Annotated in this window: 45 protein-coding genes (1 of these 45 running past the window's edge); 36 read left to right on the top strand and 9 right to left on the bottom strand. The window is 43.9% G+C overall.

What is annotated here, in order from left to right; genetic code table 11:
- Both tssI and OO184_RS13130 read right to left on the bottom strand, forming a co-directional pair.
- Positions 1-755, bottom strand: a 755-nt coding sequence (gene tssI, locus OO184_RS13125) for a type VI secretion system tip protein TssI/VgrG (protein ID WP_265379568.1), incomplete at its 3' end; no start/stop codon positions are given.
- Between the two features lie 618 nt (positions 756-1,373).
- The gene (locus OO184_RS13130; protein WP_265379569.1) at positions 1,374-2,114 is read right to left on the bottom strand and encodes an SDR family NAD(P)-dependent oxidoreductase; all 741 of its coding nucleotides are present in this window, start codon (positions 2,112-2,114) and stop codon (positions 1,374-1,376) included.
- A 1,935-nt stretch (positions 2,115-4,049) separates the two neighbouring features.
- On the opposite strand from OO184_RS13130, the gene OO184_RS13135 reads away from it, so the two are divergent.
- The 14 genes from OO184_RS13135 to OO184_RS13200 all read left to right on the top strand — a co-directional run bounded on the left by OO184_RS13135 (position 4,050) and on the right by OO184_RS13200 (position 20,037).
- Entirely contained in the window at positions 4,050-5,258 is a 1,209-nt protein-coding gene (locus OO184_RS13135) for an aspartate aminotransferase family protein (RefSeq protein WP_265379570.1), read from the top strand.
- A 21-nt stretch (positions 5,259-5,279) separates the two neighbouring features.
- Entirely contained in the window at positions 5,280-6,311 is a 1,032-nt protein-coding gene (astA, locus tag OO184_RS13140; protein WP_265379571.1) for an arginine N-succinyltransferase, read from the top strand.
- Positions 6,312-6,313: 2 nt separating this feature from the next.
- Positions 6,314-7,789: a succinylglutamate-semialdehyde dehydrogenase gene (gene astD, locus OO184_RS13145; RefSeq protein WP_265379572.1), complete on the top strand. Its 1,476-nt coding sequence runs from the start codon at positions 6,314-6,316 to the stop codon at positions 7,787-7,789.
- A 50-nt stretch (positions 7,790-7,839) separates the two neighbouring features.
- The gene (gene astB, locus OO184_RS13150; RefSeq protein ID WP_265379573.1) at positions 7,840-9,183 is read left to right on the top strand and encodes an N-succinylarginine dihydrolase; all 1,344 of its coding nucleotides are present in this window, start codon (positions 7,840-7,842) and stop codon (positions 9,181-9,183) included.
- A gap of 12 nt (positions 9,184-9,195) precedes the next feature.
- Positions 9,196-10,182: a succinylglutamate desuccinylase gene (gene astE / locus OO184_RS13155; protein WP_265379574.1), complete on the top strand. Its 987-nt coding sequence runs from the start codon at positions 9,196-9,198 to the stop codon at positions 10,180-10,182.
- A 98-nt stretch (positions 10,183-10,280) separates the two neighbouring features.
- On the top strand, positions 10,281-11,735 hold the full coding sequence (locus OO184_RS13160) for an amino acid permease (RefSeq protein ID WP_265379575.1): 1,455 nt from the start codon (positions 10,281-10,283) through the stop codon (positions 11,733-11,735).
- 901 nt (positions 11,736-12,636) lie between these two features.
- Positions 12,637-13,521: an LPD16 domain-containing protein gene (locus OO184_RS13165; protein ID WP_265379576.1), complete on the top strand. Its 885-nt coding sequence runs from the start codon at positions 12,637-12,639 to the stop codon at positions 13,519-13,521.
- 12 nt (positions 13,522-13,533) lie between these two features.
- A complete protein-coding gene (locus tag OO184_RS13170) occupies positions 13,534-14,688 on the top strand; it encodes a cysteine desulfurase family protein (protein ID WP_265379577.1) in 1,155 nt (384 codons plus the stop codon).
- Positions 14,689-14,802: 114 nt separating this feature from the next.
- Entirely contained in the window at positions 14,803-14,961 is a 159-nt protein-coding gene (locus OO184_RS13175) for a hypothetical protein (RefSeq protein WP_265379618.1), read from the top strand.
- Complete coding sequence (locus OO184_RS13180; protein ID WP_265379578.1) at positions 14,901-15,524, top strand: SAM-dependent methyltransferase; 624 nt, start codon at positions 14,901-14,903, stop codon at positions 15,522-15,524. The genes OO184_RS13175 and OO184_RS13180 overlap by 61 nt, the downstream gene beginning before the upstream one ends.
- An 821-nt stretch (positions 15,525-16,345) precedes the next feature.
- Entirely contained in the window at positions 16,346-16,978 is a 633-nt protein-coding gene (locus OO184_RS13185; protein ID WP_265379579.1) for a hypothetical protein, read from the top strand.
- Between the two features lie 385 nt (positions 16,979-17,363).
- Positions 17,364-17,993, top strand: coding sequence for a hypothetical protein (locus OO184_RS13190; protein WP_265379580.1), 630 nt, complete (start codon positions 17,364-17,366; stop codon positions 17,991-17,993).
- A 573-nt stretch (positions 17,994-18,566) separates the two neighbouring features.
- Positions 18,567-19,223 (top strand): hypothetical protein, encoded by a 657-nt coding sequence (locus tag OO184_RS13195; protein WP_265379581.1) that lies wholly within the window; start codon positions 18,567-18,569, stop codon positions 19,221-19,223.
- A 187-nt stretch (positions 19,224-19,410) separates the two neighbouring features.
- Positions 19,411-20,037 (top strand): helix-turn-helix domain-containing protein, encoded by a 627-nt coding sequence (locus OO184_RS13200; protein WP_265379582.1) that lies wholly within the window; start codon positions 19,411-19,413, stop codon positions 20,035-20,037.
- A 36-nt stretch (positions 20,038-20,073) separates the two neighbouring features.
- Here OO184_RS13200 and OO184_RS13205 read toward each other — a convergent pair whose 3' ends face one another.
- The 3 genes from OO184_RS13205 to ackA all read right to left on the bottom strand — a co-directional run bounded on the left by OO184_RS13205 (position 20,074) and on the right by ackA (position 24,669).
- Entirely contained in the window at positions 20,074-20,742 is a 669-nt protein-coding gene (locus tag OO184_RS13205) for an RES family NAD+ phosphorylase (protein WP_265379583.1), read from the bottom strand.
- A gap of 507 nt (positions 20,743-21,249) precedes the next feature.
- Positions 21,250-23,379 (bottom strand): phosphate acetyltransferase, encoded by a 2,130-nt coding sequence (pta, locus tag OO184_RS13210; RefSeq protein ID WP_265379614.1) that lies wholly within the window; start codon positions 23,377-23,379, stop codon positions 21,250-21,252.
- Between the two features lie 87 nt (positions 23,380-23,466).
- The gene (gene ackA, locus OO184_RS13215; protein ID WP_265379584.1) at positions 23,467-24,669 is read right to left on the bottom strand and encodes an acetate kinase; all 1,203 of its coding nucleotides are present in this window, start codon (positions 24,667-24,669) and stop codon (positions 23,467-23,469) included.
- A 391-nt stretch (positions 24,670-25,060) separates the two neighbouring features.
- Between ackA and yfbV the strand changes: the two genes are divergently transcribed.
- Complete coding sequence (gene yfbV, locus OO184_RS13220; protein WP_265379615.1) at positions 25,061-25,516, top strand: terminus macrodomain insulation protein YfbV; 456 nt, start codon at positions 25,061-25,063, stop codon at positions 25,514-25,516.
- A 118-nt stretch (positions 25,517-25,634) separates the two neighbouring features.
- Positions 25,635-27,467, top strand: a complete 1,833-nt coding sequence (locus OO184_RS13225) for an SLC13 family permease (protein WP_265379585.1) — start codon at positions 25,635-25,637, stop codon at positions 27,465-27,467.
- Here OO184_RS13225 and yfbR read toward each other — a convergent pair.
- Both yfbR and OO184_RS13235 read right to left on the bottom strand, forming a co-directional pair.
- Positions 27,464-28,057, bottom strand: coding sequence for a 5'-deoxynucleotidase (gene yfbR / locus OO184_RS13230; protein WP_265379586.1), 594 nt, complete (start codon positions 28,055-28,057; stop codon positions 27,464-27,466). The genes OO184_RS13225 and yfbR overlap by 4 nt on opposite strands.
- Positions 28,058-28,735: 678 nt before the next feature.
- The gene (locus tag OO184_RS13235; RefSeq protein WP_265379587.1) at positions 28,736-29,950 is read right to left on the bottom strand and encodes a pyridoxal phosphate-dependent aminotransferase; all 1,215 of its coding nucleotides are present in this window, start codon (positions 29,948-29,950) and stop codon (positions 28,736-28,738) included.
- Positions 29,951-30,762: 812 nt separating this feature from the next.
- Here OO184_RS13235 and hexA point away from each other — a divergent pair.
- The 14 genes from hexA to nuoN all read left to right on the top strand — a co-directional run bounded on the left by hexA (position 30,763) and on the right by nuoN (position 47,410).
- The gene (hexA, locus tag OO184_RS13240) at positions 30,763-31,692 is read left to right on the top strand and encodes a transcriptional regulator HexA (protein ID WP_265379588.1); all 930 of its coding nucleotides are present in this window, start codon (positions 30,763-30,765) and stop codon (positions 31,690-31,692) included.
- A gap of 706 nt (positions 31,693-32,398) precedes the next feature.
- The gene (locus OO184_RS13245; RefSeq protein ID WP_011147306.1) at positions 32,399-32,848 is read left to right on the top strand and encodes an NADH-quinone oxidoreductase subunit A; all 450 of its coding nucleotides are present in this window, start codon (positions 32,399-32,401) and stop codon (positions 32,846-32,848) included.
- 18 nt (positions 32,849-32,866) lie between these two features.
- Positions 32,867-33,541, top strand: coding sequence for a NuoB/complex I 20 kDa subunit family protein (locus OO184_RS13250; RefSeq protein WP_265379589.1), 675 nt, complete (start codon positions 32,867-32,869; stop codon positions 33,539-33,541).
- Positions 33,542-33,659: 118 nt separating this feature from the next.
- Positions 33,660-35,459 (top strand): NADH-quinone oxidoreductase subunit C/D, encoded by a 1,800-nt coding sequence (gene nuoC / locus OO184_RS13255; RefSeq protein WP_265379590.1) that lies wholly within the window; start codon positions 33,660-33,662, stop codon positions 35,457-35,459.
- 2 nt (positions 35,460-35,461) lie between these two features.
- A complete protein-coding gene (gene nuoE, locus OO184_RS13260; RefSeq protein WP_049584765.1) occupies positions 35,462-36,010 on the top strand; it encodes an NADH-quinone oxidoreductase subunit NuoE in 549 nt (182 codons plus the stop codon).
- A complete protein-coding gene (nuoF, locus tag OO184_RS13265) occupies positions 36,007-37,371 on the top strand; it encodes an NADH-quinone oxidoreductase subunit NuoF (protein ID WP_265379591.1) in 1,365 nt (454 codons plus the stop codon). The genes nuoE and nuoF overlap by 4 nt, the downstream gene beginning before the upstream one ends.
- Positions 37,372-37,446: 75 nt before the next feature.
- Positions 37,447-40,173 carry an NADH-quinone oxidoreductase subunit NuoG gene (nuoG, locus tag OO184_RS13270; RefSeq protein ID WP_265379592.1) on the top strand — a complete coding sequence of 909 codons (2,727 nt, stop codon included), beginning with the start codon at positions 37,447-37,449 and terminating at the stop codon, positions 40,171-40,173.
- Entirely contained in the window at positions 40,170-41,147 is a 978-nt protein-coding gene (gene nuoH / locus OO184_RS13275) for an NADH-quinone oxidoreductase subunit NuoH (RefSeq protein WP_046395986.1), read from the top strand. The genes nuoG and nuoH overlap by 4 nt, the downstream gene beginning before the upstream one ends.
- A 14-nt stretch (positions 41,148-41,161) precedes the next feature.
- Positions 41,162-41,704 carry an NADH-quinone oxidoreductase subunit NuoI gene (gene nuoI, locus OO184_RS13280; RefSeq protein WP_049584761.1) on the top strand — a complete coding sequence of 181 codons (543 nt, stop codon included), beginning with the start codon at positions 41,162-41,164 and terminating at the stop codon, positions 41,702-41,704.
- A 12-nt stretch (positions 41,705-41,716) separates the two neighbouring features.
- Positions 41,717-42,262 carry an NADH-quinone oxidoreductase subunit J gene (gene nuoJ / locus OO184_RS13285; protein ID WP_049584760.1) on the top strand — a complete coding sequence of 182 codons (546 nt, stop codon included), beginning with the start codon at positions 41,717-41,719 and terminating at the stop codon, positions 42,260-42,262.
- Entirely contained in the window at positions 42,259-42,561 is a 303-nt protein-coding gene (nuoK, locus tag OO184_RS13290) for an NADH-quinone oxidoreductase subunit NuoK (RefSeq protein ID WP_011147297.1), read from the top strand. The genes nuoJ and nuoK overlap by 4 nt, the downstream gene beginning before the upstream one ends.
- Complete coding sequence (gene nuoL / locus OO184_RS13295; RefSeq protein ID WP_265379593.1) at positions 42,558-44,405, top strand: NADH-quinone oxidoreductase subunit L; 1,848 nt, start codon at positions 42,558-42,560, stop codon at positions 44,403-44,405. The genes nuoK and nuoL overlap by 4 nt, the downstream gene beginning before the upstream one ends.
- A gap of 20 nt (positions 44,406-44,425) precedes the next feature.
- Complete coding sequence (gene nuoM / locus OO184_RS13300) at positions 44,426-45,946, top strand: NADH-quinone oxidoreductase subunit M (protein WP_265379594.1); 1,521 nt, start codon at positions 44,426-44,428, stop codon at positions 45,944-45,946.
- Between the two features lie 6 nt (positions 45,947-45,952).
- Positions 45,953-47,410 carry an NADH-quinone oxidoreductase subunit NuoN gene (gene nuoN / locus OO184_RS13305; protein ID WP_265379595.1) on the top strand — a complete coding sequence of 486 codons (1,458 nt, stop codon included), beginning with the start codon at positions 45,953-45,955 and terminating at the stop codon, positions 47,408-47,410.
- 187 nt (positions 47,411-47,597) lie between these two features.
- Here the strand turns inward: nuoN and OO184_RS13310 are convergent, their stop codons facing one another.
- Both OO184_RS13310 and OO184_RS13315 read right to left on the bottom strand, forming a co-directional pair.
- The gene (locus OO184_RS13310) at positions 47,598-48,659 is read right to left on the bottom strand and encodes an alpha-xenorhabdolysin family binary toxin subunit B (RefSeq protein WP_265379596.1); all 1,062 of its coding nucleotides are present in this window, start codon (positions 48,657-48,659) and stop codon (positions 47,598-47,600) included.
- 45 nt (positions 48,660-48,704) lie between these two features.
- Positions 48,705-49,931, bottom strand: a complete 1,227-nt coding sequence (locus OO184_RS13315) for an alpha-xenorhabdolysin family binary toxin subunit A (RefSeq protein WP_265379597.1) — start codon at positions 49,929-49,931, stop codon at positions 48,705-48,707.
- Positions 49,932-50,870: 939 nt separating this feature from the next.
- On the opposite strand from OO184_RS13315, the gene menF reads away from it, so the two are divergent.
- From menF to menE, 6 genes are all read left to right on the top strand, one after another.
- On the top strand, positions 50,871-52,190 hold the full coding sequence (gene menF / locus OO184_RS13320; protein ID WP_265379598.1) for an isochorismate synthase MenF: 1,320 nt from the start codon (positions 50,871-50,873) through the stop codon (positions 52,188-52,190).
- 113 nt (positions 52,191-52,303) lie between these two features.
- Positions 52,304-53,998, top strand: a complete 1,695-nt coding sequence (menD, locus tag OO184_RS13325) for a 2-succinyl-5-enolpyruvyl-6-hydroxy-3-cyclohexene-1-carboxylic-acid synthase (RefSeq protein ID WP_265379599.1) — start codon at positions 52,304-52,306, stop codon at positions 53,996-53,998.
- Positions 53,959-54,765 (top strand): 2-succinyl-6-hydroxy-2,4-cyclohexadiene-1-carboxylate synthase, encoded by an 807-nt coding sequence (gene menH, locus OO184_RS13330; RefSeq protein WP_283256301.1) that lies wholly within the window; start codon positions 53,959-53,961, stop codon positions 54,763-54,765. Before menD ends, menH begins: the two co-directional genes overlap by 40 nt.
- An 11-nt stretch (positions 54,766-54,776) precedes the next feature.
- Positions 54,777-55,634, top strand: a complete 858-nt coding sequence (menB, locus tag OO184_RS13335) for a 1,4-dihydroxy-2-naphthoyl-CoA synthase (RefSeq protein WP_265379600.1) — start codon at positions 54,777-54,779, stop codon at positions 55,632-55,634.
- Positions 55,634-56,605 (top strand): o-succinylbenzoate synthase, encoded by a 972-nt coding sequence (menC, locus tag OO184_RS13340; RefSeq protein WP_265379601.1) that lies wholly within the window; start codon positions 55,634-55,636, stop codon positions 56,603-56,605. The genes menB and menC overlap by 1 nt, the downstream gene beginning before the upstream one ends.
- On the top strand, positions 56,593-57,671 hold the 5' portion of the coding sequence (gene menE, locus OO184_RS13345; RefSeq protein ID WP_265379602.1) for an o-succinylbenzoate--CoA ligase. It continues 322 nt past the right edge of the window; the window shows 1,079 of its 1,401 coding nt (coding positions 1-1,079); the start codon lies at positions 56,593-56,595; its stop codon lies beyond the right edge, outside the window. The genes menC and menE overlap by 13 nt, the downstream gene beginning before the upstream one ends.

The following is a 57,671-nucleotide window of genomic DNA, read 5'->3' on the forward strand; positions in this document are numbered from 1 at the left end:
CGCCCGTAACTTTCAAACACCGAATCGTACCCGCTATCGTCGTCGGCTTGCTTCTGATGCTCGAGCGCATATTTGGGGTTCAGAAAGTTATGGTCTTTCTGGACCGTGCCATTCGGGCACAGGTATTCGCCATAACTCCACTGGTACGCTGTGGTATCGGTCTCGTCGGTTTCAGGGTGAGTATTGTAAGTGAGCTGGATATCTGCCTGCATGCCCAGATGGCAATCACAGAACAACATCTGTTTTTCCTCAAACCAGAAGACCATGCCTTCTTCCGCCGCCAGTCGACACCAAAAATCATAGGCCGATTCACGTTTTTGCGTGGTGTATTCCCGTTCGGTATAGTGTTTATAGAGCGTATCGCGGACAAAGAGAATACGGTGCTCTTTCAGCAATTTCGTTAAGATTTCCGGTACGGACTGCCAATGGAAAATACGGCTATCCTGATTCAGCGTCATCAGCCACATTTCAGGGCGGATAGTGAAAATATAAAAAGTGCGGCGGCCGTCGGTATTACCCTGTTCAGCACCGGCTATCAAACCGTTAATGGTCCGTTCGGCCACGCCATTACGGGTAATAGTCAAGGATGCACGGCGACCCAGTTGGTCATTCAGGGGAATATCGTCACGTGAACTCGCCACCTTTAATGTCAGGCTAAAAAGCTGTGATAGCTCTTCCTGCAAGGTAAATTGCGATACCTGAAAAGTTGTTTGAGATAGTGCGCCAATTCGGCAGGTGAAAACTAATCCATCCATATTTGAAACCTTACACAATTGAACCATGATCCTAAAACGGGGATCACGCCAGAGGCTATTAAACACGTCATTACATGTTGTTCTTTTAAATAGCGCCGGCCTGTTCCGCAGTAAAAAAATGACAGCGTAAAATCGCCATCATTTAATACGTGGCGTTAGCGAGAATAATAGACCGCGTCCAACTGAGTAGGATGGAGTGGAGACAAATAACAGAGAATTTCGCTCTCTCAATGTTATGACCACAAGATCACGATATTTATCATACGAACATAAAAAAACGTGACAAATATCACGCAAAATGGCTAATTAATCGCGATCAATAATAGGGAATGAATAAAAATCGCCGTCAATTTTCACCCGATGCGGAGGAAATATAACACCCCAAAAGCATCAAGATATTAATTCGATATATTTGGCTGGCGATAAATCAGATCGCAAAAACCGGACTGAGTTCTCTTCAAGTGATCGACTATTTCGAAGTCTTATTTATTTCGATCTGAAAAGCTGATACGGGCAAAGCGACAATAATCTCCTCGCGGCTTAAGGAGGCCACTGTCTACTTTGCCCAGTTTTAACGTAATACAGACTTAAATGATGATGACTTAAGATACAAGCGGGTCAACGTGCGCTATATCCACCATCAACGAGGTAGTAACTACCGGTAATGAAAGATGCATCCTGAGATAATAGGAAGCAAACTAATGCAGCGACTTCATCGGGTGTTCCGAGACGTTCGACAGGATGATGCTTGACCATTTTTTGGACTACATCGGTGTCGAGCGTAGACATCAATGGTGTGTCGATGCAACCGGGCCCGACGGCGTTAATCCGAATTCCTTGTTTTGCATACTCCAGCGCGGCAGTTTTTGTCATGCCTAGCAATGCGTGTTTGGTTGCTACGTATGCAATCGAGCCGGTGAGGCCAACATTACTTACGACCGAGCCCATGTTAACAATCGCACCACCGCCGGAAGCCAACATTGCTGGAATTTCGTACTTCATTGAGTACAGCACACTGTGCATGTTGATGTTGATGACCTGATGCCAATCATCCAACGGATAGTCTACGGTCCGATGGCGCGAGCCGACTATCCCTGCGTTGTTGACTGCCAGGTGCAGTGCTCCAAAGGTCTCTACCGTTTGAGCCACTAAGCGTTCCACTGCGGATGCTTGGGAGACGTCAAGCTGAATGGCGATAGCATTATCAAGGTCATTAGCGAGGGCTTGAGCTGCGTCGCCGTCGAGATCGGCCACGACAACTTTTGCGCCGTTTGCCGCCAGTCTGCGGCATATTGCAGCACCAATACCCATAGCGCCGCCGGTAACGATTGCCACTTTATCGTTAAAATCTAAAGTCATATATTTTACTCCTGTAAATGATACGAACTAAGTTTAGGCTATCTTTGACTTTGGAAGATGAATGGGTTCCATTATTCAAAGTTTGATCTCAAATGAACTTGTGTTGTTATGTTCCAGTATGAAAAATCAAGGGGCTGGAATTTCTCTGTAAGGCGAGCTTTGGGGTCTTTTGTCTTAAGAAATTTGACGCCAGCAGGCGCTAGATTTCAGATCCTGATCGATTTAGATAATTCAACGTTTTTAATAGGCGATCAAATTAGTTTTAGTTTGCACTGATCCTTTCCTATTTGTCTTTTTTTCTATCTACGGTGAAGATATTATCTTGCTGCCGTAAAATAACGCCTAATAAGTGATTTTTCAACTTATATTATATTTTTTTATAAATTTCCATGCTGGATTGTTTTGTAAATATTGAATAAGTCGAATTTTGAATTAATATTGTGTCTATTGTTTAGAATATATAGCGTGTTTTTCAGTGGTTGTCAAAATGAAATTTTTATAATTACCGCTCATTTGTTTAATTTGTATTTCAAGATATTGTATGTTTTCTTATGATTTTCATTTGGTACTAATAGAAAGAGAATAAAATATATATCTAATAGATTTCGAGTTGCAGCGCGGCGGCAAGTGAACGAATCCCCAGGAGCATAGATAACGATGTGACTGGGGTGAGTGAAAGCAGCCAACAAAGCAGCAGCTTGAAAGATGAAGGATATAATGTTATTTAATATTCGTACATAATAAATTCAGGTAATGGTTACGATTTTAATTATGAAGTTTAGCAAATTCAATGAGATTATTATAAAAAACAGGAAGAAATGGAATTTCTTATTTATAGTGATAAATTGACGGCAAAAATAACTTTATATATTTCAGCCATAAAGTGGTGACGTAGTATATTACCCATTGCTCATTAGCCCAGAAAAGTAGTTAATTAAACGTCTAAAATAGCGCGTTAGTAATTATTTTAAATGCTAATATATTAATAAATAATTAATTGTTTAGTGATGGTGTGATCATTCGGTATGAATTGTGTTATTGGGTTTTTCTTATGTAAAAGCAAGATTGAGGAAAGTGATAATCGCTATTGAATTGTTTTCGTTTGAAAAGACTTTACTCGTTTCTCTAATCTAAATAATTCATTGAGATAGGATACAGTGCGATCAATTTATTACAAATAATCTAATCAGGTAGCGGCATTGTTGCTGTCTGGAGTTTAGGAACATTTAAATATATACCCAATGGATTTCAAGATGCATCGCGACGGCAAGGGAGTGAATCCCCGGGAGCATAGATAACTATGTGACTGGGGTGAGTAAGTGCAGCCAACAAAGAGGCAACTTGAAAGATGACGGGTATAGTCAATTTCCTTAACTGGATAGTTAATTTTATATTAAGTTATCGTCAGATTGTTCACTTATTTTATTGTTTTGGTTATCTATTTTCTCTGATTTTTGAAAATTAAATTCCGTCAAATTTTATTTTACATTTGAGTAGATAAATTTCTGACGTTATTAATGAATAATTATTTATTTATTTGCTTCATCTATAGGTAATGGATTTAATTTATTCACCATCTATTCATTGTTTATTCACGATATGTGCATAAATTGTGCATAAAAATACTTTTTGGAAGTTTGAACGAGATCAAAAAGTATTTTTTTTGTGTATAACTTGTGTTGACTTTGTTAAGTATGGACAACAGTATCTGTCTAGTGACTGTGCAACTATTTTTAGGAAATAGTCATGGGATTAATAAGAATAATATTAAAAAGATCCTGTAATCTTATTATTTTTAAGGTTTTTTAGGTTTAAGTTTGGTAAGCCTTTTTCTCGGCATACATTAATAAGTTATGTAAGTGTGAGAAGAAAAATGATACGAGGCATATTACTTTATCTCGTCTGTATACTCTCTATTTTAAGGGGAAATGATCGATGTTAGAAAATATCCAGAGAAGTTGGTTTGATCACTATATGGTGCCCTGTTTCTCTCCGGCTAAGTTCATACCTGTTCGGGCCAAAGGTTCGAAAGTATGGGATCAAGATGGCAATGAATATATCGATTTTGCCGGTGGAATTGCGGTTAATTCATTAGGGCATGCACATCCTGAATTAAAGGATGAATTAATTTCTCAGATTGAAAAAATATGGCATATAGGTAATGGTTATACCAATGAACCTGTCCTAAAATTAGCAAAAAGGCTCGTGGAAAATACTTTTTCTGATAAAGCATTTTTCTGTAATTCAGGGGCGGAGGCTAACGAAGCAGCATTAAAGTTAGCCAGAAAATATGCTGCGGATAAATATGGGAAAAATAAGAGTGAAATTATTTCATTTAAAGATTCTTTTCATGGTAGAACATTATTTACCGTTACAGTAGGAGGGCAGCCAAAATATTCACAAGATTATGCTCCCCTTCCGCAAGAAATTACGCATCTTCCTTATAATAATCTATCTGCGATCAGAGAACATATTTCTGAAAATACCTGTGCGGTTATTGTCGAGCCTATTATCGGCGAGGGCGGTGTTATTCCCGCAGATCCTGCGTTCTTGCAGGAATTACGCACTTTATGCGATCGCTTTCAGGCACTGCTTATTTTTGATGAAATCCAAACTGGGATAGGTCGTACAGGATACCTTTATGCTTATCAGGAATATGGTGTCGAACCTGATATTCTTACCAGTGCTAAAGGTCTCGGCGGCGGTTTTCCTATCGGCGCTATGTTAACAAAACAACATATTGCAGCGGTTTTTCAACCTGGAACGCACGGTACCACGTTTGGCGGTAATCCTCTGGCGGCAGCGGTTGCCGATAAGGTGCTTTCCATTGTTAATCAGGCGGAACTGCTCACTGGCGTTTTGCAACGTCATGATTACTTTATGGATAAATTATCGAAACTGAATCAGCGTTACCAAATATTCAGTTGTTTGCGGGGTAAAGGGCTGCTTTTAGGCGCTGAATTGAATAAGGCTTGGCAGGGTAAGGCGAAACAATTAACTAACTTAGCAGCAGAGGAGGGACTAATTGCCTTGATCGCGGGTCCAGATGTGTTGCGTTTTGCGCCAGCATTAAATATCGACTTTGCTGATATCGATGAAGGTCTGGTTCGTCTTGAAAGCGCCATTATGCGGTTTGTTGGTTAATAGTAAGTTGAAGGTGACGTTATGATGCTTTTTCGAGCTGTCCGGCATAGTGACTTAAATGGGGTTCAGGCTTTATCTGAACGCGCTGGTATAGGTTTGACCTCTTTTCCCAATAATTTGGAGCAATTACGTTCACGCATTGCACGTAGCGTTGATACTTTCGAGGGGAAACTGCTCCAAGCTCAACAGGGATTCTTGTTTGTGCTGGAAGATACCAGCGTGAATCGCGTAGCGGGTGTCAGCGCCATCGAAGTGGCGGTTGGGCTGGAGGAGCCGTTTTATAATTTTCGGGTACAAAAAACCGTTCGTTCATCACGTGAATTGGGAATTTATAAATCTATAGAAGCGTTAACTTTGGAACAAGATCAGACCGGTAACAGTGAATTGTGCACCTTATTCCTTGATCCAGAATATCATAAGGAAAAAAATGGGACATTTCTCTCTAAAGCCCGTTTTCTTTTTATCGCCGCATTTAGGGATATTTTTTCTAAAATTATATTCGCTGAAATGCGAGGGGTTGCAGATGAGCAAGGAAATTCCCCTTTCTGGAATTCACTGGGACAACATTTTTTTGGCATTCCTTTTTCCCAGGCAGATTATTTAACCGGTATTGGATCGAAAACCTTCATTGCGGAACTCATGCCCCTTCACCCTATTTATATATCCTTATTATCTGCTGAGGCACAGAGGGTGATTGGGCAGGTCCATGAGAAAACAGTCCCTGCGCGGGCAATTCTTGAAAAAGAAGGTCTTATCTATCAAGGTCATATTGATATTTTTGATGGCGGCGCTTTATTACAGGCTGAAATTGACCGGATACGTGCAGTAAAAGAGAGCCGTCTCGTTTCCGTCAGTAAAGCCGAATCTGTGACCAGAGACGATGGTGTTTCTTGCATTGTTGCCAATCAGCAATTTAGTGAATTTCGAGCGCTGTTATTGAATGTGGCGGGTGACAGTAATGAACTTCTTTTAACAACCGCTGAGATGGATGCACTTCAAGTCAGTGATGGGGAGCAGGTGCGACTGGTTAGTCTCTTTCCAAAGGAAAATTAAACATGAATTATAAAGCACATTACATTGGGGGAAGATGGATTGAGGGGCAGGGTGAGTCAATAACTAAATTTTCCCCAATAGATCAACAGATTCTGTGGCAGGCTAACAGTGCCGATGCTTCGCAAGTCAAAGCTGCTTGTCATGCTGCCCGTGAGGCATTTTATGGCTGGTCGCATTTGCCCGCCAGTGAGCGGATTAAGGTCGTTCAGACGTTTGCGGCTTTACTGAATGAGGAAAAAGAAACGCTTGCTCGTGTTATCAGTCAGGAAACCAGTAAACCCTTATGGGAAACTCGGACTGAAATACAATCCATGATAGGTAAAGCGGCTATTTCTATCGAAGCATGGGAACAGCGTACCGGTGAGTCAGAAACTATTATGCCTGACGGCCGAGCCTTACTGCGTCACCGCCCTCATGGCGTAATGGCGGTTTTTGGTCCGTATAATTTTCCGGGGCATTTACCTAATGGTCATATTATTCCGGCGCTTATTGCGGGTAATACGCTGGTGTTTAAACCGAGTGAATTGACGCCGATAACCGCTGAAGAAACGGTGAAACTGTGGGAAAAAGCCGGTTTGCCCGCAGGTGTGCTCAATCTGGTTCAGGGAGCGCGTAGTACCGGGACAGCATTGCTGGAGGATAAGCAAATTGATGGCGTGCTGTTTACGGGGAGCGCCAATACGGGCTTTCACTTTCATCGCATGCTTGGCGGTCAGCCAGAGAAGATGTTGGCGCTTGAAATGGGGGGAAACAATGCATTGATTGTTGATGCTTGCGACGATATTGATGCTGCTGTTTATACCATTGTGCAGTCAGCATTTATCTCCGCCGGTCAACGTTGCACCTGCGCCCGCAGATTGTTGGTAAAAAATGGCGCACATGGCGATGCGGTGATTAAGCGTCTGGCGGCGGTGACAAAGCGGATCGTGCCATCCCATTGGGATGCCCAACCTCAACCGTTCATTGGTGGAGTCATTTCTTTACAGGCTGTGCAGAATCTATTAGAAGCTCAAGATCGGCTACAAAAACTTGGCGGCATCTCGCTAGTTTCGATGGAACAACGCGATCCGCAATCAACATTACTGACACCGGGGATTATTGATGTTAGCCAAATCGCTGATCTCCCTGATGAGGAATATTTCGGGCCGCTGCTCATGCTTATGCGTTATGACACATTTGATGAAGCGCTGGCGATCGCTAATAACACCCGCTTCGGATTGGCTACCGGTTTAATTTCGCCGGATGCTGCCCTGTTTCAACGTCTGTTGGAAGATGCCAGAGCGGGCATTGTGAACTGGAATAAGCCGTTAACTGGGGCTTCCAGTAAAGCGCCTTTTGGCGGTATTGGCGCGTCAGGAAACCACCGACCTAGTGCTTATTATGCTGCCGATTACTGTGCCTGGCCTATGGCATCTCTGGTTGCCGATGAACTCACTTTACCTGAAACGCTTGCGCCGGGGTTCCATTTCCCTGATTAACCGTTTAACGACATAGATTTTTAACTTATACAATTTTTTCAGAGGGATTTATGGCTGGTTTTGAAGCAAATTTTGATGGGTTGGTCGGTCTGACCCATCATTATGCGGGGCTTTCCGTGGGTAATAAGGCTTCCATTAATAATAAGGATAGCGTATCTAACCCACGTAAAGCCGCGTTGCAAGGTGTGATGAAAATGAAAGCGCTGGCTGAAGCGGGGTTTATTCAGGGAGTGCTTCCTCCTCAGCAACGTCCTAATATCCCGGCTTTGCGTAATTTAGGTTTTATAGGCAGTGATGAGCAGATTCTTCACAAAGCAGCCAAATATTCTCCAGTATTACTATCAAAACTGAGTTCTGCTTCATCCATGTGGACAGCAAATGCGGCAACCGTATCGCCTTCGGCGGATAGCGCCGATCAGCGGGTTCACTTCACAGTAGCGAATTTAAATAACAAATTGCACCGTTCGCTGGAAGTAGAAACGACGGCCGCCGCATTACAAGCCACCTTTGCTGATCAAAATTATTTTGTCCATCATCAGGCTCTTCCACAACATGAAGATTTTGGTGATGAAGGGGCGGCGAACCATAATCGCCTTGGCGGTGATTATGATAAGCCCGGCGTACAGGTGTTTGTCTATGGCCGTAGCGCGTTTCGCAGCGGCCCGGCGCCTAAACGTTATCCTGCGCGGCAAACATTGGAAGCCAGTGAAGCGATTGCGCGGTTGCATCAGCTTAATCCGGCACAAACCGTTTTTGTCCAGCAAAACCCGGTTGCCATTGACAGTGGTGTTTTCCATAACGACGTGATTGCGGTCAGCAACCGAAATGTCCTTTTTCACCATCAGTATGCTTATCTTAATCAGTCACAAGCTCTGACTGAAATTAAACAGAAAATGGCGATGTTGGGACAGGATTTTGTCACGATTGAGGTGCCTGCTGAGCAGATCAGCATTAAAGATACAGTGGATTCTTATCTCTTTAATAGCCAGTTGCTGAGTAAAACCGATGGAAAAATGATGATCGTAGTTCCTGAAGAGTGCCGTCAAAACGCGGCTGTTTGGGCCTATTTACAGTCGCTGATTGCACAAATCTCTTCACCGATTAATGAAGTCCGTGTTTTTGATCTGCGGGAAAGTATGCGCAATGGCGGCGGCCCGGCCTGTTTGCGTTTGAGGGTGGTATTAAACGACGCTGAATTTCGTGCTGTCAATCCTGCAACATTGATGAATACGCAACTTTACGAACGCCTGACCGAATGGATAGAACACCATTATCGTGACGAATTATGTGCCAGTGATCTGGCTGATCCTCAATTACTTCGTGAAGTGTATACCGCTCTGGATGAGCTCACGCAGATTCTGAATTTAGGATCAATCTATGAATTTCAGCGCTAAATTGGAGCAGATATGGATCTGTTAACGTTATTGCTTGAAAAAAAACTTGCCGACCACCTGATATTTCCAGAAACAATGAATGCGCATTGGTTGGCAGAAGGTGTACTGCAACTGATCCCCCATGAAGGAGAAAATCGGTCTCTGGTGATTTCTGCCGGTATTCACGGTAATGAAACTGCGCCCATTGAAATATTGATTCAGTTACTCGCGCAGTTAGCGGATGGCACATTAACACTAAAAAATAATTTGTTGATCATCTTCGGTAATTTGCCTGCGATGCGTGCGAATCGACGTTATTTACATCATGATTTGAATCGTATGTTTGGTGGCCGTTACCTGAATTTTCCGTTGGGGAATGAGCGATTGCGTGCGGCTGAACTTGAAGATGCTGTGAGTCGTTTTTTTGCTGAACCTTCGGTGTCGTCGACAAATATTCGCTGGCATATTGATCTGCATACCGCTATACGCGCTTCTCACCATGAACAATTTGCGTTATTGCCTGCTCAGAATCGTCCTTTTTCTGCTGAATTTATGCAATGGTTGCATGACAGCGATATTGATGCGCTCGTTTACCATCGAGAAAAAGCCGGGACTTTCAGCCATTTTCTGAGTGAAAAGTTTGGGGCGGATAGCTGTACGATGGAGATGGGTAAAGCAATGCCTTTTGGAAAAAATGATTTAACCAGATTTCAGAAAATTACGGATGCTCTTTATGGTTTAATGTCTTTATCGCCAATAACCGCACGTATTAAATCTGAACTGAAACATTATCAAGTAATTAATTCCATTATTAAGAGTCACGACAGTTTTCAACTTCATATACCCGCAGATACCTTGAACTTTACTGAATTGCCAGAAGGATTTGAAATTGCCAGCCAACATGATCGTCATTGGAAAATTAAATTTCCGGCGAAATTTATTTTATTTCCTAATGCTGAGGTTGCTAATGGATTACGAGCAGGATTGTTACTTGCTTTAAATGAAAAAATAATTAAATAAATAAAACATTGTTCCATTTTTTTCCTGAAGCCGTGGTAACTTCTTCTTCAGGAAAATTTAGCAGTCAACTGCTTATTTAATGACGGACGGGTATTATCATGATAAAAAATAATAAAACTCAACAAAACCTTTCGGCAGAGAAATTTGCTGATACACAAACGCTTCATCGAGGGTTAAGTGCGCGTCATATTCAATTGATTTCCATTGGTGGCGCTATTGGCACCGGTTTATTTATGGGATCAGGAAAAACCATTGCCGTATCTGGTACATCAATCATTATTACTTATGCGATTGTTGGTTTTTTTGTCTATATGGTAATGCGGGCAATGGGCGAATTGCTCCTGACTAAATTGAATTATCGCTCTTTTGCTGATTTCGTATCGGATTATTTAGGCACAAAAGCCAGTTTTTTTCTCGGCTGGACTTACTGGATGAGTTGGATTGTTTCTTGTATTGCTGATGTTGTGGTGTGCGGTGGATATATTCAATATTGGTTTCCCGGCGTCTCTCTTTGGGTGCCGGCATTTTTAACGCTAGGTTTACTTGGCGCTTGCAATCTTCTTTCTGTCCGCTTATTTGGCGAAGCTGAATTCTGGTTTGCCATGATTAAAGTTATTGCCATTTTAGCGCTGATTATTATTGGCGTTGGTATGGTGATGATAGGTTGGCAATCACCGGATGGTATGATCGCTTCTGTGAATAATTTAACTGATCCATCTGTATTTCTGCCAAATGGTATTTTTGGTTTTTTTGCTGGTTTTCAAATAGCGATTTTTTCTTTTACTGGTGTTGAGTTAGTTGGCACGATGACGGCAGAAACAAAAGATCCGGAAAAGATATTGCCGAAAGCAATTAATTATATTCCGATGAGAATTATGATTTTCTATATTTTTTCCATGTTGAGCATCATTGCCGTCACTTCTTGGGGACGGATTTCATCTGAAACCAGCCCTTTTGTGACGTTATTTGCTCTGGCTGGTCTGCCTGCCGCTGCCGCAGTAGTTAATTTTGTCGCATTAACATCGGCGATGTCCTCTGCTAATAGTGGATTATATGCTTGCACGCGTATGCTTTATGGCTTATCAACGGAAAAGAATGCACACCGGAAATTTAAAATTCTTTCCCGCAATACCGCAATTCCTGTACATAGTCTGATATTTTCTTGTTTCTGTATGGTGGTTGGTACGTCACTTTTGTTTATCGTACCGAATGTCATGCAGTTATTTACTATTGTATCAACCGTTGCTTCGATTATGGTGATTTATAGCTGGTGTGTGATTTTGATTGCCTATTTAGCTTATCGTAAGAATTACCCTGATGTGCATAAGCGTTCAATATTTAAGATGCCTTTGGGGGTGCTAATGACTTGGATAACCCTGATTTTTTTCATCTTTACTGTAGTGGTAATGGTTTTTGACCCGGATACACTGGTCGCACTTTGTGGCACGCCTTTATGGTTTATTATGTTAAGTATTTTATGGCGCGTAAAAAAGAAAAATGAGATGCAGGAAGAACAAGGTTATCAGATAGCGAAAGACAATTTTCGTTCATAGCCAGCCCAGCTAATTGAGAAATAATAAATTTGAAGCAGATAGAAAAATGGCTTCAAAGAAGGTTGCCTTGGCAGATATTTCAGCCAAGGTTGCGTTATTTGTTCTGATTTCCCCTCCGCCCCGGTTGAGCATTTGTTAAGCCGAATGGTCTGCACATACAAAATGTTTAGCCCTTTCGTTACCAAACAGGCTTTCATGTTACGTGATTATTAGTCGAATCCAGCATCGGGATTATAACTTCGGTACTTTTAATAAATTTAAATTAAATTTATTGATGATTTACTTTATTTATCATCAAATTTTTTAATTTATTTTGAGTTATTCACCGATAATGTTCGTTCGATAATCTGGACGTCTGTCATAAAAAAACGTCACGTTAAATTGGCTAAATAATGTCAATATTTAGCGTAAGGCAACCACATGATATGGCTTAAATATGAGCGCAACAATATATTTATAAAATGTAATTATGGGAATGTAATAGCCTATTGTTGTTGATTTTTCGTGGATATTTAGACTTGTGGCTGAAATGGAATAGGTGGAAATTATGATATCGGCAGTGTTGATATTTGGATGTTAAATGACCGTTTTAATCAATGCCTTTGGCCTCTCTACAGCAAGGATATACAACATCAATCTTGGCTGTTAGTGTATATTAAATAGTACAGGGCATAGATTTATAATTAATATTATTAATTGTTGTATGATAGATTATATGTAAACATATAATCTATTATCAATTATCAGTAGATAATTGATAACTGTTGTGAGGGAGGAGGATGTTCATAGTGAGTGAAATTCAGCGATCCACCAGGAAAGTTGAAATGGGTTATACGGTTTCCATAACTATAATACAGCCTTTAAATTTCTAATAAAACCAATAATATAGATATAGGCGCATATGCAGCAAATTAACATCTCAAACAGCCACCGTTTGGTTCAATCCGAGGCTGAGCTACTCGACCTTATTCTCACCGAAGTCACTAATGTTCCACATCCTGATCTCGTCATTATGGCAGGGCATTTCATGCTTTTCCTTGACGAAGACCGGGGATGCCTCGTACCGGGGGTTATTGAAGAAAATAGCTCGCCCATGCGAGAAAAAATTGAGCGGCGCGTAGGGATCTTTCCTGGATACACTTGGGAACTTGGCGTTCGAATCGCAGAGCAGCTTGAACACCAATTCGAAGCGATTAAATTCCTGCTGCTTATCAACGATTGGCAATACGTTTCGCGTGACAGTGGACCCGCATCCGAATTAAGACGTGCCTTCTACGAACAATTCTCTGCGCTCCCAGCCTCATACCAATCTGTCTTAGAGCGTAGCGGGCAATTTTCTGAACGAAATATGCTTGCAAGCCGAAAACATCCTATTGCCTATCCAGAGACTTGGCTGAAATACCGGTTCCAGAAAAGTGCCGATAAGTTAGTCAAAGCCGGGCTGTTAAATCGTCGCGTTCTTGACAATGGCCCTGATGCCGGAACCGAAATTTCCCTTGTGGACGAAAACGGCGACTATCGGCCTCTTATTACCTGCGGCGTTACTGGGTGTGCGGGAGAAATCACTGAGATGATCTCTGAGGTCTACAAAGCAAAACATCGCCTTTTGGTGATCTTTGCCCCCGGTGAATGCTTCCAGCCAGTCAAAACAGGGGTAAGTACCGCGCTCTCTCTGTATGGGCTTTCGGGTATGAAGGTGATTGTTGCAGATCCAGGTGGAAGCGGAGAGATGCAGACACAAGAGATCTACTCGAAGCTCGTTAACGTTGCCGTCTTCACTTCCTGATAGGGAGTCGCTATGAATGTCAATGAAAAATCGACTGGCACAATCTATCTGGATCATTGTGCCACGACGCCATGTTTTCCTGAGGTCGTCGATATCATGCGATTCTATATGGAGCATGAATTCGGCAATCCTTCTTCTGCCCATGTAATGGGGCGTCGTGCCCGGCATGCGATTGAGAACGCCACCCAACAAGTTGCGTCTCTCATTGGCGCCCGCCCAGAAGAGATTGTCTTCACATCGGGCGCTACAGAAGCCAACAACATCGCTCTTTTTTCGAGTTTTGCTCACAACGAATGCGCTCCTGCGGGGGCGCTACTTTGCCCCATCGACCATAAATCTGTGTTGCTCGTTGGTAAAGAGCTGGCTCGTCGGGGGCTTGCTGTCGAGTACTTGCCGGTTGACGCCAGTGGTCGGGTACAACCGGAAGATGTCATGACTAAATTGACCGCCGACACCCGTATCGTCAGTGTTGCTCATGTGAATTCCGAGCTAGGCACCGTTCAGCCGGTGGATGAAATCGCCGCCATCACGCGTCAAGCAGGCGCTTGGCTACATGTGGATGCGGTTCAGTCTATCGGCAAAATTCCCATGAACGTCAAGAAAACGGGAATTGATATGCTTTCGTTTTCTGCCCACAAAATGCGGGGACCGAAAGGAATCGGGGCACTGTTCGTCGATGCGCGTATTGCGGCACGTTTAAGGCCATTCATCTATGGCGGCGGTCAGAATCATTTGCGCAGCGGCACTTTGCCAACACCGTTGATTGTCGGGTTTGGCCTTGCGTGTCAGATGGTCCAGTCGGCCCTCATGCAACGCCAGGCAAAAGTCACTGCATTGAGAGACTATTTCATTACTCGCCTTCATCAAAGAGTACCGAACGCCGTGTTGAATACCGATCTCTCTTGCAGTTCCCCATACCTTGTGAACGTTCAGTTCGAGGGTATCGCTTCGGAGGCGTTAATATCTGGATTGTATCAGGTGGCTATATCGTCAGGTTCAGCCTGCAACTCTGCGGAACTACAGCCTTCGCACGTGCTCACAGGCATTGGCTTGAGCTCAGCTCAGGCCAATGCGTCGGTTCGGTTCTGTTTTGATCCGGATCTCGATAATGCGATACTGGACACCGCAATTGAACACCTTGTCTTCCGATTAAATTCTATTCGCTAGGAGCATTATCCATGACTATACAAACTTCCTCCTCAAGCTCTGGCACTGGTTTTTACGAGCGGGCTTTCGGTAGTTTCTCTGCGGAAGCGGTATCCGAGGTACGCAAAGAGACCTATGGCGAAGACCTTGGGCAGAACAACTGGTCTTCTGCTGATGAATTTAGACAGTTTTCTCAATGGCTTCAATTATCCGACCGCTCTCATGTGCTGGATGTGTGCAGTGGGTCCGGCGGGACGGCCCTGTTTCTGGCAAGGACCTGCGGTTGTAGAGTGACGGGGGTTGACATTCATCCTACTGGCCTCCTTACCGCCCGGCAACTTGCGGTAGATTTCGGGCTGGAAGATCGAAGCAACTTCGTTGACAGTGATGTTCGTCAGCCTCTGCCATTTCCTGACGGCACCTTTGACGCGCTATGGTGCATCGACTCTGTAATTCATATTCCGGATCGATTGGCCTTGCTGAGTGAGTGGTGCCGACTACTGAAGCCAGGCGGACGGTTCTTATATACTGATCCTACTTTAGTAACGGGCATGCTTAGTAAAGAGGAGATAGTGACACGTGGCATGCCAGGTTATTTCCTCTATAGCCCAGTCGGATTGAACGAGCGTTTAATCAGCGAAGCAGGTCTTTGCCTTGAAAAGCAGGTGGACCTTACACAAAGTGTTGTTGAACTTAGTGGGCGCTGGCGTGCCGCGCGTGAGGAGCGTAGGGAACGGCTCACCGCAATAGAGGGTGAAGAGGCGTTCGAACGTATGCAGTACTTCTTGACCACCACTCAGTTAGTTTCAATCGAACGCAGGTTGTCGCGCGTAGCTTTCGTTGGTTATCGTCCATGATTGTTCCCTGTTCGATTGGGTAGATTGTATCCTACCTCTTTTATTTTCACTATTGCCGGGCTGGATGCCCGGTTTAATCGTTCTGATTAGACAACATATTATGCCCGCAGCTCCTCTGGTTTCTTTAAATAAAAACGGATATGAGTTATTAGGAAACGTGTCATTTAAATAGAAAAAAATATTTTCGTTGAGAGATATATTATAAAGAGAGATAAATAATTATTGGTCTTTATTATCAATGAAACTTTTATGAACTTTGGCGATGTCATTATAATAATGAGAAAATATTCTTTAGATTATTATGGCATAAAAATATAATGATTATTTAATTGCACATATAATATTGTAATGGCTCTCTGGTTGTTAACTATATAGATGATTGAAATTGTTCTATTTTTATTCTTTTACTATCTTACTTTTGACGTTTAAATTAAAGTTTTATTAAGTATATCTGAGTTTGTATTTTTTGATTTAGTAATCTATTTTTATTTAAGTTGGAAAATAACAAGATAAACTTATTAAATCAAATGGTTTATATTGTAATGTTATTTTGTTGCTAAGTTTTTATTGATGGCGAAATTGTGAGTTAAGTTATTATACCCTATGGATTTCAAGATGTATCGCGACGGCAAGGGAGCGAATCCCCGGGAGCATAGATAACTCTGTGACTGGGGTGAGTGAGTGCAGCCAACAAAGAGGCAACTTGAAAGATGACGGGTATATTTCTTTAAAAGACTGTATATAGATATATTAATAATAACGATGGAACTTATTATCGTTCCATTGGATACCGAGATCATAATTAAAGCAAGGAGAAAAATATGAACTTAAATAAAAAGGCTTTCCTTATTTCCCCGTTTTTATTAGCTATGAGTAGTTTTAGTATGGCATGTACGACAGATCCACAGATAGAAGGAATAATAACCCAAAATGGGTTAGCTGGTACTAAAGTGATGTCAATGTATAAAAATTGCACACTTACCGTCACGGCAAACACACAGAATAAAGTTACATTAACAAACAGTAAAGCGGCAAAACGTGATAATGTGGCAGAAAAAGCGATGTATTGGTATCGAGGCATGGGATTAAATGAATATATAGCATTTGACGGGAATAAGTATACAAATATCCCTTGTGTTACACAGGCAAGTTTCTGCGGTATTGCCCCTGAATACACTTATTCACAGGGTTACCTGACAAATAGAAATCCAGGGGTTGTAATTGAGTTTAGTACGATAGAACCTAGCTGGTTATATAATGATTTTACAACTAAACATCACTGTCAGTATAAAGCTGAGGGCGGAGGAACATATGGGCTTGGTGTAACAGGAACATCGGCAAGTTGTGATGCAGAATATAGGCGAATTGGAATAGGAAATGTATTTAACAGGTGGTTATCAGAAAAGCCGATTAAAATAGATGTCATCATTTCTTATGTATTATTAGCAAAATAGATTTTAGCTTTAAATGATTTTTGTTGAAATATATTGCACCGAATGTTTACAACTTCGGTGCTTTTTTGGTTAAAGCTTATCGCCTTTGCTGGAGGATATAACCGAAAGTACTCGATAGAAATATATAACTATTTTTTTATCTTATGTCGTTACTATATTTTATCATATATTCTAATCAAATATTTTTTAATTTAATTATATTGGAATTTGTTTTTGTTTTTTATAGTTAAATAATCTACCTTATTTGAGTCGGATAATAATAAAGACCGATATGTTGGTTAATTTATTATATATTATCTGTAATAGTGTTTTTTAAATTAATATATAATGATGAAATCTATTTTCATTTAATTAGATATGAAAAAAATAAAGCAAGGATAAAAATATGAATTTTAATAAAAAGGTTTTCCTTATTTCCCCTTTTTTACTCGCTATGAGTAGTTTCAGTATGGCATGTAAAACAGATCCACAGATAGAAAAAATAATCACTAAAAATGGGCTGAAAGATACCAAAGTAATGTCTATGTATAAAAGTTGCACACTTTCGGTCACAGCAAATACACCCAATAAAGTGACATTGGTAAATAAGAAAGCGGCAAATCGTGATGATCAAGCAGAAAAAGCGATGTATTGGTATAGAGGGATGGAAATAAAGGAATATAAAGCATTTCACCAGAATAAATATAAAAGCCTTCCTTGTGTTAAAGGAGAAAGTTTTTGTGGAATTGCTCCCCAATCTACCTATTCGCGAGGTTATTTGACAAATAAAAGCCCTGGAGTTGTTATTGAGTTTAGTACAATAGAACCGAAATGGTTATATAATGAATTTACAACTAAGCATAAGTGTCAAGTTAAAGCTGAGGGAGGAGGAACATACGGGCTTGGTGTGACAGGAACATCAGCGAGTTGTGATGATCAATATAAGAAACTTGGAATAGGGAATGTATTTAATAAATGGTTGGAAAAACCAGCAAAAATAGATGTTATAATTTCTTATGTATTATTGGCAAAATAAGATTTGATATCTTTTTTAGTCGTGTGATTGTCAGTTTTAAATGATTTTTTCAGAAAAAAAGCACCGAATATTCGTTATTTCGGTGCTTTTTATTATTGATGATAGATTTAAGTAAATGCTGTGTTTTATGTTAAGAAATAAAATTGTTAGTATTTTGTGAATCTACATTGTGAGGTTATTTAGACTATTTTTGTATAAAAAATTAGTGGTTATTGTTTTTATATATAATATTTGAATGCTGATAAGTTATTTATTTTATATGTTATTGAAATTGTTATTTTTAATTTTTTCCATATTGATTATGATGTATTTAAATAAGATATTTTCCAATTTAATGATTCTGTAATTTGTGTTTTTTTGATTTAATAATCTATCCTTATTTAATGGAGGCAATAATAACTAATTGAATTAAATAATTTATATTGTGATATTCTATAGTTATTAATTTATTATTTACGTTTGAATTGTGATTTAAATTATTATTTATGTCGTAAATTGTATTTCAACTTAATAATAACGAAGTTAATTTTTTCCATTTAGTGATAAAGCTATAAATAAAGCAAGGAGAGAAATATGAGTTTAAATAAAAAAGTTTTACTTATTGCCCCGATTTTATTAGCGATGAGTAGTTTCAGTATGGCCTGTATGAAAGATCCGGAGAACATTAGAAATCAGGTAAAAAACGCAATAACGGTAAATGGGTTGGCAAAGACTAAAGTCATGTCTATGTATGAAAATTGTAAACTTAGAGCGAATACGAACAATTTTGAAAAAAGAAATGACGTTGAGTTAAATAACACTTCTACTCATAATCAGGATTCTGAGGCAGAAACAGCAAAGTATTGGTATAGAGGAATGGGTAAAAATGAATATATATTATTAGACCGAAATGGATATAATGCAATCCCTTGTGTTACAGAAGAAAGCTTTTGTGGAATTACACCTCAATATAATTATGCAAAACAATATCCGAAAGATGAAAAGCCGAAAATTACTATAGAATTCACTACAGAAGGAGCTGGTTGGTTATATAACGAATTCACAACTCAACATAGGTGTAGTACTAAAGCGGAAGGTGGGGGGACATATGGGCTTGGCAGGACAGGAACATCGGGAAGTTGTGATGCAGAATATAGGGGAATTGGAATAGGAAATGTATTTAACAGGTGGTTATCAGGACATCAAATACAAGCTCAAGTTTCTTATGCATTGTTACCGAAAAAGCCATAAAAATAAGGTGTAACATCTGTTCTGTTGCTATGTAATTATCAACCTTAAATTTGTGCAAATAAATATAAAGTGCCGCAATATGCGGCACGATTAAATTTCTGATTTTTTACCCATCTGCCTCCAGGTATAAGTTTGACGATTCCATAATGTGAGAATACAATAATCGTCAAGCAAGTAAGGAGGTGCTATGAACACGATACTGACAAACCGCAGCAAAAATGCTGAGACTCTTAATGAGTACCAGTCCCTTTTGCAACGGCGATTTGATAAATTGCTCACGTCATTACTGCCTGAGTTTAAAGAGAAAACGCAGGCCACAAATGCTCTGGTGCTAAGTGATAGCGAACTACTTGAACTATTATATACGACTCAACTTGAACACAAAGTCCGAACTCCAGCACGAGAGCTTCGTAAACTTAAACGCCGCGCTGAAAACTTAGCTCTGTTCTATCAGGAACTTGATAAAATGGGCGGAACTATCAAAACCGGAGACGTTGCAGAGATACTCGGCATAAGTCGTCAGGCTGTTAACATAAGAGTGAAAAACGGAAAGTTGCTTGCTTTCAGAAAAAACAGTGATTACGTTTTTCCTACATTCCAGTTCACTACCGGCGGAGTCTTGCCTTACTTTGAAGATGTCATGAAAGTGATGGGTGTGGGCATTAACCCAGTGTCGAAAATGTCTTTTTTAACGACGCCATTACCCTGCAATAGAACACCTCTTGATATTATGATGAAAAGCGATGCTTCCGAAAACGAACTGGCTTTGATGTTGAGAGCTGCGTCACAAGTGGGTCATCAGATCGCAAGCTGAAATAAAAAAAGCCCTGTTTGGAGGGGCAACTTTGTATTATTCAAGTCGGATAATTTTGAAGTTAAGTACTTCTTCCAGTAATTCATCTGCTGATATGTCGGGTTCATTCCATGTACTCGGCATATATTCTGAATCCCTGTAATCAACCAAGCTTTGCATCTCTGCGTCCACAAACCGATCTTCCTGCTTCTCCCACACTGCATAACAGAAGTCTGTAGGCCAGTGGCGAGATATGTAGCAAATACCATCCATTTCATTATTTAAGAGTTCATAGAGGCAAGCCATAGCTCTTTTTGTCACTGAGTAATCTTCATCAACCATGACACTTAACGGGATATGTAACATCCCAATAAGTTTAGCAATATCGATAAAAACTAATTTTCTCAATGAACGAATGTTGCACATCCTCGCAGTACGGATCTCGGATTCATCAATAAATCGTAACCCTTCCTTATGCCATAGCCTCCCATAGCTTTCTGCCAGGGCTGTAACTGCCCGGTCGGCCATATAACATACTCGAAAAGAATTATCTGGGGAGTTATATCGCCCATCGCCAAAATTGAAGTGCAGAGCAGATGGCCATTCTTTCCTTTGCCAACGTTTTAAATTCCAGCCGCCGGGAGTATAAGTTGGAATGGTGTGGGTTTTATAGATTTCCTGAATTTGTTTTTCTAGGTTGGGATACAGAATCTCCTTGTGCAGCATTTTATACCTATTATCGAAAGTTTTTGTCTCTTGGGTGAATAAAGCGCAGAGCACTCGCCAGTTGGTGCTATAAATGTCATTGATGATAAAGCAATTATATAACTTTTAAAATAGGCTCTCGTTTAATCAAGCCGATGCTGATATTGGTATGCTGTGTGTTAGCGATTAAACTTATTAGTGCTGAAAATAACCCGCTACGGATTATGATCTTTAATCTTCTCTAAATTGTACTGAATTAAAACAAATCACCAAGCGGATTGAATTATGCCCAATTTCATTAAGTAAGATTGGCGTAAGGTTTATACCCTATGGATATCAAGATGGATCGCGACGGTAAGGGAGCTAATCCCCGGGAGCATAGATAACTATGTGGCCGGGGTGAGTGCAGCCAACAAAGAGGCAACTTGAAAGATAACGGGTATATAACGCAGAAGAATAAATTTAAAGGTCTGAACCTTATTAATGAGGTCAGACCTTATTAATTTAACTGGCGCGTGCAAGAAACGGTTACGCTTCTCCCTGTGCTGATTGAATTGCAGTCAGTGCAACAGTGTAAACAATATCGTCTACCAAAGCGCCACGGGATAAATCGTTCACCGGTTTGCGCATACCTTGCAGCATCGGCCCGATTGAAACCAGATCCGCAGAGCGTTGTACCGCTTTGTAGGTGGTGTTGCCGGTGTTCAGATCAGGGAAGATGAACACGGTAGCTTGGCCGGCAACCGGTGAGTTTGGCGCTTTGGATTTTGCCACGTCTGCCATAATTGCGGCGTCATATTGCAATGGGCCATCAATGATCAGGTCTGGACGTTTTTCCTGCGCTAAACGAGTTGCTTCACGCACTTTTTCAACATCACTACCGGCACCGGAGTTGCCGGTAGAGTAGGAGATCATGGCTACGCGTGGTTCGATACCAAATGCTTTAGCTGAATCCGCCGATTGAATGGCGATTTCGGACAGTTGTTCAGCCGTTGGATCTGGGTTGATTGCACAGTCACCGTAAACCAGAACCTGTTCTGGCAGCAACATAAAGAACACGGATGATACCAATGAGCTACCCGGTGCAGTTTTGATTAACTGCAATGGTGGGCGGATAGTATTTGCCGTGGTGTGTACCGCACCGGATACCAAGCCATCAACTTCGCCCTGTTCCAGCATCAACGTACCCAGAACAACGTTGTCTTCCAGTTGTTCACGTGCAACGACTTCGGTCATGCCTTTGTTTTTACGCAGTTCAACCAGACGTGGGACATAACGCTCACGTACAGCAACTGGATCAACAACTTCAATACCTGCACCCAGTTCTACGCCCTGAGCTGCGGCCACCCGACGGATCTCTTCCGGATCACCCAGTAGAACACATTGCGCAATACCGCGATCAGCACAGATAGATGCCGCTTTCACGGTACGAGGTTCGTCACCTTCCGGCAGAACAATGCGTTTGCCTGCTTTGCGCGCCAGTTCTGTTAATTGATAACGGAATGCCGGTGGAGAGAGGCGGTGTGGGCGCTCAGAGTTTGCTGTCAGGGAGTCGATCCACTCTTTGTTGATATGGTGTGCGACGTAGTTTTGCAGCTTTTCGATACGTTCATGGTCATCCGCTGGGACTTCCAGGCTGAAACTTTGCAGGCTCAGGGATGTCTGCCAGGTGTTGGTATCAACCATAAAGACTGGCAAGCCAGTGTTGAAGGCGCGTTCACACAATTGCTTAATCGGCTCATCGATGGCATAGCCGCCAGTCAGCAGAATTGCACCGATTTCGACGCCATTCATAGCCGCCAGACAGGCTGAAACCAGCACGTCTGGACGATCAGCCGAAGTGACCAGTAGAGAGCCGGGGCGGAAGTGCTCTAACATGTGTGGAATGCTGCGCGCGCAGAAAGTTACGGATTTAATACGACGGGTTTTGATCGCGCCTTCGTTGATAATACGGGCGTTCAGGTGTTTCGCCATATCAATGGCACGAGTTGCAATCAGGTCAAAACTCCACGGAATGCAACCCAAGATTGGCAATGGGCTATTTTTAAACAGCGTGTTCGGATCGATGTTAGATACGGTGGCTTTTGAGGATTCATCAAAGATCTCTGACAGATCCGGACGGGTACGGCCTTGATCGTCAACCGGCGCATTCAGTTTGTTAATGATAACACCAGTAATGTTCTGGTTTTTGCTGCCGCCAAATTCAGCACGAGCCAGTTCAACACGTTCTTTCAACTGTTCCGGGGAATCGTTACCTAGCGCCAATACGAAGACGATTTCGGCATTCAGGGTTTTGGCGATTTCATAGTTGAGAGACTGAGCGAACGAATGTTTGCGGGTTGGAACCAGACCTTCAATCAGAATGACTTCTGCATCTTTGGTGTTTTCGTGGTAAAGGGCCACGATCTTTTCCATCAATACATCTTTCTGATTGGTTGTCAGTAAAGATTCCACATATGCCATGTCCAGCGGTTCAGCGGTCTTTATGCTGGAATGAGAGCGGATGATGGTCGTGGTTTGATCTTGGGTGTTGCCACAGCAACGGGATTGGGCGATAGGTTTGAAAACACTCAGGCTAACGCCTTTTTGCTCCATTGAGCGGATTACACCTAAACTAACACTGGTCAGGCCGACGCTGGTGCTAGTAGGGATCAACATAATTGTACGGGACACGGAAACCTCTTTACGGTTGCTCGTTGGTCAAAAAATAGTACCGCCAGCAGTGGCTGGCGGTTAGTAAAATTATTACGCGGTCAGGCGCGCTGCATCTTGAGCGATCACTAATTCTTCATTGGTTGGGATCACTAAAGCAAGACGGCTGTTGTCGGTAGTGATAGCGCCGGATTTACCGAAGCGGGCCGCCAGGTTACGGTCGTGATCGTATTCGAAACCTAACAGAGCCAGTTTTTTCAGTACCAGCTCACGAACCAGTGAGGAGTTTTCACCAATACCGCCGGTAAAGATAATGGCATCTAAACGGCCTTCCATCAGTGCGGAATAAGAGCCAACGTATTTAGCCAGACGGTGACAGTAAACATCCATAGCGCGTTTAGCATCGGCTTTGGTTTCATAGTTATCTTCTATATAACGGCAATCACTGGTGACTTCGGTCAGACCGAGCAGGCCAGATTCTTTGGTCAACAGTTTGTTGATTTGTTCAACGCTCATGCTCAGTGAATCATGCAGGTGGAAAATGATCGCCGGATCGATGTCGCCGCTGCGGGTGCCCATGACCAGACCTTCCAGTGGCGTCAAGCCCATAGAGGTGTCAACACACTGACCATTAACGATAGCAGAGATAGAACCGCCATTACCCAGATGGCAGACGATAACGTTCAGCTCTTCAACCGGTTTGTTGAGGGTTTTTGCCGCTTCACGGGAAACGAAGAAGTGGCTGGTTCCATGTGCGCCGTAGCGACGAATACCGTGCTCTTTGTACAGGTTGTATGGCAGGGCATACAGGTAAGCCTCTTCCGGCATGGTTTGATGGAACGCGGTGTCGAATACGGCAACGTTTTTGTCAGTCAGGTGTGGGAACCCTTTTTTCGCTTCTTCGATGCCAATCAGGTGAGCAGGGTTGTGCAATGGCGCGAATGGAACCGCGTCTTTAATCCCTTGAATCACTTCATCATTGATAGTGACGGATGCCGTGAATTTTTCACCGCCGTGAACAATGCGATGGCCGATTGCGGCGATTTGATCAGAAAGTTCTGGTTTTTCGGCCAGAATAGTATTAACAATAAAGTTCAATGCTTCACTGTGGGCTGCACCAGCACCTAAAGCGGCTTCATGTTTTGCGCCATCCATTTTCCACTTAATGCGGGCTTCAGGCAGGTTAAAACATTCAGCTAGACCAGAAAGATATTCTTCACCGTTAGCAGGATCGATGATAGCAAATTTCAGAGAAGAGCTACCGCAATTGAGGACCAGTACCAGCTTACTTGACATGGAAATACCTATATCGTGTTTGTCATTGAGTCTTACAGATAAGACATGTGATTAATAAAACGTCAATTACTTATTAGCGTAGCGCGTAAGGTGATGACATTAAATGATTAACATCATGCTAAATGCAAAGAGCATGATGATAAGGTTTCGATTTTCAAAAACCCTTTTCTGCCAGCCATGATGTTAAGAGATAGCGTGATTTGTTAACAAAATGAACCTAAATGCAGTAAAAAAGGTAAAATGTGTCGCTTTACTGCTGTGTATAACACAAAAGTGGATGTAGGATACCGATAGCCAGCAGTAAAGACAAAATATACTTAATCCTACAAAAAATATTTTATCATTTACAATGTTTTTTTAAAAAATGTGTTTTTAATTGATTGAGGTCATGATGAGCGTAATACCTCCCACCAGTAATGGATGGTTGAGAAAGATGCAACTGGGGCAGCAATACATGAAGACTTGGCCGATTGAGAAACAATTGGCACCCATGTTTCCTGAAAACCGGATTATTAAGGCGACCCGTTTTGGTATCCGGTTTATGCCGCCGTTGGCTATTTTTACTTTGACATGGCAAATCGCACTGGGTGGTCAGCTTGGTCCGGCGGTGGCGACGGCACTGTTTGCCTGTAGTTTACCGATGCAAGGGTTATGGTGGTTGGGGAAACGGGCAGCAACGCCATTACCGGCGGCATTGCTGAAATGGTTTCATGAAATCCGTGATAAATTTGCCGCAGCCGGTATCGCAATGGCGCCTGTGCAGCAAACGCCAACTTATCAATCTCTCGCAGAATTGTTGAAACGCGCATTTAAACAACTCGATCGTTCGTTTCTTGATGATATTTAAGATTCATGATGAAAAGTGGATATATTGTTGATCGCAATTGGAGATTTTCCCTCAATAAAATGGTCTACTAGCCAAGTTTTCGACACTAATATCTTCTTCTTTGTTGATAGAGGCCATTTTGAATAGCGAACTCTTGTGGGTATTGACCCTGCTGTTGATAGCTATTGTTCTTTTTACCACCAGTAAACTGCGTATGGACATTGTCGCATTATTGGTGATTATCGCGTTTGTCATGAGTGGAACGTTGACGCTAAGTGAAGCGACCAGCGGTTTCAGTGATCCTAATGTGTTGCTGATAGCTGCCCTGTTTGTTATTGGCGAGGGATTGGTCAGGACTGGCGTTGCTTATCAAATGGGGGACTGGCTGGTAAGGGTTGCCGGAAACAGTGAAACCAAAATGTTGGCGTTACTGATGCTGACTGTGGCGGGGCTTGGCGCTTTTATGAGCTCTACGGGCGTGGTCGCGATTTTCATTCCTGTGGTGCTCAGTGTGGCGGCAAGAATGAAAATTTCGCCGGGGCGGTTGATGATGCCTTTGAGTTTTGCTGGGCTTATCAGCGGCATGATGACATTGGTAGCGACGCCGCCCAATATGGTGATTAACAGTGAGTTGATACGGGAAGGGCTTTCCGGTTTTAAATTCTTCTCTATTACACCCATTGGTATTTTGATTCTGTTCGCCGGTATCGGTTATATGCTGATCGCTCGTCATTGGCTGGGAAATGATCAGTCGGATAAAGGCCATGACAAATGGAATCGCCGCACTTTCCGTGACCTTATTCGCGACTATAAATTATCAGGTCGCGCGCGTCGTCTGGCGATCCGCCCGGGTTCCCCGTTGATTGGCCTCTCTCTTGATGAGTCGAATTTGCGTGTCCGCTATGGGGCTAATGTCGTTGGTATTGAGCGTTGGCGGCGTTTCCGGCGCGTTATGGTCAGTGCGATGGGCAATACCGAATTGAGAGCGCAGGATGTGTTACTGGTTGATATGTCAGACGGTGAGGTGGATCTGCGTCAATTTTGCAGTGAGCAATTATTAGAACCGATGGTGCTGCGTGGAGAATATTTCTCTGAACAATCTCGTAACGTGGGGATGGCGGAAGTTTCTCTGATCCCAGAATCGGATTTATTGGGTAAGTCGCTGCGGGAAATAAGTTTTCGTACCTGTTATGGTTTGAATGTTGTTGGTATTCGACGTGATGGTGAATCGTTGTCGGGTAAGCTGGTCGATGAGCCACTACAACTTGGGGATATTTTGCTGGTTATTGGTGACTGGAAATTGATCCGTGTCCTGAAAACCAAAATGCGCGATTTTATTGTCCTCAATCTACCGGTTGAGATCGAAGAAGTGGCCCCGGCAACGTCTCAAGCGCCACATGCGCTTTTTAGTTTGGCGCTCATGGTAGCGATGATGCTTACCGATGAAATACCTAATGTGATTGCCGCATTGATAGCTTGCCTGTTGATGGGAAAATTCCGCTGTATTGATATGGAAAGTGCGTACCGTTCTATTCATTGGCCCAGTATTATCCTGATTGTCGGGATGATGCCGTTTGCGCTGGCATTACAGAAAACCGGCGGGATTGCTCTGATTGTCCGTGGCCTGATGGATATTGCGGGTGATATGGGGCCGAGGGTGATGTTGGTATGTCTGTTTGTACTTTGTGCCGTGATCGGTTTGTTTATTTCTAATACGGCAACGGCGGTATTAATGGCGCCGATAGCCATTGCTGCCGCACGTGAAATGGCAGTATCTCCCATGCCATTTGCCATGATTATTGGTGTGGCGGCTTCCGCCGCATTTATGACTCCAGTTTCATCCCCAGTCAATACGCTAGTTCTTGGCCCCGGTGGTTATAAGTTCTCCGATTTTGTCCGGTTGGGGGTGCCATTTACCGTGCTGGTAATGGTGATTAGTGTACTGGTCATTCCTTGGTTGTTTCCATTTTAATGTGGAATGTCGAGACTAATTTCGTCCAATGACAAGCTGAACCCCGGTACAAAAACCTGCATAAAGTAATCCATCTCCTGGCTGTGACGATCAGCCAGGGTTTTCTCAAGTCGTACTTTCGCCAGATTGAATTCATGGTTACCTGCCGATAATTCTTCCAGACATTTGAGATAGGCGCACAGGGAATCAGCTTGTTTAATAATAAAAGTCTCTTCTGCTGTATGCTGGCTGTCATCCAGAATTGGACGGAAATCCTCTTGCAGCTCTGTTGGTAGCATTTCTAGTAATTTTTTCTGCGCGATTTTTTCTATCTTTTTGTATTCCCGTGCGATATGTGGATTGTGATATTTGACCGGGGTGGGTAAATCTCCGGTGATAACTTCGCTGGCGTCGTGATACATAGCCAGCAACGCAATGCGTTCAGCGTTCACGTTGCCGCCAAATTTGCGGTTTTTGATAATGGCTAAGGCATGTGCGACAAAGGCTACCTGTAGGCTATGTTCGGACACATTTTCTGTACGTACATTGCGCATCAGAGGCCAACGGTTAATCAGTTTCAAACGGGAAAGGTGGGCAAAAAAATGGCTCATAATCATCTCTTACAGTCAATGTTGCTTTTATTGTGAGCGCTGGATGGGGGCAAAGTAAACCTTAAAATCGTTTCTTATTTTTATCCCTTATTTTCAGAGGGAAATGTGCTGTTTATCGGGTATGCATTAAAACGGGTATCCAGACCGTATAGTGATTAGTGACATGATTAGTTTACATTTGCCATTAACTGGCAATGTTATAATCGTAATGGATATCTTTTTTAAAGAAATTTATTTTTCCACTCCATTTTACATACAATTTATATACAAAAATTTCATATAATTTACAATAGTTTGTTATTTATTCAGGTGTTCTCTTTTATCAAGTTTAATACATGCAATGTTTAATTCTTTTGTATCTTGCTAATGCCTTATATAATCACTGCAAAAATCTCCTATGAAAATAAAAAAATTAGTTGGTGTTACCGGTAAAAAATGAAAATTTATTGGTCTTATTTGGCAGAGAGTCATCATTTGGTATCAATAAAGAAAGTTATGGAAATGGCTATCAAGGATTTTTCTCTGACAGGGGAGGTTTTCTTCAGTGAGGAAAAAACGGGCAGGCTAGATTCATCGGACAGGCTAGATTTATCGGAATAGAAGAAATAGGTTTTCTTCTACACCGATAGAATGCATGGTATGAAATCAGTAATCTCTTTCTGTGAACGGAGATTATTTTTACTGATGATATTTGCCAATAAATCGAGCGAATTTCTGAATTGCCATCTCCAGTTCATCGAGTCTTGGTAGTGTCACAATGCGGAAATGGTCAGGTTCCGGCCAGTTAAATGCGGTTCCTTGCACTAACAAAACCTTCTCTTGTAATAAAAGGTCAAGTACCAGCTTTTGGTCATCGTGAACATTAAAGCGCTTCGTATCAATTTTGGGAAACATATATAAAGCGCCTTTGGGTTTTACACAGGAAACGCCGGGGATTTGATTAATTAATTCCCATGCTCGGTTACGCTGCTCATACAAACGACCACCAGGTAAAATGAATTCACTGATACTTTGGTAACCACCTAAGGCAGTTTGAATAGCATGTTGCATTGGCACATTGGCGCATAAACGCATTGATGCCAGCATCTCCAAACCTTCAATATAGCTCTTAGCGTGTTTCTTCGGGCCGTTTAATACCATCCAGCCTTGACGAAAACCGGCTACCCGGTATGTTTTGGATAGCCCGTTAAATGTTACCGTTAACAGATCAGGGGCGAGTGCGGCAATTGAATGATGCTGTGCATCGTCATATAAGATTTTGTCGTAAATTTCATCAGCAAAAATAATCAAATTATGTTGACGGGCTATTTCAACAACTTCTAATAGCAATTCTTTACTATATACAGCACCCGTTGGATTATTAGGGTTAATAATCACAATCCCACGTGTACGAGGCGTAATTTTGTTACGGATATCGTTTAAGTCAGGAAACCAATCTGACCCTTCATCACACATATAATGTACGGCTTTACCGCTGGAAAGTGAAACTGCCGCAGTCCAGAGAGGATAATCAGGCGCAGGAACCAGCATTTCATCACCGGTATTCAGTAATGCTTGCATTGCCTGAACGATTAATTCAGAAACGCCATTGCCGATATAAATATCTTCAACAGTCATATCCATCATATTTCGGGCTTGATAATGTTGCATGATAGCTTTGCGTGCGGAATACAGACCTTTCGAGTCTGAATAACCCTGCGCGGTTGGTAAGTTACGGATAACATCTACCAAGATTTCATCTGGCGCTTCAAAACCAAAGGGGGCTGGATTACCAATATTTAATTTGAGGACTTTATTACCTTCTTCTTCAAGGCGTTTAGCTTCCTTGAGTACGGGGCCGCGGATGTCATAACAAACATTATCCAATTTGCTGGATTTTTTAACTGCTAGCATAGAGAGTCTTACCTTATCTTGGCAAAAAAAGGGGTCGCCTGGCACAAAGTGTGTAACATTTAATGTACTCCTCCCGCTGAATGTTTTGAAGATGCCTTGATATATTTGGTTAAAATGGTTGTTTTAGTAGGGAAGTTGTTATTTGAGTATCTTTTTATGTAAATTATGTTGGCGTTAAATTCTGAATTTATTCACAATGTTAAATTTATAATCTGAATTGTCGGTGTTTTCTAGTGTGGAAATGGGGCATTTTTAGCGTGATAACAGTCTGGTTGCACCATTGTGGGGAGAAAATGAGCATGTCTCAATTTGCCAATAAAAATTGTTGTGTTTGTATAATTTATTCTTATGTATAAGATTTGCCTTGAATTGGCAATTCAGAACTATATATTTTAGAAAGATCGAACAATATTTTTGATCATTTCTGGAAACTAGTTGTAAATTTATCTGAATAGGATTATTAAACATTAGTGATATTGTAGATTTTTACTTTATATTTAGTTTTTCTGATATAACTTATGTTATTCTTTGACGTGAGTCAGAAAACAAAATAACCAAACTAGAAATCACATATAGGGTGTTGTAAATAGGGATTGTCCTCAATTTATTTAGGAATCCGAGTAACTTTTGCTAAGAGAGAGGAGAAAATAAAACCCGCAATGGGTTCAATAGGTAAAAAAACAGCAGTAAATCTTTGCCCTATTTAATAGAGTAGAGTACTGTCTAAGCGATGTTAATTTAATTTGATAGTGCTTACGTAAAAACACCAGGTTAGTTAGTAATTAAAATCAAAAAAAAGTGATGAATAAACAATGATAAATGCAAATCGTCCGATAATGAATCTCGATCTCGATCTGCTAAGAACTTTTGTTGCTGTTGCTGATTTAAATACTTTTGCAGCAGCAGCAGCAGCAGTATGCAGAACGCAATCGGCTGTAAGTCAGCAAATGCAACGTTTGGAGCAGTTGGTGGGCAGAGAGCTGTTTGCCCGTCATGGCCGTAATAAGCTTCTTACAGAGCATGGTCTTCAACTTCTTGGTTATGCAAGACAAATTCTGCGCGCTAACGATGATGCCAGCGCATCATTAACCTATAGCGATGCGGAAGGCGAACTAAGAATCGGTGCATCCGACGATACGGTGGATACACTGCTCCCTTTTTTGTTAAATCGTATCGCTTCCGTTTATCCGCGGATGGCAATAGATGTCCGTATAAAGCGTACTCAATTTATTGAAAGTATGCTGGATAACCATGAGATCGATTTGGCGCTCACAACCGCGAAAATCAGTCATCATCCAAGGACTGTTCTACGCTCAACACCGGTATTATGGCATTGCGCTCCTGATTTCCAGTTACAATCAAATGAACCTGTGCCATTGGTTGTGATGGATGAAACCAACCCATTCCGTCAGTTGGCGTTGGATACGCTGGATGAAGTGGGGGTATCGTGGCGGATTGCTTACGAAGCCGCTTCTCTGTCGGCAGTTCGCACGGCAGTGAATGCGGAAGTTGGTATTACTGCCCGTCCTCTGGAAATGCAAAATGCTGATCTGCGTATTTTAGGAGAAAGTGAAGGGCTTCCTCGTTTGCCTGAAACCCAATTCTCTCTGTATAGACATAGCAATGAACAGAATGAATCTGTTCTGACGGTTTTTAGTGCAATAGAGAATAAGAAAACGCCATACACGATATCGGGTGTTTCTGAAGAACTTCCTGATGATGACGATATTATTGATGAGTAATATCTGAAACACTTGTCTTTGCTAATACCTCCATTATGGACGGAAGGAGGTATTAGCTCCCTGGATATATTTATAAGCAATCATCAACTAAATTCATCTTATTTTGTTGTTATCGTAATCATTAAATATACGGTGGCATTTTTCTTAACACCCCCCTGATTTGGTTAACAAATTGTTATATTGTTAACAAAGTAATAATTCGCTGAATTGATGAAATAAGAATTTCTGTAGTGAACCAGAACTTTTCTTGTTGCTAATGAGTAAAAAATATAATTTCTTCAGATTTGAATGAATTATCAGCAGCAGTAAAATTTTTTTCTGTCGAATTGTGTACTTGATCAAAGAAATACTCCCTATGTAGCAGTGGAAAGGCAGGTTTTTCCTGAGATAATGATGTAGTAAAAGCGAGTTATCGGTTAAACTAGCTTCCGCCGCTGTTCGCATGCCAGTTGACTGACACGTTTTAGCAGTGCGGTAGCACGATCCGTTAAGACTAAGTTTGTTGTTTGTAAATAAATGTTAGATTAATTTTGTCATAACAGACAAAATATTGTTGAGAGGAGTAAAAACCAAGAAGATTCACTCCATCAATCATTGATTAGCAGTGTTTCAGATTTGGTTGTTACCCCTTCCCTTGAATCGATGTGGTGCAACACTGCCAGACAAAAGAGCAGACACTTTTGACACCACTTTTGATGAGTAAGCAATGAGTATGTCAACATCCACTGAACTCTTTGCCCATCACTGGGCATTCGCGGTATTTCTTTTAGGTGCTTTCGGTCTGTGTGCTTTGATGCTGTTAGGGGCATTTTTCTTGGGCGGAAGAGCGAAAGCCCGGGCAAAACATGTCCCTTATGAATCCGGTATTGATTCTGTCGGTAGTGCTCGTCTCCGTATGTCGGCCAAGTTCTATCTGGTCGCTATGTTCTTTGTCATCTTCGATGTTGAAGCTTTGTTTTTATATGCATGGTCAGTCTCTATCAAAGAGAGTGGCTGGTTAGGCTTTATCGAAGCAAGCATTTTCATTTTGGTGTTACTCGCAGGCTTGTTTTATCTGGTGCGTATTGGGGCGCTGAATTGGACGCCATCTCGTTCAAGCCGCCAGGTAAGTAAACCAAGTGTTGTGATTAACATTAACAATAGTCATCCGCAGTAAATAGCGAGGCATTTAAAGATGGATTATACACTCACCCGCATAGATCCGAACGGTGAGAATGACCGTTATCCCCTGCAAAAACAGGAAATTGTCGCAGACCCACTGGAGCAACATGTCCACCGTAGTGTTTACATGGGCAAGCTGGAGCATGCTCTGCATGATATGGTGAACTGGGGACGTAAAAACTCCCTGTGGCCTTACAACTTTGGCCTTTCCTGCTGTTATGTGGAAATGGCGACATCATTTACCGCTGTTCATGATGTCGCCCGTTTTGGCGCTGAAGTTTTACGTGCATCACCCCGCCAGGCGGATTTTATGGTGGTTGCTGGAACCTGTTTTACCAAAATGGCGCCGGTTATCCAGCGTTTGTATGACCAGATGCTTGAGCCGAAGTGGGTTATCTCTATGGGAGCCTGCGCCAACTCTGGCGGTATGTACGATATTTACTCTGTAGTTCAAGGCGTCGATAAGTTTATCCCCGTTGATGTTTATATTCCTGGCTGTCCTCCCCGTCCTGAAGCTTATTTGCAAGCGCTGTTGTTGTTACAGGAATCAATCGGCAAAGAGCGTCGTCCTCTGTCTTGGGTGGTGGGAGATCAAGGGGTTTACCGTGCCAATATGCAGTCAGAAAGAGAACGTAAGCACGGGGAACGTATAGCAGTGAAAAATCTGCGTACGCCAGACGAAGTTTAAGAATCTGTCTTTTAGACAGTAGGCGTGACTAAAGCAGCCTAATGAATGTAACCAGAGCAATGTGTTGCGATACTAATCCTGATCAAAACGAACACTGATCAAAGCGTTGTGGTGAAAAATGATGACAGATCAGATAGCGCAAGAAAGCGCCCGGCCTGCGTGGCAAACTCACGATCATCTTGATGATCCGGTGGTGAGTGAGCTGCGTAACCACTTTGGCCCGGATGCCTTTACCGTTCAGCCAACCCGTACTGGTTTGCCAGTTGTCTGGGTGAAGCGTGAACAATTACTGGAAGTAATAACTTTTCTAAAGAAACTGCCTAAACCTTATGTCATGCTGTTCGATTTGCATGGCATGGATGAGCGCCAGCGTACTCACCGCCAGGGTCTGCCAGAGGCAGATTTTTCTGTGTTTTATCACCTGCTTTCTATCGAGCGTAACCGCGATATTATGTTGAAGGTTGCACTCAGTGAAAAAGACCTGAATCTGCCGACTGCAACTCCTTTGTTCCCAAATGCCAACTGGTATGAGCGTGAAACATGGGAAATGTTCGGCATTGTCTTTAACGGCCATCCAAACCTGCGCCGCATTATGTTGCCGCCGACTTGGGAAGGGCATCCGCTGCGGAAGGATTATCCCGCTCGTGCGACAGAGTTTGATCCTTTCGAACTGACCAGACAGAAAGAAGATCTGGAAATGGAAGCGCTGACTTTCAAACCAGAAGAGTGGGGAATGAAACGAGGTACCGAGAATGAGGACTTCATGTTCCTTAACCTTGGTCCTAACCATCCCTCTTCTCATGGCGCATTCCGTATCATCCTGCAACTGGATGGTGAAGAGATTGTTGATTGCGTGCCGGATATCGGCTACCACCATCGCGGCGCGGAGAAGATGGGAGAGCGTCAATCTTGGCACAGTTATATTCCCTATACAGACCGTATTGAATACTTAGGCGGTTGTGTTAACGAAATGCCTTATGTGTTGGCGGTGGAGAAACTGGCGGGAATTGAAGTGCCTGACCGGGTAAAAACCATTCGTGTTATGTTGTCGGAATTGTTCCGCATTAACAGCCACCTACTGTACATTTCCACTTTTATTCAGGACGTCGGCGGGATGACGCCAGTGTTCTTCGCCTTTACTGATCGCCAGAAAGTGTATGATCTGGTGGAGGCGATTACCGGTTTCCGTATGCACCCTGCATGGTTCCGCATTGGCGGCGTTGCTCATGATTTACCGCGTGGTTGGGATAGATTATTGCGCGATTTCTTGGGCTGGATGCCTAAACGTCTTGATTCCTACGTGAAAGCAGCGCTGAAAAACAGCATTCTGAAAGGCCGTTCTATCGGGGTCGCCGCTTATAATTCGAAACAAGCCCTTGAATGGGGCACCACGGGAGCGGGTTTGCGGGCGACGGGCATTGCGTTTGATGTGCGTAAATGGCGCCCATACTCCGGCTATGAAAATTTCGATTTCGACGTGCCGATTGGTAATAACGGCGACTGTTATGACCGCGTGATGTTGAAAGTGGAAGAAGTGCGTCAAAGTTTGCGAATCTTGAAACAGTGTCTGGATAATATGCCGGAAGGTCCATTCAAAGCCGATCACCCACTGACGACGCCGCCACCGAAAGAGCGTACTTTGCAGCATATCGAAACCATGATTAACCACTTTTTGCAAGTGTCATGGGGGCCAGTAATGCCGGCAAATGAATCTTTCCAAATGATTGAGGCCACCAAAGGCATCAACAGCTATTACCTCACCAGCGACGGCAGTACAGTGAGTTACCGTACCCGCGTTCGTACACCGAGTTATCCGCATTTGCAGCAGATCCCATCGGTAATCCGCGGTGGCTTAGTCTCTGACCTGATCGTGTATCTGGGCAGTATCGATTTTGTTATGTCTGATGTGGATCGCTAACTATGCAAAGTGAAATTAACGCGAGTGCTCAACAAGCGCGCCTTGATGTGGTTAACGTAACAGAGTCTCAGGCAAAAGCAGATTTTGTGCTGAGTACCGAAGAGCACGATGCCATTGAGCATGAAAAACACCACTACGAAGATCCGCGCGCCGCTTCGATAGAAGCATTGAAAATTGTACAGAAACATCGTGGTTGGGTGCCGGATGGCGCCATTTACGCGATTGCTGATGTGCTTGGTATTCCCGCCAGTGATGTGGAAGGTGTGGCAACATTCTACAGCCAGATTTATCGTCAACCTGTGGGCCGCCATATTATTCGTTATTGCGATAGCGTGGTTTGTCATATTACCGGTTATCAGGATGTTCAGGCTGCGATTGAAAAACATCTGAATATCTGTCCGGGGCAGACAACGAAAGATGGTCGTTTTACGCTGTTGCCAACCTGTTGTCTGGGTAACTGTGACAGAGGTCCGACCATGATGATCGATGACGATACGCACAGTTCTGTCAGACCTGAAGAGATTGAGAAGTTACTGGAGCAGTATCCATGACAGCATATTCAGGAATAAAAGAAATTATTCGTACTGAGGAAAATCATCCTCTTACCTGGCGTTTACGGGATGATAAACAACCGGTATGGCTGGATGAGTACCGTAGTAAAAATGGTTATCGTGGCGCTGAAAAAGCGCTGAAAAGCATGTCCCCGGATGAAGTGGTTTCTTTGGTAAAGGACGCCGGGCTGAAAGGCCGTGGCGGTGCAGGTTTCTCTACTGGTTTGAAGTGGAGCCTGATGCCAAAAGATGAAAGCATGAATATCCGTTATCTGTTATGTAACGCAGATGAAATGGAGCCGGGTACTTACAAAGATCGCTTGCTGATGGAGCAACTTCCTCACCTGTTGGTGGAAGGGATGTTGATCAGTGCATTCGCTTTGAAAGCTTATCGTGGCTATATCTTCTTGCGTGGCGAATATGTGGAAGCGGCGGTGCATCTGCGTAAAGCCATCGAAGAAGCTAAGGCAGCGGGTTGGTTGGGTAAAAATATTATGGGCAGCGGCTTTGATTTTGAGTTGTTTGTTCATACCGGCGCAGGGCGCTATATTTGTGGTGAAGAAACCGCGCTGATTAACTCACTGGAAGGTCGCCGAGCAAATCCTCGCTCAAAGCCGCCATTTCCAGCCACTTCCGGCGCATGGGGTAAGCCTACTTGCGTCAACAACGTTGAAACCTTGTGCAACGTTCCTTCAATTCTCGACTACGGCAAAGAGTGGTATATCGGCCTAAGTGCGGGCAAGAGTAAAGATGCCGGCACCAAACTGATGGGGTTCTCCGGTCGGGTGAAAAATCCGGGCTTGTGGGAATTGCCATTTGGTACGACTGCCCGTGAAATTCTTGAAGATTATGCCGGCGGTATGCGTGACGGCTTGAAATTCAAAGCCTGGCAGCCAGGCGGTGCAGGGACTGACTTCCTGACCGCTGAACATTTGGATCTGCCAATGGATTTTGAAAATATCGCCAAAGCGGGCAGCCGTTTGGGTACTGCCTTGGCAATGGCGGTTGACCATGAAATTAACATGGTTTCTTTAACCCGTAATCTTGAAGAGTTCTTTGCCCGTGAATCTTGCGGTTGGTGTACTCCATGCCGTGACGGGTTGCCGTGGAGCGTGAAAATCCTGCGTGCAATAGAGCGTGGGGAAGGGCAACCGGGGGATATTGAAACGTTGGAACAGCTCTGTCGCTTCCTTGGGCCAGGTAATACATTTTGTGCTCACGCACCAGGAGCCGTGGAACCACTACAGAGCGCCATCAAATATTTCCGTGATGAATTCGAAGCTGGAATTGTGACCAAAAACTATGGCAACACCCATTTCATTGCGGGTATCCAGTCAAACCTGTTGAAACAGCGCTGGTAATGGGTTTTTCACGAAATTAGCAGAATTTTTGATTAACACTTGCTGAAAAGCAGGTCATTTGGAAGCATGCTGACTATGGCTACGATACATGTAGACGGCAAAAAATACGATGTAGACGGGGCTGATAACCTGTTACAAGCCTGCCTCTCTTTGGGGTTGGATATTCCTTATTTTTGCTGGCATCCAGCGCTTGGAAGCGTTGGCGCTTGCCGCCAATGTGCGGTGAAGCAATATCAAAATGCGGATGATACGCGCGGTCGTCTGATAATGTCCTGTATGACTCCGGCGGCGGATGGCACTTTTATCTCTATTGATGATGAAGAGGCTAAAAAGTTCCGTGAGAGTGTGGTTGAGTGGTTGATGACTAACCATCCGCACGATTGCCCGGTGTGTGAAGAAGGGGGCAACTGCCACTTACAGGATATGACTGTGATGACCGGTCATACATTCCGTAAATACCGTTTCACTAAGCGTACTCATAACAATCAGGAATTGGGGCCGTTTATTTCTCATGAAATGAACCGCTGTATTGCCTGTTATCGTTGTGTGCGTTACTACAAAGATTACGCCGACGGCACTGATTTTGGTGTCTATGGCGCTCACGATAATATCTATTTTGGTCGCCCTGAGAGTGGTACGTTGGAAAGCGAGTTCTCCGGTAACCTGGTAGAAATCTGTCCAACCGGGGTATTTACTGATAAAACCCATTCTGAGCGTTATAACCGTAAATGGGATATGCAGTTTGCGCCAAGTATCTGTCAACAGTGCAGCATTGGTTGCAACACCAGCCCAGGGGAGCGTTATGGTGAATTACGCCGTATTGAGAACCGTTATAACGGGACGGTAAACCACTATTTTATGTGTGACCGTGGTCGTTTCGGTTATGGTTATGTCAACCGTAAAGATCGTCCTCGTCAGCCACAGCAATTGCGTGGCGATCACTGGATCTCGCTTAACGCTGAACAGGCCATGCAGGGTGGGGCGGATATTTTACGTCAGGCAAAAAATGCCATCGGTATCGGTTCCCCACGCGCCAGTCTGGAAAGCAATTTTGCGCTGCGTGAACTGGTGGGCGCGGAAAACTTCTATAGTGGGATTGCTGAGGCTGAACAACAACGCCTTGATATGATGCTGGAAATTTTGCAACAAGGTGGCGTTTATACTCCGTCGCTGCGTGAAATTGAAAGCTATGATGCGGTACTGATTTTAGGTGAAGATCTAACGCAAACCGGCGCCCGGATGGCACTGGCAGTTCGTCAGGCTGTGAAAGGCAAAGCTCGCGAAATGGCCGCTGCTCAGAAAGTTGCTGATTGGCAAATTGCCGCTGTGATGAATATTGGTCAGCGTGCGAAATATCCTCTGTTTGTGACCAATGTGGATGATACGCGTCTGGATGATATCGCAGCGTGGAATTATTGTGCGCCGGTTGATGATCAGGCGCGTTTTGGTTTTGCAGTCGCTCATGCATTGGATAACACTGCGCCGGCAGTAGAAAATTTGCCTGACGAACTGAAAGCTAAAGTGGAAATGGTTGCGCAAGCATTGATTGGCGCGAAGAAACCGCTGATTATCAGCGGTAGTAACGTCGGCAGTGATGCCATTATTCAAGCAGCGGCCAATGTTGCTTGGGCGCTGAAAGACCGAGGCTCAGATGTCGGTTTGTCGTTTGTTGCAATCTATGCGAATAGTATTGGATTGGGAATGATGGAGGCCCAGCCGCTGGATGTTGCGTTGCAACGGATAAGCCGTGGTGAATCTGATACGGTTATCGTGATGGAAAATGATCTCTATCGGCATGCTGCGGCAGATAAGGTAGACGATGCACTGAACAACCTGAAAAACCTGATTGTGATTGACCATCAACGCACTGCCATCATGGATAAAGCCCATTTGGTTCTTCCAGCTTCTAGCTTTGCAGAAAGTGACGGTACGTTGGTAAATCAGGAAGGCCGGGCACAGCGTTATTTCCAGGTTTTCGAACCCTCTTTCTACGACAAATCGGTGGTGATGCTGGAGAGTTGGCGTTGGTTGCACTCCTTGCACACAACTTATACTGAACGCCATTTGGATTGGACGCAACTTGACCATGTGATTGATGCTTGTGTAGAAGCAATGCCGCAGCTTAAAGGCATTGTTGATGCCGCGCCTGATTCTACGTTCCGTATCCGCGGTCAGAAACTGGCGCGTTCACCGCACCGTTACAGTGGTCGTACTGCAATGTTGGCGAATCTCAGCGTACATGAGCAGCGTCAGCCGCAGGATGTCGATTCGCCATTTGCTTTCTCAATGGAAGGTAACAATAGCCCAAATGCCTATCGTCAGCAGGTGCCATTTGCATGGGCGCCGGGCTGGAACTCACCGCAAGCTTGGAACAAATTCCAAGCGGAGGTAGGTGGTCATCTGCGCTTTGGTGATCCGGGTGTGCGTCTGATTGAGACAACTGACGGTGGTCTGAACTATTTTGATCAGATTCCGGCAGCATTTACCGCACAAAATAACCAATGGACAGTGGCTCCTTACCACCATTTGTTTGGTAGTGAAGAGTTAACTCAGCGTTCTGATGTCATTCAGGAACGTATGCCGGAGCCTTATGTGATGCTCAATAGCAAAGATGCGGATCAATTGGGTGTGAAAACGGGTTCTGTTCTGGAGTTTGATTGTTTTGGTCAGCAATTGCGTCTGGCAGTTCGTCTGAGTGAAAGTCTTGCTCAAGGGCAGATTGGTTTGCCGATGGGAATGCCGGGTATCCCTCCGGTATTGGCAGGTGTTTCCGTGAATAATCTGCGGGAGGTTGCACAATGAGTTGGTTAACCCCCGAAATTATTGATGTGCTGATCGCTGTTCTGAAGGCCGTGGTGATCCTGGTAGTGGTGGTTGTCTGTGGGGCATTGATGAGTTTTGGCGAACGTCGTTTGCTAGGGCTGTTTCAAAACCGTTATGGGCCGAACCGCGTAGGTTGGGGTGGATCGTTACAAATCGTCGCTGACATGATCAAAATGTTCTTCAAAGAGGACTGGGTACCACGGTTTGCCGACAGAATGATTTTTACTTTGGCGCCGGTGATTGGTTTCGTTTCTCTGTTGTTGGCATTTGCCATTGTGCCGATCACGCCGACTTGGATGGCTGCTGATCTGAACATCGGTATTTTGTTCTTCATGATGATGGCGGGTCTGGCTGTCTATGCGGTGCTGTTTGCTGGATGGTCAAGTAACAACAAATACTCGTTACTAGGGGCGATGCGTGCTTCTGCGCAGACACTGAGTTACGAAGTGTTTATCGGCCTCTCCTTTATGGGCGTTGTTGCGCAAGCAGATTCCTTCAATATGGTGGATATCGTCAATGCACAAGAACATATGTGGAATATCATTCCTCAGTTCTTTGGCTTCTTGACTTTTGCTATCGCGGGTGTGGCGGTGTGTCACCGTCACCCCTTTGACCAGCCGGAAGCAGAACAGGAGCTAGCTGACGGCTATCATATTGAATATTCCGGTATGAAATTCGGCCTGTTCTTCGTGGGTGAATATATCGGTATTGTCACGGTTTCTGCCCTGATTGTGACAATGTTCTTTGGTGGCTGGCATGGTCCATTCCTGCCGCCGTTTGTCTGGTTTGCGTTGAAAACAGCATTCTTCATGGTGATGTTCATCCTGATACGTGCTTCTTTACCGCGTCCGCGTTATGACCAGGTGATGGCGTTTGGCTGGAAAATCTGTTTGCCGCTGACCTTACTTAACCTGCTAGCGACTGCGGCAGTGATTTTGTACAACGCTCAATAAGGGGGGAATGAACCATGACATTGAAAGAGTTAGTGGTTGGTTTTGCCACCCAGGTACGCAGTATTTGGATGATTGGCTTACATGCCTTTCATAAGCGCGAAACCCAAATGTATCCAGAGGAACCGGTTTATCTGCCGCCCCGTTACCGTGGCCGTATTGTGCTGACGCGCGATCCGGACGGTGAAGAGCGTTGTGTTGCCTGTAACCTGTGTGCGGCGGTTTGCCCGGTGGGATGTATCTCACTGCAAAAAGCTGAACATAAAGATGGTCGTTGGTATCCAGAATTTTTCCGCGTTAACTTCTCACGTTGTATTTTCTGTGGTTTATGTGAAGAAGCTTGCCCGACTACTGCGATCCAATTAACGCCGGATTTTGAAATGGGGGAATTTAAGCGCCAGGATCTGGTGTATGAAAAAGAGGACCTGACGATTTCAGGTCCGGGTAAATATCCTGATTATAACTTTTACCGTAAGACAGGTATGGCAATTGGCGGCAAACCAAAAGGTGAAGCCGACGATGAAGCGAAACCTATCGACGTTAAAAGCTTGTTGCCGTAAGGAGCGATATTCATGGAATTTACGTTTTATACCGCCGGGCTGATTGCCATATTGGCAACTATCAGGGTGATTACCCATACCAATCCGATACATGCGCTTTTGTATCTGATTGTTTCTCTGCTGGCGCTTTCAGCGGTGTTTTTTTCGCTTGGCGCTTATTTTGCCGGTGCGCTAGAGATCATCGTTTACGCCGGGGCCATTATGGTGCTGTTCGTTTTCGTGGTGATGATGCTAAACCTTGGCAAATCTGTTGTGGAACAAGAGCGTGTCTGGTTAAAACCGAAGACCTGGGTTGGTCCGGGGATACTGTCAGCCGTGCTGCTTGTTGTGCTGGTGTATACCATTATCAATGTTTCTCATGGCGATATTGCTGACAATATCACCGGTGAAGTGATCAGCGCTAAAGAAGTGGGTATCAGTTTGTTTGGTCCATATGTATTGGCCGTTGAACTGGCTTCTTTGCTATTACTTGCTGGTATGGTGGTGGCGTATCACATAGGCCGTGAACATAAACAGGGTGAAGTGCTCAGCAACCGAAATGCGGAGGAACAACCATGATACCTCTTCAACATGGACTGATTTTGGCGGCAATTCTATTTGTGTTGGGCCTGACCGGGCTCATCATTCGCCGTAATCTGTTGTTTATGTTAATTGGGCTCGAAGTGATGATTAATGCTGCGGCTTTGGCTTTTGTTGTGGTAGGCAGCTATTGGGGCCAGCCAGATGGTCAGGTGATGTTTATTTTGGCTATCAGCTTGGCGGCGGCAGAGGCGAGCATTGGCTTGGCGCTGTTATTACAGCTCTATCGTCGTCGCCAGAATCTGAATATTGATACAGTCAGTGAGATGCGCGGATGAACTTACTCTATTTAACAATTCTTCTGCCACTGCTGGGATTTTTGCTGTTGGCATTTTCCCGTGGCCGCTGGTCTGAAAATACATCAGCTACCATTGGGATTGGTTCTGTTGGTTTGGCTGCATTGGTTACCTTATGGGTTGCTATCGATTTCAACAGTCAGAATGGTGCGGGCGATCTGGTTTATAGCCAGAACTTGTGGAACTGGATGGAAGTTGGGAATTTCAGTATCCCGTTCACTCTGGTTCTTGATGGTTTATCGCTTACCATGTTGAGTGTGGTGACCGGTGTTGGTTTCCTGATCCATATGTATGCCTCGTGGTATATGCGTGGGGAAGAAGGTTATTCCCGTTTCTTCGCTTATACCAACCTGTTTATCGCCAGCATGGTGATACTGGTTCTGGCAGATAACATGATGCTGATGTATCTCGGTTGGGAAGGGGTGGGGCTATGCAGTTATTTGCTGATTGGCTTCTACTATACCAATCCGGCGAATGGCGCCGCGGCAATGAAAGCCTTTGTCGTTACCCGTGTAGGTGACGTCTTCCTGGCTATCGGCATGTTCATTCTGTATGACAATCTGGGAACGTTGAACTTCCGCGAGTTGGCGATTTTAGCTCCGCAGCATCTGGAAGCCGGTTCTTCGGTGATTACTTGGGCAACCCTGATGTTGTTGGGTGGGGCCGTAGGTAAATCAGCCCAATTGCCGTTACAAACTTGGTTGGCCGATGCGATGGCCGGTCCAACGCCGGTTTCTGCATTGATCCATGCTGCAACGATGGTGACTGCTGGGGTCTACTTGGTTGCACGTAGCCACGGTCTATTCTTGATGGCGCCGGAAATCCTGCAACTGGTTGGCACTGTTGGCGCTGTCACGCTGGTGTTGGCAGGTTTTGCCGCGCTAGTGCAAACCGATATTAAGCGGGTATTGGCTTACTCAACCATGAGCCAGATTGGCTACATGTTCTTAGCGTTAGGGGTTCAGGCGTGGGATGCGGCAATCTTCCACCTCATGACCCACGCCTTCTTTAAGGCGCTGTTGTTCTTGGCATCGGGTTCCGTCATTTTAGCTTGTCATCACGAGCAGAATATTTTCAAAATGGGAGGATTGCGTAAATCCATTCCGTTGGTTTATGTCTGCTTTCTGGTGGGGGGCGCGGCGTTATCCGCGTTGCCAATCGTCACTGCCGGTTTCTACAGTAAAGATGAAATTCTGTGGGGAGCAATGTCACATGGTCATATCAACCTAATGCTGGCTGGTCTGGCGGGGGCATTTATGACTTCTTTGTATACCTTCCGCATGATTTTCATCGTATTCCACGGTGAGGCGAAAACAAAAGCCCATCCTGTTAAAGGTATTACCCATCATCTGCCGTTGATGGTGTTGCTGGTGCTTTCCACCTTTGTAGGCGCATTGATTGTGCCGCCATTGGCGGGTGTGTTGCCGGGAAGCCATGCAACGGATCACACAGGCAAAATGACTCTTGAAGTGGTTTCTGGCGTGATCGCTATAGCGGGTATTTTGCTGGCAATGGCACTGTATTTGGGTAAACGTCAGTTGGTGAATGGTGTGGCGAAAAGTGCTCCGGGGCGTTTCTTCTCCGTGTGGTGGTTTAATGCCTGGGGCTTTGATGTTCTCTATGATTGGGTATTTGTTAAGCCGTTCAAGAACATTACGCATGTATTGCGAAACGATCCGCTAAATTCACTGATGAATATTCCTGCCGTGTTATCACGCTGGAGTAACAAAGGTCTTAGTCTGAGTGAAAATGGACAGGTCCGTTGGTACGTTGCCTCTATGGGGTTGGGTGCAGTGCTGGTTTTAGCTCTGCTGCTACTGGTTTAATTTAAGGGATACATTGCGCCATGCTATTACCTTGGCTAATTCTTATGCCCTTCATCGGTGGCCTGTTGAGTTGGCAGGCTGAACGCTTCGGTACCCGTGTACCGCGTTGGATCGCGTTAATTTCGATGGGGTTGACTCTGGTGCTCTCTCTGCAACTGTGGTTGCAGGGGGGCTTCACCTTGGCGAATCCGCAGGGGATCCCTCAATGGCAAATAGAATTTGTTATGCCGTGGATTCCGCGTTTTGGTATCAGTATTCACCTTGCTCTGGATGGCTTATCGCTGCTGATGGTGGTGTTGACCGCGCTACTGGGGCTGATGGCTATTCTCTGTTCATGGACGGAAAATCAGCCATATCAGGGCTTTTTCCACTTGAACCTGCTGTGGATTCTTGGCGGTGTGATGGGGGTGTTCCTCGCTATCGACATGTTCCTGTTCTTCTTCTTCTGGGAAATGATGTTGGTGCCGATGTACTTCCTGATTGCGCTGTGGGGGCACAGAGGCTCAGGCGGTAAAACCCGTATCACTGCGGCGACCAAGTTTTTCATTTACACCCAAGCGAGCGGCTTGGTGATGTTAATTGCGATTATGGCGCTGGTACTGGTTCACTATAACGGAACAGGCGAGTGGACATTCAGTTATGGAAAACTGCTGAATACACCCATGTCACACACCGTTCAATACTTGCTGATGCTTGGTTTCTTCATTGCTTTTGCAGTGAAAATGCCAGTTGTGCCCTTGCATGGGTGGTTACCTGATGCGCATAGTCAGGCGCCAACCGCGGGTTCTGTTGATTTGGCGGGTATCTTGCTGAAAACGGCGGGTTATGGTCTGTTGCGTTTCGCTTTGCCACTGTTCCCGGAAGCTTCTCATGAGTTCACTCCCATTGCGATGTGGTTCGGTGTGCTAGGGATCTTCTATGGCGCATGGATGGCATTCAGCCAGACAGATATCAAACGCCTGATTGCTTATACCAGTATCTCTCATATGGGGTTTGTGTTAATCGCGATCTATTCTGGCAGCCAGCTTGCTTACCAGGGGGCGATTATTCAGATGATTGCTCATGGTCTGTCAGCCGCAGGCATGTTTATTCTCTGCGGGCAGCTTTATGAGCGCTTACATACCCGTGATATGAATCTCATGGGCGGCTTGTGGAAACGTGTGCAGTTCTTGCCTGCATTATCGCTCTCCTTTGCTGTCGCGACACTGGGGATGCCGGGGACCGGTAACTTCATCGGTGAATTTATGATCCTGTTTGGTAGTTTTAGTGAATTTCCGTTAATTATAACGATTTCTGTGTTTGGTCTGGTGTTCGCTTCTGTCTATGCCCTGTATATGATGCAGCGTGCTTACTACGGTGAGGCAAAATCAGACGAACCACTAAGACGGATGGATATGCGAGAAGTGTCCATTGTAATGGTGCTGTTGATATTACTGGTGGTGATGGGTTTCTACCCGCAACCTATCCTTGATACTTCAGCGGCAGCGATGGATAACATCCAGACCTGGTACTCAGCTTCAATTTCAACTACAAGGCCGTAATTCGCCATGACAATAACTCCTCAACAACTGATCGCGCTGTTACCGCTGTTGATCGTCGGATTGACGGTAGTAGTTGTGATGCTGTCCATTGCGTGGCGACGCGATCACTTTATTAACACCACTCTGACCGTGATAGGTTTGAATCTGGCTCTGTTGTCTCTCTATTTTGTCGGACAACAAGAAGCGATGGATGTCACTCCTCTGGTTCATGTGGATCGCTATGCTATGCTCTATATCGGTCTCGTGCTGGTTGCGAGCTTGGCAACGACGACTTTCGCCTATTCCTGGCTGGAAAATTATCCAGATAACAAAGAAGAGTTCTATCTGCTGGTGCTAATTGCGACAGTGGGTGGGATTCTTCTGGCTTGTGCAAACCACTTGGCATCATTGTTTATCGGTATTGAGTTATTAACTTTGCCGCTGTTTGGTTTGATTGGTTATGCATACCGCCAGAAACGCTCTCTGGAAGCAGCTATCAAGTATATGTTGCTGTCTGCGGCAGCCTCTTCTTTCATGCTGTTTGGTATAGCGTTGTTATATGCGGAATCAGGCGATCTCTCTTTTGCTGCGCTGGGGCATCGTTTGTCTGACAGCTATATCTATCAACCTTTGATACTGTCAGGCTTGGGTATGCTGGTTGTCGGCCTTGGCTTCAAATTATCACTGGTGCCTTTCCATCTCTGGACGCCGGATGTTTACCAAGGAGCGCCTGCGCCGGTCTCTACCTTTCTGGCAACAGCCAGTAAGATAGCGATTTTTGCGGTAGTGATACGTTTATTCGTTGAAGCGCCAATGGCGGATAGTGAAGCACTGCGTACAGTATTAACCGTTATTGCGATTGCTTCTATGCTGTTCGGTAACTTGATGGCGCTGACCCAGACAAATATTAAACGTCTGCTTGGTTACTCTTCTATTGCTCACCTCGGTTATCTGCTGGTGGCGCTGGTAGCGGTACAGAATCACCAGCTTTCGGAAGAAACGGTCGGTATCTATCTGGCAGGTTATCTGTTTAGCAGTATTGGCGCATTTGGCGTTGTTAGCCTCATGTCCAGCCCATATAAAGGGCCGGATGCAGATTCCCTCTACTCATACCGTGGCCTGTTTTGGCACAAACCTATTCTGTCTGCGGTGATGACGGTGATGATGTTGTCACTGGCGGGGATACCAATGACATTTGGCTTTATTGGTAAGTTCTACGTCATTGTGTTGGGTGTGCAAGCGGAACTGTGGTGGCTGACGGGCGCTGTGGTTGTGGGTAGTGCTATTGGTTTGTATTACTACCTACGGGTGATGGTTAGTCTGTATCTGCCTGCGCCGAAGGCCCTTAATCGTGACACACCAAGGAACTGGGCATCGACTGCCGGCGGGATCGTTGTTCTGATTTCCGCATTATTGGTATTAGCGCTAGGTATCTGGCCTCAACCGATGATTGATGTGATACAGCAAGCGAAAATTATGCTCTAAATAGCCAGTCGGTTGTTACGGATTATTTGGCATAATAAAGACCCGGTAAGGTTGTCCTTACCGGGTTGTTGCAACTTATTGATAATACTTTTTCCCCCTGAATTATACTTCGCACGACTTTTATTTGCTTATCATACTCAATACCTTGTATTGCCTGATGAAGGTCAAGGGGCAAGTTATATTATATTTATTTCAGCAGAAGCCCGCTGTATTGCGATTCCAGATTGTCAAGGTAGTCTAGTTGATCGTGTATGAGTTTAGTCAAGCCTTGCTGACGAGTTTGATCATCTATGGTTTCCTGTAATTGGCTGGCAAAGATGCTCCATACTTGTTCCAGTTTAGTTGCCTGGAGTAATAGGGTAATGCGTTCTTTGTCGATTTGATGCACATCAGCTATACCGGCAATCCGTTGTTCTACGCCTTTTAACTGGGTTTTTAAATCGTCGCAATCTTTGGTTAATTGAGCAATTTGTTGATCCAATTTGATTCTGGCATCAGCTAGCTCAACATATTTTAGTCCTGTGGAGATATTGCTTAGAATCTTTTTAGTGATTTCAATTCCTTGTTTGATCGCCTGTTTGATAAGTTCTTTTTTAGGACTAGCCAGATTCAGTTTGTCGAGTTCACTGACATCGGGAATATAGTCCTTAAACATATCGGCCAGATTATATTGACGGATAATATTTTGGCTTTCGATGAGCTTGTCGCGATCTGGGATTAATTTGGCCTTATTTTTCTCTTTCTGCGTGATATCAGTTTGCAGCTCTTCTTTTTTTTCCTGTTCTTCTTTCAGGCGTTCTTCCAGACGTTCTAAAATAACGACATTGCTAACATCGGCAATTTTGCTGGCCATTATGTTAGATTCTGTGTGTAAGTTAGAAATAACGTTTTTAACGTCTTTGTTCAAATTGCGTACTTGTTCTGAACGTGCTTCCAACAGGGTCTTGCGTGTCTCGTCATCCAATTCGGTATTTTCCAGAGCAGTATCAATTTCGATGATGGTCTGGAAATAGTCTTGAGGGGGAAGTTGCCTCAGGGCAGTTTGTAGATGAGGAACAGAGGCGCGAGCAGCTTCGTCGATATCGCGACTATATAAGCTTATCCGCAGAGTTTTTTCCTGGATGATTTCAATGCCTGATTTTTGCTGGTGTGTTAAACGCCAGATATTTTTCACCGCTTGACTCAAAGTTTTTACGCTAATTTCTGGATAAGTAATCGTTTTCTGAGGGAAAGTGATGACGTCAGTCATTTTAATACTCCTTTTTTCTGTAAATCCTATGTAATACGTGAATGATTAGTTATAGCGAGATTTGTATTCTTTCAACGCTTCATCGAAAACTTTGACCAATTGTTTCGCGGAACCTTCTACCTCTTTCCAAGGGTTTATGACTTGCTGGAATTTAGTCATAAAAGAGGTCAGATTCAGTGCGTCGTTAATCTGGCTAAACTTATCTTTGGAAGCGTTAATTTGGGTTAGCATGGATTGCCACATGTAATCCAAATGGTTCAGAGCGACTTCTGCATCCAACAAGCGGGTATCAATGTCGCTAAAATCAAGGGATAAGCCAGTAATAGATTTTTGTAGTGCGCGTTTGCCGTTGATGCTCTCTTCCAGGCTACGCACTTCTTCGATCAGCATGTTTTTACGTTTTCGCACTTCCTCTGCCTTGGAGCCAAAGATGCCGCCAGTAATAGCGAGGCCGATTAGTCCCCCTGCGATACCGGAGAAGGCCAGGCCTACGAATTTATCGTAGTCTTTCTTGAGTTGGGTAATTTCCTCTTTTTTCTCAGCAATCTTATCGTCCAGATTTCCGATGCTGACTGACACCTTATTATCTCTCATCAGCTTTCGCTTATTTTCGACTTGCGGTTGTAAACCTAGAGCGATGCTGCCGTTTGACAATCTGCCGCCAATCAGCTTTAGTTTGAAATCGGATACTTCAGTTTTGACCTTTTCAGTTTTTTCCTGCTGTTTCTTAATATCACTTTTCATGGTGTCAAGGATTTCCCCTAGAACATAGGATACTTCTCTATCTTCATGGGTGTAGGTGATCTCGGCGAGTTGTCTATGTGATATTTCTCCCAATCTCCTCTTTATGCGCGTGATAATTGGCATCTCATTAATGAGACTAATGATATTCTCACCTGTTTCGGTGATTTGTTTGCCAACAACTTCCAGGTCTATGCTCTGTTGCAGAATATCGTTTTCCACATCGCTCCAGCTAAGCGAGTGAATGCGGATTTCTTCAAATAAGGCATGAATATCCTTTGGTTCTAATCCAGCGATATCGATCTTTTGGTAACCCAAGTAGCTTTTCACTTCCTCAAGATTAAAAGGGAGTGATAGTCCTTTCTTCACATACAGTTTGATATTAATCAGGTCTTCTTTGGTAAATATTCCTCCTGGGCGGGCAACACCTTCTTGTTTACCAGTCAGTAATTGCAAGGTAGCCGAGGGAATATCTGTTTCGTTCAGTGTTTTTTCCGCTGGAAGTTGAGCTAATAACATATATTTCTCCATTATTGGTTCTTGCTTTATTGAAAAATTATTAAATACATCAAGGCATAACCGAACGTCATAATACTCATGTTGTTAAATTCACGTTGTGTTTTTTATTGAATAATCTTAATTAAAAATACATATATTTACGTGATTAACTGTTTGAAAAATAGTTTAACTCATGAGTTTTATTAAATAGTATTTTTACGTTGCTATTAATCTTAAATAAATTTATTTTTAATCTTTTATGTCTGATATATAGAATTAAATAGTATGAATTTTTATTGTTTTAGCAATTGAGGGTGAGAATAATCCTTTGGTTTTCTTGTCTATATGACTTAAGTTTTCATTTATTTATTGATATTATAATGATAAATATAAAATGTTTAATTGGATTTTATATAAAAATTCAGTTAAAACAAATAACTAAGTCGGTTTTTTGATGTGGTGGTTATATGATTTCTATCTTTTTAATTTTAAAATTAGGTAATGTTGTATTTTTATAAAAAATAAGTCAGATGTTTTTTTATTATTTTTAATTATATGTTTCAATTAAAGCCTTAATTGTTCATATAGTAGTTCAAATTAACAAATAAGAGGGTTTTTTCTATAATTCTATTTGGCTATTGTGCAAATAAGATATGTTTTTATAGGATGATCTTATCCAAAGAGTAGATATTTGTTCCCTAGTTTATAATAACGGTATTTATTTAGTAAATTTTTCGTAGTAAGTAAAAGAGTCATTTTTTTATAAATTGCATCGTGAAAATTGATCATATTAATGAACTTAGTGTTCGTTATCTGAGGGACAAAACTTCTGATTTAGCCTGTTTCAGTACTGAGATAATGGCATACTGCTAACGGAATCGAACAAGCATAACTACATAAATAATCAGGGCTTTAATTATTATTAATGCCCCGTATAATCCTACTTTTATCACGTCTTTTGAGGCAGAAGTGGTGAATAAAATTGCTAATGTTGTCGCTGATGTATGTAAAACACTGAATAATGAACAAGTTAGCGAAGTTGGTATCCAACAGATTTCATTTCCTCTGCCAGCAGGTTGCAGCACTTACTGGCTGGAATGGCTGGCGGCGCAGTCTCATTATCCGCAATTCTATTGGCATCACAGAGAGGGCCATGAAGAAGTCGCTGCTTGTGGGCAAATCCACCTTTTCAGTGATATCGCTTTAGCCGAAAATTTTTTGCACAGAAACCGTCAATTTCCACAGATACGGATCTGGGGGCTGAATGCGTGGGATCGGATTCAACCAGCCCGTATTACGCAATCCGCAGCCGGGGAAGCGGGTTATCTGTTTTTGCCTCGCATCGAATTACGCCGCTGCCGTGACGAAAGCTGGTTGTATTTGAATATCGCAGGCCGGCAGGATGTGAGAAATGCACAGGAATTTCTGCAACAGTTAGTTCCGCACCGGGAATTCTCTGCGTTACAAGCAGTGATAGTGAACGCGGAGAATGTGCCGGAACGCGCCCGGTGGTGTGACTTGATTGAGCAGGCTTTGGACACTATCACCCACCGTAAGATGGAGAAAGTCGTGATGGCGCGTAAGACTCAACTGATATTGAATGAATCTTTAGCGGCTGCGCAGTTTATGGCAGCGAGTCGCCAGATAAATCACCGTTGTTATCATTTTATGTTGGCTTTTAATCGGCACGAGGCATTTTTGGCGTCTTCACCAGAACGGCTTTACTACCGTAAGCAGACTCAGCTTTATACCGAAGCGCTGGCGGGGACGGTTGCTAATTCCGATGATACTCAGCAAGCCGAAAAATTAGGGCAATGGCTTCTGGATGATAAAAAAAATCAGCATGAGAACTTGCTCGTCGTTGATGATATTTGCCAGCGCCTTCAAGGCGCCGTGGTTTCTGTCGATGTGGCTCCGCCAGATGTGATTCGTCTGCGAAAAGTCCAGCATTTACGCCGTCGGATTCAGGGAAAGTTAAAGCATGCCCGTGATAGTGATTGCTTGCATCGTTTACAACCAACGGCCGCGGTTGCTGGATTACCTCGTGAAGCGGCACGTGATTTTATCCGTGATAGCGAACCATTTAATCGTGACTGGTATGCAGGTTCCGCAGGGTATCTTTCCTGTGAACAGAGTGAGTTTGCGGTTTCGCTACGTTGCGCAGAAATTAACAACAATTTACTTTCACTGTATGCCGGTGCGGGGATTGTGATGGGTTCTGATCCACAACAGGAGTGGGTAGAAATAGAGAATAAAGCTGCCGGGTTGCGTACTTTGCTGAAAGGGGAATAGTTGAATGAAAACAATCTCCAATTAAGTGGCAATTCATTGAACTAGGATAAAGAAATAATTATCTGTGCCGTTAGGCTAATAGTCAGCTTTTATAGAAACTTTTTGAGTAAACTATGTCAAACAGCGCATTTAACCGCCGCTGGGCGGAACTTTTATTGGAAGCACTTACTCGTCATGGATTACGTCATGTTTGCATTGCACCCGGTTCACGTTCCACGCCTTTGACAATAGCCGCTGCGGCAAATAACAAACTGATTTGTCACACTCATTTTGATGAGCGTGGATTAGGTCATTTGGCTCTGGGGTTATCCAAAGCAAGTAGAGAACCGGTTGCCGTTATCGTCACTTCTGGAACCGCGGTAGCGAATCTTTATCCTTCATTAATTGAAGCCAGTTTAACGGGTGAGCGAGTGGTTTTCCTTACCGCTGATCGGCCGCCAGAATTGATGGATTGTGGCGCAAATCAGGCTATCCGTCAGAATGGTATTTTTGCTTCTCATCCATGCCAGACAATTTCTTTGCCAAGACCGACCGTAGATATACCGGCAAGTTGGCTGGTTTCTGTCATAGATCATAATATGGCGAGTTTGCGGCATGGAGCCTTGCATATTAATTGCCCATTCGCCGAACCGTTATATGGTCATGAAGAGCCTGCTTATAAGGAGTGGCAGCAGCAGTTAGGCGATTGGTGGAAAAGTAACGAACCTTGGTTGAGCCAGCCAGTAGCTAATGCTGTGGCGGAAGTGCCGGATTGGAACTGTTGGCGACAGAAAAAAGGTGTTGTATTGGCGGGTCGAATAAGTGCCGAAGAGGGAGTTAGTGTTGCTAAATGGGCAAAGGCATTGGGCTGGCCGCTGATTGGCAATGTGCTTTCACAAACTGGGCAGCCATTGCCCTGTGCCGATTTATGGCTGGATAATCCTCATGTGCAGGAGATTTTAGCGCAAGCGCAACTGGTAGTGCAGTTTGGTTTCAGTCTGGTAGGGAAACGTTTGTTACAGTGGCAAGCGAAATGCCAGCCGCAGGAGTTTTGGATTATTGATCCGATACCCGGTCGGCTTGATCCTGCCAATCATCGCGGCAAAAAATTAACCTATGATATTGCTGACTGGTTACTGGCTCATCCCGCACAGCCGCGTGTGCCGTGGGCACAATCGCATACACCGTGGGCAGAAGAGCTCATTGTCTGGTCAGAAAAAGCCGTTAACTGCGTTAGAACAGCATTGGCAGGGAAATTCGGTGAAGCAACTGTGGCCTATCGATTGCGTGAATTACTGCCTGAACGCGGACAGTTATTTGTCGGTAACAGCCTGATTATTCGTTTGATAGATGCGCTGGGGCAATTACCGGCAGGATATCCGGTTTACAGTAACCGGGGCGCTAGCGGCATTGATGGGTTAATTTCCACTGCGGCGGGTGCGCAACGGGCAACAGAAAAGCCCACTTTGGCTGTTATCGGTGATTTATCGGCGCTTTATGATCTCAATAGTTTGGCTCTGTTGCGTCATCCTTCCTCACCAGTCGTGTTAATAGTGGTAAATAATAACGGCGGGCAGATTTTCTCTTTATTATCAACCCCGGAAGAAGCAAGGCAACGTTTTTACTGTATGCCTCAGCAGGTTAGTTTTGATCATGCTGCGGCGATGTTCGGCTTGAAATATGCCAGCCCACAAAGTTGGATGGAGTTACAACAAGGTATTGAGCAGGCATGGCAACAAAATGAAACCACGCTGATTGAGCTAAAAGTGCCGGAGAGAGAAGGTGCTGAATGTTTGCAACAACTGTTAAAACAGGTGGCCGTGTTGTGAGTCTCGCTTGTCGCAAGTTTAACGATCACAATGACCGCCCTTGGCTGGTGTGGTTACATGGGTTATTGGGCTCTGGTGATGAATGGTTGCCGTTAGTGAATCTGTGTGCTCAACATCCCTCATTGATCATCGATTTACCCGGTCACGGTGATTCTGCAAAAGTGCAGATAAACGATTTTGCAGAGATGAACCGTCTTTTATCTGCAACGTTAAGAGAACAGCAAATCGCTCAATATTGGTTGATTGGTTACTCCCTAGGTGGACGCATTGCTATGTATCATGCCTGTTATGGTGATATTCGAGGATTGTGCGGGTTACTGATCGAAGGAGGAAATCCCGGATTATTTTCCCAACAGGAGCGGAATGATCGTCTCGAACACGATAGCCATTGGGCCGGACGTTTTCGTTCTCAGCCGATGGAACAGGTTTTATCTGATTGGTATCAGCAGCCGGTTTTTTCTGATCTATTACCTGAACAGCGTCAGCAACTGATCAAAGTACGCTGCCATAATGATGGCGATGGTGTGGCTAAAATGCTGGAAAATACCTCACTTGGACATCAACCTTGGTTGGTTCCTGTATTGCAGCAACTGACGTTGCCTTTTGCTTATCTATGCGGTGAAAATGACAAGAAATTCGGACGATTAGCAAAACATTGCGCTTTGCCGCTGCAAACTATTCCACATGTTGGGCATAATGCTCACCGAGCGAACGCGGCGGCGTTTGCTGCGACAGTAAACCATTTTTTATCACTCTTTAATGCATAAGGAATACGAATATGATTTACCCGAGCGAAGAAGAACTTTATGCCCCAATTGTATGGCAGGACTGCTCCGAAGGGTTTGAAGATATTTTTTATCACAAATCCACCGATGGTATGGCTAAAATTACTATCAATCGCCCGCAAGTACGTAACGCATTCCGGCCATTGACGGTTAAAGAGATGATGCGGGCGTTGGATGATGCCCGCTATGATGACACTATCGGGGTGATTATCCTGACAGGTATGGGTGAAAAAGCGTTTTGTGCCGGAGGTGATCAAAAAGTCCGTGGCGATTACGGTGGTTATAAAGATGCCAATGACATGCATCACCTAAATGTCTTGGATTTCCAGCGTCAGATTCGCACTTGTCCAAAACCCGTCGTTGCTATGGTTGCTGGATATGCGATTGGCGGCGGTCATGTACTGCATTTGGTGTGTGATCTGACCATTGCGGCTGACAACGCTATTTTCGGTCAAACCGGGCCTAAAGTGGGTTCTTTTGACGGTGGTTGGGGGGCATCTTATATGGCACGGATTGTTGGGCAGAAAAAAGCCCGCGAAATCTGGTTTCTGTGTCGTCAATATGATGCTAAACAAGCGTTGGAGATGGGTTTGGTTAACACCGTTGTGCCTTATGCGGATCTGGAAAAAGAGACCGTTCGCTGGTGTCGTGAAATGCTGAAAAATAGCCCGATGGCCCTGCGTTGCTTAAAATCTGCTCTAAATGCGGATTGTGATGGTCAGTCTGGGTTGCAAGAGCTGGCAGGTAACGCCACCATGCTTTTCTATATGACCGAAGAGGGTCAAGAGGGGCGTAATGCATTCGTTGAGAAGCGCCACCCTGATTTTAGTAAATTTAAACGTAACCCATAATGCGAACTGCAACTTTATACCGGTTCAAATTGCCAATGGAAGCCGGTGTTATCCTGCGATATCAGCGGCTTAAAACCCGTGATGGTTTTTTGGTTCACTTACAGGAAAATGGTCAACAGGGATGGGGTGAAATTTCACCACTACCGGAATTCAGCAAAGAAACCGTTGAACAGGCAGGTGAAGCCGCAGTGGTATGGCTTAAACAGTGGCGCCTTGGCGCTGAACCTGATGAAAGTGAATTACCTTCTGTCGCATTCGGGATTAGCTGCGCATTAGCTGAATTGCAGGGTAAATTACCGAAAGACGCTAACTACCGGAAAGCGCCATTGTGTAATGGCGATCCTGATGAACTGATTGTTCGTCTCAGTAACATGAGTGGACAAAAAGTTGCCAAAGTGAAAGTCGGGCTGTATGAAGCGGTACGTGATGGCATGGTAGTTAACGTTTTACTAGAAGCGGTACCGGATTTATCTTTGCGACTGGATGCTAACCGTAGTTGGAGCCGTGCTAAAGCGGACAGTTTCGCTAAGTATGTCAATCCTGATTACCGCAACCGAATTGCCTTTTTGGAAGAACCTTGTCAAACCCCGGAACAATCGCTCGCTTTTGCCCGTGAGACCGGGATCGCCATTGCGTGGGATGAAAGTGTCCGTGATGAGGGTTTTAAAGTAGAGGCCCAAAAAGGGGTGGCTGCTATTGTGATTAAACCCACTCTGATAGGAAGCCTTGCCCGTTGCTGTCAGTTGATTTCAGCCGCGCACAATGCTGGATTGGAAGTGGTGATCAGTTCCAGTATTGAAACTAGTTTCGGTTTGACTCAGCTTGCCCGCATTGCTCATTGGCTGACGCCAGCGACTATTCCTGGATTGGATACGCTGGAATTGATCCAGTCTCAGTTAGTACGCCGTTGGCCGGGTAGCTCGATGCCAGTAACAGGATTGGACGAGTTAGAAATCGCATGGCGCAGTTAAATCCATTTACCCAGTGGCCGTGGCGCTACTGGGCATCATTTAGTCCTGACAATATTGCCGTCAGGTTGTGTGATCGTTCCCTAACCTGGCATCAATTAGTGATCTCTTTGGATACGATTGCGGCCAATTTTCGCCAACAGGGGGTAGTTGAAGGTAGTGGCGTAATGTTGCGAGGAAAGAACAGCGAAGAGATGCTGTTTTGCTATCTTGCGGCGCTACAGTGTGGCGCGCGAGTATTGCCACTGAATCCTCAATTGCCTGAAATGCTCTTGGCTGAATTACTGCCGCATTTGAATATCGATTTTGTGGCTGATTTTTGTGGTGACAACTTGCCTGTGATGAATGCCAGAATCCTTGATTGGAAAAGTGAACCACTAAATTCTGATGATAATTCAGTGGCATGGGATGCTATGCGCCCAGCCAGTATGATACTGACTTCCGGCTCTTCCGGGTTACCTAAAGCGGCTGTTCACTCAATTCATGCTCATCTTGCCAGCGGGCAAGATGTACTTTCAGCCATTGATTTTCAGCAACAAGATAGCTGGCTGCTCTCATTGCCGTTGTTTCATGTATCGGGTCAGGGAATCATTTGGCGCTGGCTAATCAAAGGGGCTTGTTTGGTGCTCAGAAATGCCAATCTGTTAGATTACGCTTTGGCAGATTGTACTCACGCTTCATTGGTTCCGACTCAGCTTTGGCGGTTACTGGAGCAATCACAAAATCAGACACTGAATTTGAAACAAGTGCTTTTGGGTGGAGCAATGATCCCTATTGAATTGACTCAAAGAGCGGAACAGCAAGGCATTTGTTGTTGGTGTGGCTACGGCTTGACCGAACTGGCTTCAACGGTATGCATTAAACGGGCAGACAATCTTCCTGGTGTCGGTAATCCCTTACCGGGCAAAGAAATTCGGCTAATAAATGAGGAAATTCAGATTCGTTCTGGCAGCCTTGCTAATGGATATTGGCGAGATGGAAAATTACAACCATTAGCTGATGGTGATGGCTGGTTTCATACTCGTGATCGAGGAGTGATACAAAATGGCGAGTTGCAAATACTTGGTCG

The organism is Photorhabdus aballayi (assembly GCF_026153155.1).
In the GTDB taxonomy this organism is placed as follows: domain Bacteria; phylum Pseudomonadota; class Gammaproteobacteria; order Enterobacterales; family Enterobacteriaceae; genus Photorhabdus; species Photorhabdus luminescens.

Coding starts and splice junctions, on each gene's coding strand:
- OO184_RS13130 (WP_265379569.1), bottom strand. CDS start 2,114: ATGACTTTAGATTTTAACGATAAAGTGGCAATCGTTACCGGCGGCGCT.
- OO184_RS13135 (WP_265379570.1), top strand. CDS start 4,050: ATGTTAGAAAATATCCAGAGAAGTTGGTTTGATCACTATATGGTGCCC.
- astA (WP_265379571.1), top strand. CDS start 5,280: ATGATGCTTTTTCGAGCTGTCCGGCATAGTGACTTAAATGGGGTTCAG.
- astD (WP_265379572.1), top strand. CDS start 6,314: ATGAATTATAAAGCACATTACATTGGGGGAAGATGGATTGAGGGGCAG.
- astB (WP_265379573.1), top strand. CDS start 7,840: ATGGCTGGTTTTGAAGCAAATTTTGATGGGTTGGTCGGTCTGACCCAT.
- astE (WP_265379574.1), top strand. CDS start 9,196: ATGGATCTGTTAACGTTATTGCTTGAAAAAAAACTTGCCGACCACCTG.
- OO184_RS13160 (WP_265379575.1), top strand. CDS start 10,281: ATGATAAAAAATAATAAAACTCAACAAAACCTTTCGGCAGAGAAATTT.
- OO184_RS13165 (WP_265379576.1), top strand. CDS start 12,637: ATGCAGCAAATTAACATCTCAAACAGCCACCGTTTGGTTCAATCCGAG.
- OO184_RS13170 (WP_265379577.1), top strand. CDS start 13,534: ATGAATGTCAATGAAAAATCGACTGGCACAATCTATCTGGATCATTGT.
- OO184_RS13175 (WP_265379618.1), top strand. CDS start 14,803: ATGGCGAAGACCTTGGGCAGAACAACTGGTCTTCTGCTGATGAATTTA.
- OO184_RS13185 (WP_265379579.1), top strand. CDS start 16,346: ATGAACTTAAATAAAAAGGCTTTCCTTATTTCCCCGTTTTTATTAGCT.
- OO184_RS13190 (WP_265379580.1), top strand. CDS start 17,364: ATGAATTTTAATAAAAAGGTTTTCCTTATTTCCCCTTTTTTACTCGCT.
- OO184_RS13195 (WP_265379581.1), top strand. CDS start 18,567: ATGAGTTTAAATAAAAAAGTTTTACTTATTGCCCCGATTTTATTAGCG.
- OO184_RS13200 (WP_265379582.1), top strand. CDS start 19,411: ATGAACACGATACTGACAAACCGCAGCAAAAATGCTGAGACTCTTAAT.
- OO184_RS13205 (WP_265379583.1), bottom strand. CDS start 20,742: ATGCTGCACAAGGAGATTCTGTATCCCAACCTAGAAAAACAAATTCAG.
- pta (WP_265379614.1), bottom strand. CDS start 23,379: ATGTTGATCCCTACTAGCACCAGCGTCGGCCTGACCAGTGTTAGTTTA.
- ackA (WP_265379584.1), bottom strand. CDS start 24,669: ATGTCAAGTAAGCTGGTACTGGTCCTCAATTGCGGTAGCTCTTCTCTG.
- yfbV (WP_265379615.1), top strand. CDS start 25,061: ATGAGCGTAATACCTCCCACCAGTAATGGATGGTTGAGAAAGATGCAA.
- yfbR (WP_265379586.1), bottom strand. CDS start 28,057: ATGAGCCATTTTTTTGCCCACCTTTCCCGTTTGAAACTGATTAACCGT.
- OO184_RS13235 (WP_265379587.1), bottom strand. CDS start 29,950: ATGCTAGCAGTTAAAAAATCCAGCAAATTGGATAATGTTTGTTATGAC.
- hexA (WP_265379588.1), top strand. CDS start 30,763: ATGATAAATGCAAATCGTCCGATAATGAATCTCGATCTCGATCTGCTA.
- OO184_RS13245 (WP_011147306.1), top strand. CDS start 32,399: ATGAGTATGTCAACATCCACTGAACTCTTTGCCCATCACTGGGCATTC.
- OO184_RS13250 (WP_265379589.1), top strand. CDS start 32,867: ATGGATTATACACTCACCCGCATAGATCCGAACGGTGAGAATGACCGT.
- nuoC (WP_265379590.1), top strand. CDS start 33,660: ATGATGACAGATCAGATAGCGCAAGAAAGCGCCCGGCCTGCGTGGCAA.
- nuoE (WP_049584765.1), top strand. CDS start 35,462: ATGCAAAGTGAAATTAACGCGAGTGCTCAACAAGCGCGCCTTGATGTG.
- nuoF (WP_265379591.1), top strand. CDS start 36,007: ATGACAGCATATTCAGGAATAAAAGAAATTATTCGTACTGAGGAAAAT.
- nuoG (WP_265379592.1), top strand. CDS start 37,447: ATGGCTACGATACATGTAGACGGCAAAAAATACGATGTAGACGGGGCT.
- nuoH (WP_046395986.1), top strand. CDS start 40,170: ATGAGTTGGTTAACCCCCGAAATTATTGATGTGCTGATCGCTGTTCTG.
- nuoI (WP_049584761.1), top strand. CDS start 41,162: ATGACATTGAAAGAGTTAGTGGTTGGTTTTGCCACCCAGGTACGCAGT.
- nuoJ (WP_049584760.1), top strand. CDS start 41,717: ATGGAATTTACGTTTTATACCGCCGGGCTGATTGCCATATTGGCAACT.
- nuoK (WP_011147297.1), top strand. CDS start 42,259: ATGATACCTCTTCAACATGGACTGATTTTGGCGGCAATTCTATTTGTG.
- nuoL (WP_265379593.1), top strand. CDS start 42,558: ATGAACTTACTCTATTTAACAATTCTTCTGCCACTGCTGGGATTTTTG.
- nuoM (WP_265379594.1), top strand. CDS start 44,426: ATGCTATTACCTTGGCTAATTCTTATGCCCTTCATCGGTGGCCTGTTG.
- nuoN (WP_265379595.1), top strand. CDS start 45,953: ATGACAATAACTCCTCAACAACTGATCGCGCTGTTACCGCTGTTGATC.
- OO184_RS13310 (WP_265379596.1), bottom strand. CDS start 48,659: ATGACTGACGTCATCACTTTCCCTCAGAAAACGATTACTTATCCAGAA.
- OO184_RS13315 (WP_265379597.1), bottom strand. CDS start 49,931: ATGGAGAAATATATGTTATTAGCTCAACTTCCAGCGGAAAAAACACTG.
- menD (WP_265379599.1), top strand. CDS start 52,304: ATGTCAAACAGCGCATTTAACCGCCGCTGGGCGGAACTTTTATTGGAA.
- menH (WP_283256301.1), top strand. CDS start 53,959: ATGTTTGCAACAACTGTTAAAACAGGTGGCCGTGTTGTGAGTCTCGCT.
- menB (WP_265379600.1), top strand. CDS start 54,777: ATGATTTACCCGAGCGAAGAAGAACTTTATGCCCCAATTGTATGGCAG.
- menC (WP_265379601.1), top strand. CDS start 55,634: ATGCGAACTGCAACTTTATACCGGTTCAAATTGCCAATGGAAGCCGGT.